Consider the following 43,919-nt stretch of genomic DNA (forward strand, 5'->3'; position numbering starts at 1 on the left):
GAACTTTATGAAGAAGAAGCTCCGATTACGGTCGGCAATTTTGTGAAATTAATTAAAGAAGGTTATTATGACGGCAAAACCTTTCATCGGGTAATTAAAAATTTCGTATCACAAGGCGGCTGCCCTTACGGCACCGGTGCTGGTGATTTGGGATATACAATTCCATGTGAGACAAAGAATAATCCGCATAAGCATGTGACTGGGGCTTTATCAATGGCTCACCGCGGTAAGGATACCGGCTGCTGTCAGTTCTTTATCTGTCATGAACCTCAGCCGCATTTAGATGGCGTACATACGGTATTTGGCTGTGTAACCGATAATATGGGCGCTGTCCGCAATATGCATAATGGAGACGTGATGACAAGTATCACGCTGGATGAATAATGGATGATGTAAAGCGTTTAGGCTATCCGGTATTGATTATCTTTTTATCAGCGTTCATCGTAAAGCTGATCAATACTTACTTTTACAGCAACTTTACCGCGATGCTGCTGACGATTATTACCGTAAGTGCTTTATTTTTATTTGGCACTTCATTGAATAAAAGCCGTAAACGCCGCAATCCGGCAGTGCTGAAAAAGGTACTGGCAATCATTATTGTCTTGTTTTTGGTCTTGATGCAGCTGGGACTGTTTGAAATTGCGGTTGTATCTGAGGTTTTATTTTTCTTTGGTGTTAATTCTTTCTTTATTAACATGATCTACATTTTCTGTGGATTCTTGTTTGTGGATTAAGCGTATGGAAGGCTTTATGAAAATTTGGCATCAGCTGACTGATATTGAGCTGAAATGCCCATTCTGCGGACACCATATCCCTTTTTCACTCGTGCAGTGGAATACTCGGGTGAGATGCGCTCATTGTAAGAAGGTGCTGAGAGTTGGTTTAAAACGCTTCGCTATCATCACAATGTTTGTGCTAGGTATGATTCTTTATACTCTGCTGTATTTGTTGCTTCAGCAAATAACCACAGATTTTATGCTGATTATGATCATTCTTGTATTATTCTTATTTGTATATTCAGCTTTATATACGAAAGCATTGATTCATTTTCTAGGCGTGGAAAATGTCTATGATATAAAGGTCGTAAAGTAAAAATTTATTTTGGGATTGTATTTGTTTGATGAACTGCTTATAATAGAATTACAGAGGATGTTTCGGCATAACCTGCATTCAAAATTGAATATCAAGTCTTTGTGGCGGGGTGTAAGTCCCTACCGATGGTAAAGTCCATGACCTGCGAAACAGCAGCTGATCTGGTGAAATTCCAGAACCGACGGTTAAAGTCCGGATGAGAAAAGACATTTTCTGTGTACACTCGGAGACGAATTTTTTTTCGTTTCCTTTTTTTGATTGGAGGTATTTCTATGCATAAAGCTTTTTCGATGAAGCATTTGACGCTGATTGGCATGATGGGTGCCCTAGGTTCTGTGCTGATGCTGTTTCGCTTTCCACTGCCCTTTATGCCGCCCTTTTTAAGCTTTGATCTGGCGGGTGTGCCGGAACTGATCGGTGGATTTGCGTTAGGGCCGTTCAGTGCGTTTTTAATTATTCTGGTTAAGATTTTGATTCAGCTTATAATATCCGGCAGCAAGTCGATGCTGGTAGGGGAGCTGCAGGGGCTGATGTTAAGCTGCGCCATGGTTCTGCCGGCAGCCATAATCTATCAAAAGAATAAAACCAGAAAGGGGGCAATTCAGGGACTGATTGCGGGTGCGCTGCTTTGTATTATCACAGCGGTTATTACGAATCTTACAATGATCATTCCTTTTTATATCAATCTATATGGCATGACCATGGATTCAATTGTAACCTCAAGCCACAGTATTAATCCGCTGATTAATGATGTTTCATCACTGGCGCTGATTGGCATTCTGCCATTTAACATCATTAAGACGGCGGCGAATTGTGCAGTAACGCTGATCGTGTATAAGAAAATCAGCGGTTTGATTCATAAATATCTATAAATAGGAGGCAAAGAAAATGGAATTTAATGAAGCAAAAGCATTAATGTTTAAAAAACTGGGAACAAGTAAGATTATGGCATTGGCGTCCAGTGTGGATGATTATGTAATGGTAAGAAATGTGAGCTGTTTATTTTACGATGATAAAATCTATTTTAAGACTGATAAAAATTTCAGAAAGACGCAGCAGCTTTTCAAAAACCCAAGAGTAGCCTTATGTGTCGGCGGTGTGCAGGTTGAAGGAATCGCTGTCAATAAAGGTTTAGTTGTGGAAGAGGAAGGACGTAAATTTGAAACAGCTTATAAAAAATATCTTTGGCAGAGCTATAATGCTTACAGTCATGAAGATACTGAGATTTTGATTGAGGTTACACCTGTATTTGTGGAAATCTGGGATGAGGATGAAAACCGCTATGCCTTTCAAACATTTATTGATTTTGAAAAGCAGAGTGTAGAGGTTAAAGCTTACGATCAGAAAGACTAATGATTCTTAATCAATGTTATTATAATTAATTAAAACAGAGAGTTTGTCATTGTTGGAAATGAATCAGAACTCTCTGTTTTCTTACTTATGGCGTCGCTGTCTCACACATTCAAAGGCAATGGCTGAAGCTGCTCCGGCAGCATTTAACGCGTTGCGGAAATCATTGGGATAGGGAATATAGATGTTTTGATCTGAATGCGACAGAACCGTTTTACTTAGACCGCGCATCTCACCGCCAATCGCGATGCAGACAGGTGATTTAAAATCAGCGTCATAGTATTCAATAGCGTTTTCCCGCATTGCGCAATAGATTTTAATTTGCCGTTCATGCAGCTGGCTTAAAGCCTCATCAAAATCTTCTATCGGTATTATCGGCAGATATTCGCTGGCTCCGGCACTCGATTTAGTAACCACCTTTGCGGCACTGCTCCAGTTGCGGGAACTGACTAAAAGGCCATCACACCCGGCTGCATAAAGGATTCGGCATAAATAACCAAAGTTGAATGGGTCTTCAACACCCTCGACCAGTGCTAAAAAGGGGTTTGAAAGATTTATCACATCCGCTAATGACTGATATCTGCGCTCACTCACTCTGGCAATTAAACCGCCATGGGTTTTCCCCTCAGCGATATCGTCGATCGCGTCACGGCTGACCTTTTTCACCTCAACACCCGCTTCATAAGCCTTGGCCAATATATAACGGGTATCCTTATCATTTTTATGCTCATCAACGATAACCTCGCAGACGGTACGCACCTTCGCAAGCAAAGCTGCCTTTACCGATATATTTCCTTCTAACAGTAAATCTTGATCCATAGACAAATCCTCGTTTCTATTGCTATTATAACAAAACTATAACCCATCGTACAGCTGAAACAATAAGAAGCATATATATAAACACATATGATATAATAGCTTGGGAGATGGTACTGTGAAAAAAGCGTTATTGCTTTATGGATTAAATTGTACGGCAGCTATTTGGCAGCCGTTATTAAATAATATGCAAGAGTTAAAGACAGACATTTTGACTTATCCGCATGAGGTAACCGCATCGGCTTTCGAGGTTATGGATCTGACTAAATGGGTTTGGCCGAAGGTAAATTGGACATGGCATGGGGATTTGGATACAAGCCAAAACATTGGCTAAATCACCGGATGCTTACCGCCAGATAGCCATTGAATCTAAGGATGAGCGAAACATCCTGATTGCTAATCAGGCTAAAGCTAAGGCTTATGACAGCATGATTTATATCTTTGCCGCGCTGCTGCTTACGTTTTCATTAATGGGTGTGGATGCGGTGCTTGTGTTAATGCTGGTTGGCTGTTATTTGCTTGTTGTTGGTATTAGTATTTATTATCGGATTAAATTTGATAAAGAAATGTAGAAAAAAACCTGGTCATTGGATCAGGTTTTCTTTCCGCATTTTGATATTTTAAAACAATCGTTTGCCATCGGATATATCAATGTCTAATTCCCTGGCTCTTGATGTTTGTTTAAAGGGATTAATATTTTCAATCACACCATCATGGGCAAACTTAGAACCGGTATTTTTAAACCAGAAAGTCACGTTGGCTGCTTGGCATTGTGTATGCAGGTCAAGAACCCAGTCATAATTACAAACACGGGCGTCACGGCCTGTTTCACCGCCAACACTCACATGATTAACACCATGAAGATAGGGTCTTAAATCAATGGCTTCCAGTAAAGGCGCGCAGGCAATGAAACGGCGTTTTATTGGATAAGATAAAAATAATGGCAGCCGATAGTCAGCCGCTTTTTGATTTTCAACAGTGCAGCCAAGATTAACATTGTCATAACCATCACCCCAATCAGCAGGCAGTGAAGTCATGAACCGATCAATCCGCTTGGTTAAAATCAAGAAATCAATGTCGGACCGTTCCCGAATCATCGCCCAAATTTCCCGACGCCACGCGTCTGCTTCCGGCAAAAAGAAATCAGTAGCAAAACAAGTCGCAAGTATTTTATTACCCTTGATATTATAGTCACCCTTAGCATTTTTTCTTATCGGCCAATCAAATTTATCTGTTTTTTTGATGGTATTTTGGCCAAACCGTTTGGCATGCGGCCCATAAAAATAACAATTTGCACAGCCATCACTGTGCATATAACAGCCTGTCCAAGGTTCCCAATTCATAATCTATACTCCTTAAATATCACCGTCATTTAATTCAAAAAGATTACCTTCAGGATCTCTGAAGTAGGTACAGCGCATCCCCCATGCTTCTATTGTTTGCGGTTCATTGAGAAAATCAACACCCGCCGCTTTCAGACGCTGATAGTCTGCATCTAAGTTAAGGGTAGGGATGACAGCCGCTATTGTATCAGGCTGTTTATCTGTATCAGGCTGAGAATAGCCGGGAAACAAAGACATCGCACTGCCGTCAAATATAGCGAAACATGGCGGCAGATCAGGACTTACGGTAAAAGAAGTGTAGGGGCCGCTGCGATCGCCCCATACTGGTATCAGTCCTATTTTCTCGGTATAGAAATCATAGCATTCTCCATAATTTTTACGAACTAAAATACGAATTGTCGTTTCATTAAATTTCATCTTATCAATCTCTCTTTCTGTTTCATATAAAAATATTATAGGTTTAAAACTTGGCGATTTCACTGTAAAAATCGGACATGTGAGCTCGGTATTCCTGAGGGGTCAGCTGGCACACGATTTTAAAGTCCTTCACAAAATGCGAGCTATCATAGTAACTTAATATTTCACAAATTTCACTTATTGATCGATTATCATTCAGCAGTTGAATCGATTTATTGATTCTTACTAATCGAGAGAATCCCTTAATGCTCATTCCTAAATATAAATTGAACAGCCGGTTTAGATGCCTGGGGCTATAAGAGACATGAGCGGCGATAGCTGCGGCGCTGCTGATACCGCTGCTTTGAATAATCAACTGCAATGCAAGCGCTAATTCTTCAGGGTAGGGAAATTGAATGTTTTGGAGCAGAACGGCTTCAAAATTCATTATTAGCTCATCGGCAGAGCATGCTGTTTCTAAAATTGCGCGCATCGCTGAATCAAGAGAATCATTAATCATTGAAAAAGGGATGATGCGGTCGGTAAGCTCTTTTTGGTTGATATTTGCAAAAGGGAAAAAGCCGGCCGGCTGATATTCAATGATGAAGATAATGCTGCACTGGTTAGCAAGATCACCAACTTTAACCGGCTTTGTCGTCGGCCCGAATAAAAAGCTGTGTAGTTTATCATTATATTGAAAGAAAACAAGTGTGTTGCTGCCATGCGGCATAATTGTATAATCATCAGAAATCGTAGTTTTATCAGGAAAGGTAATCGTAAAATTGGAAATTAAATGACTGAGTTCAACACATGGCAATAAGTAGGCATAGCTTTCTTCCCGGATCAATATTTTATGGTGATCAGACAATGATTTTAAACTGTTTTTATTAATCATAATTTTCATCCTTATAATCTGGAGTTAGTTATATATAGTATACACACGATCAGCAATAAAATAAAACAGCATGCCATTCTATTTTGACATGCTGTTCATAATTATTGTTCGGTTTCCTGAGATTTAACAAGTTCACGATAATACTGTTTACGGTCAAAAGGTGTAAGACCTCTTTTACGCAGACGAATCGTATCTGGTGTGATTTCTACAAGTTCATCATCATTGATAAATTCTAACGCTTCTTCCAGCGACATAATCTTTGCCGGTGTCAGCTTCATCGCTTCATCATTGCCTGAAGAACGAATCGCAGTCAGCTTCTTATTCTTAATTGGGTTAACTTCTAAATCGGTATTTCTTGCACTCATACCAATAATCATTCCTTCATATACCTCAGTTTGCGGAGTAATGAATAATGTGCCTCTCTCCTGCAGATTCCATAAGGCATAAGTCATTGCCTTGCCTGTTTCAGTGGAAATCATCGCACCGTTTGCACGCTGAGTAATTTCTCCCTTAAATGGCTCATAACCCTTGATTCGGCGGACTAAAGTACCTTCACCGCGGGTATCATTAATGAATTCTGAACGATAGCCCAGCAAGCCGCGGGTCGGCGCGCTGTATGTAATACGGCAATAGCCGTTTTCTTCATCCATATCCACCATAACACCTTTACGCAGATTCAGCTTAGAAATAATTGTACCTGAATATTCGCTTGGCGCGATGGCAACAACCTCTTCAACCGGTTCAACAATGCGGTTTTCTTCATCCCTATGCATAATAACTTCTGGTTTTGAAACGGCAATCTCAAAACCTTCACGGCGCATATTTTCAAGCAGAATAGAAATATGCAGCTCACCGCGGCCGCTGACTTTGAAACAGTCACCGCTCTCAGTGGGTTCAACCTTTAAGCCGACATTGACTTCTAATTCCTTTTCCAAACGTTCTTTTAGATTTCTTGATGTAACAAATTTACCTGACTGACCAGCAAACGGTGATTTATTTACAATGAAATTCATCGATAAGGTAGGCTCTTCAATTTTAATCGTCGGCATCGGCATAATATTATCTTTATCACATAAAGTTTCACCGATGGAAATATCCGCAATACCGCTGATTACCACGATATCACCGCTGTGCGCTTCTGATACAGCTACACGCTTTAAGCCCTGATAAGCAAAAATCTGATTGACTGACTTCTGACGGATATTGCCGTCACCGTCACAAACTGCCACATTTTGGCCTTCTTTCAGAACACCGCTGTAAATACGGCCGATTCCCAAACGTCCGATATAATCATCGTATGCCAAGGCGGATACCTGCATCTGAAGCGGTTCTTCATCTAAATCCGGATAAGCTTCCACATGATTCAGTATCGTTTCAAATAATGGTTCAATGCTTGTGCCTTCTTCGTCTAAAGAATGCTGAACAATGCCGCGCTTCGCAATACCGTACAGAATTGGGAAGTCTAGCTGTTCATCATTAGCATTCAGATCAAGGAACAGATCATAAACTTCATCGACAACCTCTTCCGCGCGCTGATCCTTCTTATCGATCTTGTTGATCAAAAGGATTGGACGAAGACCCATTTCTAATGATTTAGATAATACGAAACGTGTCTGAGGCATCGGACCCTCGGCTGAATCGACAAGCAGAATAACGGTATCTACGGTTTTGATGATCCGTTCTACTTCACTTGAAAAGTCAGCATGTCCCGGCGTATCGACAATGTTGATTTTGTAATCCTTATAGTTTACACTGCAGTTTTTAGAATAAATGGTGATCCCGCGTTCACGCTCAAGATCATTGCTATCCATAACGCATTCCACAACTTCTTCGTTAGAACGGAATACGTGGCTTTGATTTAAAAATGCATCCACCAATGTTGACTTACCGGCATCAACGTGGGCAATTACGGCAATATTAATAATTTTCTGTTTACTCATGTAAATTCCACCTTTTTAACTTTAAAATTATACTATAAGGAATAGCTAATTACAATTTATTTGTGAAAAAATACAATGATTAACGCTTTCATTGACCGGTTTTTACTGAAAGTTAAGATTTATCAGCATAAATACGCGTTTTTCACATTTTAAAGTATTGTTAGAAAAGTGGAATTTTAATCAAAAAGAGGCAAGTTTTTCATTCTGAATTTCTATACTAGAATGAAAAGGTGATAAAAATGAAACGATTCTTAATGGTGCTTAGTATACTCTCACTGATGATTTGCGGCTGTCATAAATCAGTGAATCCGGTTAAAGAAGATGTGAATATGAATTATGAAAGCGGTGAGGATAAAAAGATGATGCTGGTTTATCCTACCTTAAATGCTCCCTTGCTTGATGAACAGCTGAAAGCATTGAGTGAAGAACTGAATCAGGAATTTGCGGCTATTGATGGTGACTGTGAATTCAATATGTCGTATCGGTTAAATCACAATGATGATTTTATCTCATTGATGGTTAAGATTCTGCGTGGTGATAAGGAAGAAGTAAAGACTTTTTTAAGTAATGGTGACGGCAGTCAAAGCTATACGTTTGAAGACGCGTTTGATGCGAAGCAGATTAAAAGCTTGGCGCAAAAAATTGATGAGCGATTGCGGCAAAGCGATGAAACAGCCGGCAGCTCCATTGATTATAAAATGGCTGTCATGCCGAAAGCTGAGAATTTCCAGAATTTCTATCTGGATCAAGATACAATTACATTTTATTTTGATAATTTTGCTGATCAGCAGATTCATGAGGCTGTCTTTACTTATGAAGAATTAAAGGATTTCACCAAGCTTGAAAACAGCAATCCCGTATATTTAACCTATGATGAAATTTTATATGAACCGACAAAGATCATTGATCCTAATAAACCGATGGTTGCCTTAACCTTTGATGACGGGCCTAATAAGTATACAGAGCAGCTTTTAGACGCGTTAAAGGAATATAACTGCAGCGCTACTTTTTTCGTGCTTGGCAGCATGGTTGAAAAGTTCCCGCAGGCTTTGCAGCGAATGGTATTGGAGGGCAATGAAATCGGTAATCATACGATGGATCACCGTCAGCTGACTAAATTATCAGAAAAGGAAATAATCAAGGAGGTTGAGGATACCCAGCAGGCGATTGAATCAATTGTTCATATCTATCCCAAGCTTGTAAGGCCGCCTTATGGTTCTAAAAATGACACTGTTTCGCGAATTCTTGATTATGATTTGATTCTTTGGGATTTGGATACCCGTGATTGGGCCAGTAAGGATACGCAGAAAATCATTGAAGTGACATTAAATAATGTACGGGATAAGGATATTATTTTGATGCATGATATTTATCCGACCAGTGTGCAGGCCGCCATCGAGTTAATTCCGCTGCTTCAGGAGCGCGGGTATCAGCTGGTAACTGTCAGTGAATTGTTGCTGTATCGATAATTTAAAAAAACTTAAGAAATTTTTAATAGGTAATTATTTGAACGTTTTGCTGGACCATGGTAAACTAAGAAATGAGAGGTGAAACTATGGGAAAGCAGCGGTTTGAATTTGACCGTTTGAAAATTTTGGTTCTGGCATTATTAGCTGTCATGGTTTTGCTGGTGTCATTGATCTTCTTAGGACGGAAAGAAGATCGTTATCAAGAGTTCAAATCAGTTTCTTTAGATAATAAAAAAGCAGGTGAGACATTGCAGGATGAGTTCAGTGAAGCCGATGTGATATTGGCCCTTCATTATCCGCATTTCAGTGATGAGACGCTGAATCAGCTGATTAAGGATCATGTAGCAGCCATCCGCGCTTATCAGGGTGAGGAAAATGATTTGGTTTTTCTTGATTATGAGAGTATGAAAAGCTTTGATCAGTATGTGACTATCCGTTTTATTGAAAAAGTATATGATGAGCAAATAAAACTGAAGCAGACTAACACAAGCTTTATCACTTATGATATGAAGCAGCAGAAGATTCTGAAAATCGAAGAACTATTCCGTTCGGATTATCTGGTTCAGCTGCAAACGATGTTTAATGAAATTCCCGAGCATTTTCAGATTGAAGAGCAGGGAATTCGCTGTTTTGATAAGGATGGCAATGAATTGGGTTTATTTGAATATGCCAATCATGAACGCTTTATCGCATTAAAGAATCCGCAAGTGCCTTCACTGGCAGATAAGGGAGATGAAGAAGTCGAAAAGATGACGATTGATCCCAATAAACCGATGATTGTATTTACTTTTGATGATGGTCCTACACCAGAGATTACCAAAAGAATCATGGATGCTTTTTTAGCAGCCGGCGGCAGAGCTACCTTCTTTGAGTTAGGCAATCGGATGGAAGCTTATGGCGATTTGACACAGATGCTTTATCAGCATGGCTTTGAGATCGGCAACCATTCTTACAGTCATGCCAATCTAAGTATCGCGGATGAGGCAGCGATTCGTCAGGAGATTTATGCGACGCAGGATATCGCTTATGCCTTGACAGGGAAAGAGATTCAGCTGGTAAGGCCGACCTATGGCGCTGTTTCAGATTTGATGCGTGAAGTGATTCCGTTTAGGATGATTAATTGGAATATCGATTCATTGGATTGGAAAACAAGAAATAAGGAAGCTATTTTAAATGAAGTGCTTCCCTACATAGAAGACGGTTCAATTATTTTAATGCATGATTTATATGATGCTACTGCTGAGGCGGTTGAAGCGATGCTGCCGATTTTAGCTGAAAAGGGGTATCAGTTTGTAACTTTATCTGATTATTTAGCAAGTACAGAGACGAAATGATGATGTGTTTAAAAAGGAGTGATAGGGAATGAAGATTGCGTTAAGCTCAATGCAGATCAACCCTGGGGATTGTCAGGCGAATTATTTGAAGATGCAGGCTCAGATTAAAGAAGCCATTGCGATGCAGGCAGAACTGATCGTTTTTCCGCAGAATGCGCTGAGCGGGACTTATCTGGGAGAACTGTGGCAGAATGATGATTTTTGTCAGTTTGCGGACAGCTTTAATGAATTATTAATTGAAGCCAGCGATCAGATTGCGATTGTTTGGGGCAATGTGAAGTATCGGCATGGGCATTTGTTTAATTGTGCTTTTTTCGCATGGCAGAAAGAAACGCGAATGAAAGTGAAGCATCCTGAGCATCATTTTATGGACGAGGCGCTTTATTTTGAAGACAGCGCGATTGATTCAGAAATTGAATACAAGGGTGAATTGCTGAAGCTGAACTTCGGCACTGATACCGAAGCGGATGTTTTCAATATTAATCTTGATCATCATCCATACTGCCGTGATTTGATGTGCTGTCTGCATCACAGCGGGGTTTATGTGAACGCTCTGTGTGTGGAAAGCTATGGTAAAAATGTATTTATTTGTCCGGGCGGTCCGGCTTATTATGAAGACGGTGAATTGATTAGCAGCGCACCGTTTCTGCATGACGGCTTGACGCTGATTGATACACAGCAGCCAAATCATCAAAAACATGAGCTGTGTGAGCTTGATGTGATGCTTTATGGTCTTAAGACTTTTGATGCTCAGGTACTGGGCGGCAAGATGCCGTGGATCATCGGTTTGTCCGGCGGTTTGGACAGCAGTGTTAATGCCGCATTGATTACCATGGCTTTTGGCCCTGACAGGGTTTATGCTTATAATCTTGCGACAGCTCATAATTCATCGGCTACCAAGCAGAATGCGCAGCAGCTTGCGGACGCTTTAGGCATCCGGCTGAATAATGGCGCCATTACGCAATTGGTTGAGGCCAGCCGTGATGTACTTTGCAATGAATATGGTTATGATGATTCAAAATGGCCGTCTCTGGTCATGGAAAATATACAGGCGCGGATACGAGGCCATCTGCTGTCAAGCTTTGCGGCAATCCACGGCGGTGTCGTAGTGAATAATGGCAATAAGGTGGAGGTTGCTTTGGGGTATTGTACGCTCTATGGTGATGCCATCGGCGTGCTTTCACCAATTGGTGACTGTACAAAATGCGACTTGTTTGCTTTATCAAAACAAATCAATGAATTGTATGAAAAAGAAGTAATTCCTTGGAATCTGCTGCCCGAAGTCAGCGATAAGATTGAATGGGAAACACCGCCGAGCGCCGAATTGAAAAATGATCAGCTTGATCCGATGAAATGGTTCTATCACGATCAGCTATTAGACGATCTTTTATCCGGCATGGACCCTTGTGAATATCTGCGTGCCTATCAGTCAAAAGAACTGTTCGCAGGTAAATATGGTTTCTGGCTGAAGCTGTATGGTCTTGATGATCCGCAGGAATTTGTAAAGGATTTTTGCTGGTTCACATCAACGCTGCGGCGCAATGCGTTTAAACAGCTGCAGACACCGCCGATTCTATCCTTAAGCAGTAAGCCTTTTGGTACTATACCGGTGATTCAGGGGCATGCCGTATATCCGCAATGCGAAAAATTATTAAAAGAAATAACAGAAGCTTAACACACTCTTTCATAAAGACATGATATGATAGCTATGGAGGTTTTTTATGAATCTAAAACTTACAGAAGAAAACAGGTCGAAGGTAATTGCCAACAGCATTGTTGTTGTGATTGGCATCACCGTATTTTTTGCCTTTTACCGTTTTGATGAATTACGAGCCGGTTTTGACGTCATGATCGGCAAACTCTTCCCATTTATCTTTGGCTTCGCAATCGCTTTTTTGCTTGATAAGCCAATGATGATGTTTGAGGAATTTCTAAAAAAGGTAGGCTTAAAAGGCAAGGGAGTAAGAAACCTGGCGGCGATTCTTGCTTTGATTCTTGGTTTTATCATGGTATCGGCACTGCTTTGGCTGCTGATTCCGCAGGTGCTGACATCACTGTTTGATCTGATTGATAAAGCACCGGGCTATCTTGGTCATTTCTTTGATTTTGTTAATGATGTAATCGTAAGAGAAAACATCGATATTTCATATTTATATGAATTTTTAGGAACCGATTTTGAGAAAGAGCTGATTACTAATCTGACAAGCTTCTTTTCCAGTTCACTGCCGCAGATGGTTACTTTAACTGGTAAGGTTACTTCCACTTTCTTTAATATTATTTTAGGAATGATGGCAGGTTTATATATCATGTTTGAGAAAGAGAATTTCATCTTAGGCATCAAACGGACTACATATGCATTTTGTTCTAAGCCGGTTGCGGACTATCTGTCTCGTTTTGCCAAGATCACGGCCGATATTTTTAATAATTTTATTGTTGGGAAGGCAATTGATTCAGTGATTATCGGTGTGATTACTTATGTGCTGATGACGATCTTTAAAATGCCTTATGCCTTGCTGCTGAGTGTAATTGTCGGTACGACCAATATGATTCCGGTATTCGGACCGTTCATCGGCGCTATTCCAGGTGTCTTTATTCTGATGATCATTCATCCTTTACAGGGCTTGTATTTCGCCTTATTGATTTTAGCTATCCAGCAGTTTGACGGCAATATTTTAGGGCCGATCATTCTCGGTGATAAGCTGGGACTGCCGTCGCTCGCTATTTTGTTTGCGGTGGTAATCGGCGGCGGAATGTTTGGCATCCTAGGCATGTTTATCGGTGTGCCAATTTTTGCGGTCATTTATACAGCCGTTCGTGAAGTCGTTGAATATCGGCTGAATAAGAAGAACCTAAAGGTTGAACTGAATACCAAGGTTGAATAAATCATAGATGAATTGAATACATATTAATTAAACCTTCAAACTCTCCATTGAGTGTGTCTGAAGGTTTTTATTTAACCTTATACTTAGATTATATGCATATGTTTCTTAGTGACACAAATTTGATGATAATTAAAGAGCAGTGCTACAAAACGTTTTACAAATGACAAAAAAAGCCTTATAATGTATTAAAATAAGGTAAAAAATATCTTGTGAAATTATTTCTTATCAGGATGTTAAATACCCTTTTTTATTACTGCACAGTGAATTTAACGTTTATCGGCTTGTAAGTTCTACTTAAACGATAGAATTGAGGAATCATAACATGAATAAAAAATCGACAACTAAGAATAACCAAGATGTTTATATCCTTCCTTTAGCTTCGATTCGAAGAGTTTTTATCGTTTTTGGTATCGTAAGTTTTTTAATTGTGTTATTGGGCGGTGTTTTTGTTACGGTTTCCAGAATGAGACAGGTGACCTTATCCGCCTACCAGAACGCATCTGCGCAGATTTCTCAGCGTGTGAATGAAACCATTAAGCTATTAACTTCGCTGGCCGCTTTGCCGGAGTTTTATGAGCCGGAGGTGCCATGGGAGGAAAAGGTTGCCAAGCTTGATAAAATCAATGAATATTACGGCTATATGTTTATTTGTTATGTGGATCAGGATATTCAGGTTTATACGCTTGGCGAAGAACCGGCCAGTCTGGCAAGCCGTGAACATATGCAGCGCCTTTACACAACAAAGACCAATCTGGTTACTGACAGCTTTGCGGCAGGGGCGGATGGTGTAACGCTGAATTATACAATCGCGGTTCCGTTAATGAAAGCTGATGAGATGGTCGGCAGCTTGTTTGCGTCGATTTATTTTGATGAAACGGTATCACTCCTGAAGGATGCCGCCAGTGTGAATGAGGCAGAGGCAGTTTTGATTGGTTCAAAGGGTCAGATTATGTCGTCGACCAATGGTTTGACTTATGGCAGCATTTATACGGATTACCTTCGAGAAGCCAGCTATGTCGAGATTTCCCCGGATAGTTTAGAAAGCATGCTGTTAAGCCGTGAAGCTGGCTCTTTTAAGAGCGCGGAAGGCTTGAACCCAAAACTTACTTATTATGGCCCGGTTGAAAATACGAACTGGGATATTTTAGTCAGCGTTGATTTTTTAGCGCTGTTTATGTCGGTACTGCCAATCCTGCTGCTGGTGACGGTGCTGATTGCTTTTGCGGAAATTATGCTGTTTATTTTTGTAAGAAAGCATATCTATAATCAGAAAACAATTGTAGAACATTTGGTCACATCGATTCAGAAGCTTGAAAAGAAGCTGTATCATGATGATGTGCCGGAAAGTGTCGATTTTGAAGCATTGCTGAATATGTCCAGCAAAGGACTGCATGATGGCCTGACCGGTGTAATGACGCGCTCAATCTTCTTAGCGCATGCGGAAAAGCTATTAGGCAATGAGCAGAAGCTGCTTGTGCTTTGTTTTGTTGACTTAGATAATCTAAAAATATTAAATGATACCCATGGTCATCAGGCGGGTGATATCGCGCTGCGGCAGATTGGTTCGATTCTGCGAGCCTATGAAACTAAATATGAGGGTGCGGTAGGCCGTTATGGCGGTGATGAGTTTATATTAATTTTAAGAGATATTGAAGATATTGAAGAATTAAAGAGTATTTTAGCTGAATTGGTGAAGAAGCTAAGCTTTAATATTTCATATTCCAATCAAGAAATTAAAATCAGCTGCAGTATCGGCGCCGGTATTTGGAATCAAAGAGATAGTCTTGAAACTTTAATTGCGAATGCGGATAAGGCTTTATATGAAATTAAACGTCATGATAAAGGCACCTATTCGTTGTTTAATAATGGTGAAGAAGTATATGAAGAAAGCTGAACATAAGTGGCTGTATAGCCTGATGCTGATTGTCTGTATGCTGGTTGTAGTAGTGCTGATTCGGAATGCGGCTCAAGGATTGATGATTGAACGGCGCAAGAATGAAGCTAAAGCGGTCATTGATTTATATTATGATAATTTATACGCTAATCTTGAAAATTTAGATATGAGTTCTAATCTTGCATACAGCATTGATTTTGATGATCTTGATGAATTGGCTTTATTTGAGAAGAAAGCCAATCAGCTAATAGCTGAAAATGAACATATTCTCTCGGTTTTATATTTTGAAGGTGACAATGTTAAAATGGCGCTGCCGGAAGATTACGGCTCGTTAGTGGGGAAGAATATTCGTGAATTTTCTTACAGCTACACCTTGGCTAAGGTTGTGAAAACGAAGACCTTTGAAGGCCCGGAAGTATTGCCAGGCAGCGATCAGGAAGGGTTTTTATGTCTATTGCCATTTATAGACGGCAATGAGTATTTAGGCGAGCTTGTGGTAGCCATGGATAAGGATTATGTATTGGATCAGATGCGTTTTGATTTGCTGACTGATAACGGCTATGATTATGAATTATGGCGGGTTAATGCGTTAGGTGAACAGAAGATGATTATTTCAGTATCAGACGATCAGCTTGATTATTCTGATGCGGTGAAGCATGAATTTAATCTGCCGTCCTCATGGACCTTAAGCATTATTCCAAAAGAAGGCTGGCTTTCAAAGCAGCAAAAGCTGCTGACCGATCTGACTTGTTATGCCGGCGGGATTTTAATTGTTCTTGTGATACTGCTAACCCAGCGTTCCTATCAGCTACAGCAGGAACTGCGGCGTATTCGTTATTCGGACCCTGACAGCGGGTTATATAATCTTGAAGGTTTCTGTTACTTTGTGAATCAGCGGTTAAAGAAAGACAAGCACATGACGCTGCTTTATTTCGGTCTGACTAATTATTATGAAATCGTACAAAATACTGAGCGTACCATCGTCTTAGCTTATTTATCCAGTATAAAAGATAGTATTTATCAGAATTTTCCGGAAAGCACGCTGGCTGTACGTTTGGATCAAGATAGATTTGCGGTGGCAATTTTTGTTGATTATGATGACAGCTTAAGAGAAAGCATTGAAGAGTTTGTTCTTCAGCTGTTCTGGAAGCGCCGAATTGAGGGCCGGAAAATTTTTGCGGAACCTTATTGCTGCGCGGTCACATATCCTCAGTCTGGTGAAGACGCGGCAACCTTACTGGCAAGTGCTGAAAGCAGGCTTAAAACGCTGCATCCGGATAAAATCAAAGACTGAATGGCGGGGGAGCATTATGAATAACCAAAATACAATCCAGTTATATGCGTATAAATTTCACTTTTTAAATAGAGGAATTTGAAATAATGAAAAAGAAAACGATGCTTGCCGTTCTGGCTGTTTTATTCACCGTTATTATTGCCGCTGGACTCTATGATCATTATTTTGCTTTTAAACCTGATATGCATTTTGTCATTAGTGAAAATACAGAACCCAAGGACTTTCACTTACAGATAATCACGCTGATGCTTGGCACTGATGAAAATCGCCCAATGCCAAAGGATTTTGAAGATAACCTGATTGCTTTCATGGATTGGAACAATGCCATTATCACTGATTTGTATGAGGCATATATCCAGCCAATTGACATTTATGCTTATGGTGAAATTAAGGATGGAAAGGTTATTTTCAGATATGCGGGTACGGTTACCTCGCAGGATGGAGAGAAATTGGACTATAAAGAAGAAGCTGCCTTTGATTTTGGTATAATTCCTGAATTAGTAGGCTTTGAATAATAAAGAATCCTTTGCCTGATTCATTAAGGCAAAGGATTTTTAAATATATTTAGTCGTTTTGATCAAGCAGCGTCAATAATTGATCTACAGCTTCCATTGGGAAACGATCATCACTGACAGCTTTTAAAGACCTTAAAAAATCATGTGTATTCTTACTTTGCGGCAGCATATAACCCGCTTCTCTGAATAGATCTTCAGCCATGATTCGATTTGATTTCTCTAATGCGGCAGCAAGCTGGGCAAATACCTTATCATCACTATGCTTCGCAAGCTCATGAGCGGCTGCCTCCTGTTCAGCAATCGTTTGTATCAGCTTCATCATTTCCTGTTTCATTGCATCAGCCTTGCGCTGCTGCGGTGCAAAGGTATCCGGCACCATTGAAATTGCGTGTGAAGGACAGGCACTGATACATAAGCCGCAGGCAATACATTTTTTAAAGTCGATCTGACCATTTTCTGTATCACTGGCACCGGTCGGACAAACATACAGACATAAGCAATCCTTGGTACAGTTTCTTAAATTTCTAAACGCATGCATGATTATTGCCCCCTTTCAATCTTATGCAGTTTAAAGTTGGGTACCTTGCATACCGGGCAGATTTCCGGCGCTTCATCACCAACATAAATATAACCGCAGATCTCACAGACATAGACATTGGTTTTTTCAATAAAATCACTGCCTTCCTTAAGCAAGCGGTCAAGCAGGCTGCTCTGTATCCGCGATACCTTTTCACTCCATACTAAGGCGCGCAGAGAACCGCGGTCATTTAATTCTTTAGCGGTCTGCGAAGCAATTGGATAGATATCGGATAGGTTTTCATTGACCAGCGTGCGCAGTGTTTCAAACTGCGGATCAACAGTTTTCTTCGCATGTGCCTTAAAATAATCGGCAAGCTTTTGAAACAGTGCCATTTCATCCATTAATACTTGCTTTTCACAGCCTTTTGCCAGATTTGAACATAAAATACTCATTTCAAGCGATGACAGATTCAGCTTGTTTTCCAGCTTTTGTTCCTTTTCTTCTGCTTCTTCTTTTACTTCTTCCTTCACTTCATTAAACATTGATTTCGGTGCGGTACAAATTGGACAAACCCATGTTTCAGGCAGATCCTCCCATTTTGTATCAGCCGCAATACCCTGATCAGGACTGCCGGCTGCTTCATCATAGATATAACCGCAGATGGTACAGACATATTTCTTCATAGAATTCCTCCTCTATAGTTTTGGTAGCGCTTTCTATATATTAACTGTACGCTTTATAAATTTAAAATGATAGTCATTTGCTCAGTATTTTTATTTGGTAATAGCATTATTATCAGGCACATGACATAGGATAGGAGTGGAGGTGCAGCCATGAAAGAAATGAATATTGAAAAAAGAATATTAAAGGGTTTAGCTATTGATGGGGTAATTGATGTAGAGGCAAAAACGGAGCTTGATTACCGCCGTGAATCAGGGGGCATGCGTGCGGTCGGGCCGGTTATAATCAGCGGTCACTGCCGAGTTGAAAATGAAGTCCGCTCCTTTAGCGAAACATTAGAGCTGGATGTACTGGCACCGCGTATCAAATTAAGCAATTCAGAACCTTTTACGATCGAGGTACTCAAGGTTAAAGGGGTTGCTGATGACGGCATACTGCTGATGCTTGATTTAGGTATTCATGGGATTGAGGATAATAAGACGGAAACTTTGCCGCCGGCTTTGGATGAGCTTGCTGAAAAGCCGGTCCCTGTGCAAGCTGAACCGACTGTACAGGCAGTTGACGAAACGGCGCCGGCAGCAGATGAAGCGGAGGCTGATTTTGAAAGCATCGAGGATCTTTTTGATGATGCGGATAATGTTTATACGAGCTGCTGTCTGGTGGTCGCGAAGGCTGATGATACGTATGAAACGATTGCCGGCCGTTATCAGGTTGATGTCAATGAACTGCGCAATGTAAATAAAAATAAGGGAATTGAGCCTAAAATGCTGATAATGCTTCCTTAAGACTTGTTTTTTCTTTTGAAATTCGTTATAATGCTCGCAGAAATACTGTGAAGAGAAGGAGTAATTCAGCGGCATGTGCAGAGAGCTTCGGGTTGGTGAAACGAAGTCATTAAACTGAATGAAGGTAGTCTTGGAGTAGATTTTCTGAATTGAGTAGGAAAATCCGTTTCATCTGCGTTAAAGAGTAGAGGCATGAATGTTTGTGCAAATAAAGGTGGTACCACGTGAATAAGCGTCCTTTGCGGATGCTTTTTTATTTGGAGGTGAGTGTTGATGCGGATGCCTGAAATTGAAACGGAGCGTTTATATTTAAGAGAAATCAGTTTGCAGGATGCAAAGGATATTTATGAATATATGCGTGAAAGGGAAGTTACTGATTTTATGTTTACCGCCTGTGCAACCCTTCAGGAGTGTCAGCATTATCTTAAGGTTGAATTCTTAAGCTATGAGCGGATGGGACTGCCCTCGCCCTATGCGATAGAGTTGAAGGCGTCAGGCAAGGTTATCGGTACATGCAATTTCCATACGATTGAAGAGGATACCGCCCAAGTCGGCTTTGTGCTGAACCCCCTTTATCAGCATCAGGGCTATATGAGCGAGGCCATGGAAATGCTTTTGGAAATGGGCTTTGAAATCCTTGATTTAAGACGGATCACCGCCATGCATATGAATGGCAATACAGCCTGTCAGCATCTGTTAGAGCGTCTTGGTTTTGTAAAGGAAGGCATTTTGCGTGAAGCTGTGACGCGTGAAGATGAGGCTTTGGATATGCATTTATACAGCTTATTAAAAAGAGAATGGAGAGAGAGAAATGAAAGAACTGGCAAGTAAATATGATCATTTGAATGTTGAGAAAGATATTTATAAAACCTGGTGTGATGAGGGATATTTTAAAGCGGGCGATAAAAGCAAGGATCCTTTCTGCATCGTAATACCGCCGCCGAATGTTACCGGTAAGCTGCATCTTGGACATGCATGGGATACGACTTTACAGGATATCATTGCCCGTTATAAACGGTTAAAGGGGTATGATATGCTGTGGCTGCCGGGGATGGATCACGCGGGTATCGCGACGCAGGCAAAGGTTGATGAACGGCTGAAAAAAGAAGGCATTTCCCGTTATGACATCGGCCGTGAGAAATTTTTAGACCGCGCGTGGGAATGGAAAGAAGAATATGCGAGTCATATCCGCCAGCAATGGGCTAAAATGGGTCTGAGTCTTGATTATTCAAGAGAGCGTTTTACTTTAGATGAAGGATTAAGCCACGCGGTACGGAAAATCTTTGTCGATCTATACAATGACGGGCTGATTTACCGTGGTGAGCGCATTATTAACTGGGATCCGAAGGCAAAGACGGCATTGAGTAATATTGAGGTTATTCATAAAGAGATTGAAGGTGCGATGTATACCTTTAAGTATAAGGTTGTGGAAACCGGTCAGATTTTAAATGTATCTACAACCCGGCCGGAAACAATGTTTGGGGATGTTTGTGTCTGCGTACATCCTGATGATCCGCGGTATACGGATGTTATTGGCAAGCATGTGATCAATCCGGCAAATGGTGATGAACTGCCGATCATTGCTGACAGCTATATCGATATTGAATTTGGTACTGGTGCGATGAAGTGTACACCGGCGCATGATCCTAATGATTTCTTGATCGGTGAAAAGTATAAGCTGCCAAAAATTATCTGCATGAATCCAGATGGCACAATGAATGAGTGCTGCGGTGAATTCAAGGATATGGATCGTTTTGAATGCCGTAAAGCGTTAGTTAAGAAAATTGAAGCAGAGGGTAATCTTGTTTCAATTGAAAAGCATATGCATCAGGTAGGGCACAGTGAACGCACCGATGTAATTGTTGAGCCATATCTGAGTAAACAATGGTTTGTGAAAATGAAGCCGCTGGCAGAAGAGGTTTTGAAGCATCAGGAAAATCCAGAGGAGAAAATCAATTTCTACCCGCTGCGTTTTGAAAAGACTTTTAATCAATGGCTTGAAAATATTGAGGACTGGTGTATTTCCCGTCAGCTTTGGTGGGGACACCGTATCCCGGCCTGGTATCATAAAGACAGCGGTGAGGTTTATGTCGGCTATGAAGATCCAAAGGATATTGAAAACTGGATTCAGGATGAGGATGTATTAGATACTTGGTTCTCCAGTGCTCTGTGGCCTTTCTCAACATTGGGCTGGCCGGAAAATACCGATGATCTGAATCGTTATTTCCCTAATGATGTATTGGTTACCGGCTATGATATCATTTTCTTCTGGGTTGCCAGAATGGCGTTCCAGTCACGCTATGCAATGCATTCAAGACCATTTAAAGATGTCTTGATTCATGGCTTAGTGCGTGATGCACAGGGCCGTAAAATGTCTAAATCATTAGGCAATGGTATCGATCCAATGGAAGTTATCGATAAATATGGCTGTGATTCACTGCGCTTTTTCCTAACGACCAATTCCACACCGGGGCAGGATTTGCGTTTTATCACCGAAAAGGTTGAGGCAGCTTGGAATTTTATTAATAAGATTTGGAATGCCAGCCGTTTTGTCTGCATGAATTTGGATGCTGACTTCAGTATTGATCAGTTAGATTTAAGTCAGGCTTCGATGATTGATAAATGGATATTAAAACGTTTAAACGAAACGATTGAATCAGTCAGCGCCAATATGGATAAATATGAATTTGCTTTGGTCGGCAATGAATTAACAAGCTTTGTTTGGGATGATTTCTGCAGCTGGTATATCGAATTGTGCAAGGCAAATCTAAACAGTGAAGATGCTGCGATCCGCAATGCGGTTAAATCAACATTGGTGACAGTATTAAGCGCTATTGTACGCTTACTGCATCCATTTATGCCATTTGTTACTGAAGAAATCTATCTGAGTATTCCGCATCGTTTTGAATCTATCAATCTTGAAACATGGCCGAATCTGATTGATGTTGCCATGAGTGATGAAGAGATGAGCTCGGTTAATGAATTGATTACGATGATTCAGGCAGTACGTGAAATTAAAACTGCGTATAATCTGAAACCTTCGGCTGATGTTAATATCATTGTTAAGGCAGCTGACGGCACATTACGGCCTTGTGATGATAAGATTAATGCGATTCTGAATAAGATGTGCCATGCTTTCTGGATCAATGAGGACAGTTCGGAAGAGGTTGTTACCCGTACCATTTTAAATGGAACACTCTCAATTCAGTTATCAGATGTGATTAACGTAGAAGAAGAAATCGCTAAGTGTGAAAAGGAAATTGAGCGATTGAAGAAGGAGATTGCCCGTGCTGAGGGAATGCTGGCAAATCCTAATTTCACAAATAAGGCACCGGCTGCCAAGGTTGATGCTGAACGTGAAAAATTGGCTGGCTATACACAGCAGTTAGCCTTAAATATTGCCCGTCTGGAAGGGTTAAAGAAATAAGCATGAAGTCCGATCTTAACTGGTCGGGCTTTTTCTTTATTTTGGTGTATAATTAAATAGAGGTGAAGATATGAAAAAACGAGGAATGCGATGGTCTTGTCCATGCTGCCGCGGTAAAATTTATGCCAGTGAATTAAAGTGTGAGATGAGCTGCCCGCACTGTATGAATAAATTATATGTGGTTAAAAATATTAAAAGGGCAACGCTTAATATTTTCTTAATCATACTTGCTGAAGTATTTCTGCTTGAGCCGCTGCTCAGCTGGATGATGCCTGATGCACCCTACTTGTTGACTGCCATAATTCGTACCAGTGTAATGTTGGTGCTGATGCTGTTTAGCGGTTATCACTGTGTAAGTCTATTCACAGAAAAACAAAGGGCTGAAAAAGTGCGTGATGAGAGTTGGGATGCTTCTGGTTGGTAATCAGCTTGTCAATCTTTAAGGGTACGCTTATAATAATAAAGTAAAGTGAGGATGAAAGCATGGAAGAGAATAAAAATCAGCCGCGTCATAAAGTGGATATCCGCGAGATGACTATTGATGATGAAACAACGTTAAGACAAATCTGTGACCGGTGTGAGGATGCACTGGCTGGCTGCGGAGAGCGGATCAGCGATCAGGAGGTTCATGATATTGTCAGAAAGAAGGTACTGCCGCCTGAGGGCAAGTCTGAAAAGTATCATGCCAAGCTGATTACCTTTGATGGTGAGCCGGCAGGTTTTATGACTTATTATGAAGGCTATCCTTTTGAACGCACCGTTTGGATTGGTTCTTTCTACCTTGTTCCGGAAGTGCGCGGGCAATCATTAGGTACTCAGATTATGGTGATGTTTAAACAAAATATGATAAATTTAGGTTATATGCAGTTTGTGGCACAGCTGCATCGAATGAATTTAAGAGGCCAGGATTTCTTTAGAAAAAATCAATTCGTATTGGATCAGCGTTCCATTGACCGGGATTTTTTACTGTATTTCTGTACTTATCGAAGCAAGTCTGAAAAGGCTAAGTAAACATTGTTTATCTGTCATTCATCATCTTTGCACCTTTACATGGCTGCGGAAACAATCTTTTTCGATGAGTGTAACGAGTGTGTCAAGCGCTTGATTTTTATGCTTAATATGGTAGAATATAGGTGAGGAAACTCATGTTTACTAGATGCATAAACTTATTATGAGCTTTGCTCACATAAGTGTGGTCTCCGAGGGTAACGGGACTTTAATTTAGAATATTATCCATGTGTAAGTGTGGTCTCCGAGGGTAACGGGACTTTAATTTAGAATATTATCCATGTGTAAGTGTGGTCTTTCGAGGGTAACGGGACTTTAATTTAGAATATTATCCATAAACAGACTCTTGTAAAAAAGAGTCTGTTTGCATATATGGGGGGATGATCATGAGCAGTCAATATAAAAGAAAAATCAAGGTTGTAACGATTAAGCAGTCATTTTATGAATTGTTTTCAGAGAATCATGAAATCATGCGGATTATGGGCCAGGAAGCAAAGGACAGACCTTGTTTAATATTATTGAAAATGAAGTATAAAGGAAACCTACATACTTTTGCTATACCTTTTAGATCGAATATTGGTAATGCTCCTAGCAATACTTATTTTCCGCTGCCTAAAAGGGCTAAGACCAAAGATCGAAGAAAACATGGACTTCATTATTCGAAAATGTTTCCAATTACTGAAAAATACATGCTTGCCTATCATATGGGAGGTGATTTTCAGGAAGAACTTGTGATGGCTTACATTGAAAGAAATATCAAACAAATTTATTCTGAGGCAGCCCAGTATTTAAAAAATTATGAAACTGGTCAACATGAATTATTCTGCGTAGATATAGATGATGTATTGATTAAATTGAATTATCAGTGATTAAAAATCTAAGGAATGGTTGATGAAGGAATAAATCAGTATTTATTTTGTTTGAAGAAAAAAGGTATCCAAGGTGAGGAAGAAATGTCATTTACGGCTAGTAATTTTTCAAAAAATCTGTATAATTATGTGTAAGCGATTACAGCCAACTTAGAGGAGGTTTAAGAATGAAAACAAAATATGTATATAAGTTTTCAGAAGGCAACGGCAATATGCGTGAGCTGCTTGGCGGCAAGGGTGCGAATCTTGCGGAAATGAAAAATCTCGGTATGCCGGTTCCTGATGGATTCACGGTTACGACCGAAGTCTGCAACCGTTATTATGAAGACGGTGAGAAAATTCACGAAGAAATTCTCGATGAAATTTTAGAGAACTTAAAAGATCTTGAAGAACGTACAGGTAAAAAGTTAGGAGATGTGGAGAACCCATTGCTGGTATCAGTTCGTTCTGGTGCCCGCGCTTCAATGCCTGGTATGATGGATACTATTTTAAATTTGGGTATCAATGATGATGTTGTAGAGACGATTGCGCGATTAACTAATAACCCGCGTTTCGCTTATGACAGTTATCGTCGTTTTATTCAAATGTTTGCCGATGTTGTTATGGGACTTTCTAAGGCTAAGTTTGAAACGATTATCGATGACATTAAGGCTGAGAAGGATGTTCACTTAGATACGGATCTTGATGCTGAAGATTTGAAGGAAATGGTTAAACGTTTTAAGGCTTTCTATCAGCGTCAGCTAAATGAAGAATTCCCTATGGACCCTAAGGTTCAATTGATTAAATCAGTTGAAGCGGTATTCCGCAGCTGGAATAACCCGCGCGCGATTTATTACCGCCGCATGAACGATATTCCTAGTGAATGGGGTACGGCGGTTAACGTACAGTCAATGGCTTTTGGCAACATGGGCAATGACTGCGGTACTGGTGTAGCATTTACAAGAAATCCGGCTACTGGTGAAAAGAAATTATTTGGTGAATTCCTGATGAATGCTCAGGGTGAAGATGTTGTTGCGGGTATCCGTACACCTCAGACAATCGATCAGCTGAAGGAAGTTATGCCGGAAGTTTATGATCAGTTTGTGGATATCTGCGGTAAATTGGAAGAACATTACCGTGATATGCAGGATATGGAATTTACTATTGAAAAAGGCAAGCTGTATATGCTGCAGACGCGTAATGGTAAACGTACAGCTAAAGCGGCTTTAAAGATTGCCTGTGATTTAGTATCTGAAGGTTTGATTACGAAGGAAAAAGCATTGATGATGGTTGATCCTAAGCAGCTGGATTCTTTACTGCATCCGCAGTTCTCACCGGAAGAGTTAAAGAAGGCAACACCAATTGCTAAAGCATTGCCGGCATCACCGGGAGCTGCCTGCGGACATATCGTATTCTCTGCAGAGGATGCTATTCAAAAGGCTGCTGTAGGTCATAAGGTTGTTCTTGTTCGTCTTGAAACTTCACCTGAAGATATCGAAGGTATGGCTGTTTCTCAAGGTATTCTGACTGTTCGCGGCGGTATGACAAGTCATGCGGCAGTAGTTGCCAGAGGTATGGGTACATGCTGTGTATCTGGCTGCGGTGATATTAAGATTGATGAAGAGAATAAATGCTTTACAGTTAATGGTGTTACTTATAAGGAAGATGATCCAATCTCTATTGACGGATCTACAGGCTTTATCTATGGTGAAGCAATTCCTACCATCCCTGCCAGTCTGTCTGGTGATTTTGGAACCTTTATGCAATGGGCTGATGATGCCCGCGTATTGCAGGTAAGAACAAATGCTGATACGCCAAAAGATGCTGCTCAGGCAGTTGCTTATGGTGCTGAAGGTATTGGTTTAGTTCGTACTGAACATATGTTCTTTGAGGGTGAACGAATCAAAGCGGTTCGTGAAATGATTGTCTCTAAAACAGAAGCTCAGCGCCGTACAGCGCTTGATAAGATTCTGCCGATGCAGCAGGGTGACTTTGAAGCTATCTATGAAACCATGAAGGGTCTGCCGGTAACCATTCGTTACTTAGATCCGCCTCTGCATGAATTCCTGCCAACAAGCTCATATGACATCTCTCAGTTGGCTGCTGATATGAAACTTGATTTAGATGAGCTGAAAGCAGTAATTCAGGGGCTTCATGAATTCAACCCAATGATGGGACATCGTGGCTGCCGTCTGGCTGTTACTTATCCGGAAATTGCTGAAATGCAGACAAGAGCTGTAATTCAAGCTGCTATCGCAGTAAATAATCGTCATCCGGAATACCACATCAAACCGGAAATCATGATTCCGCTGGTTGGTGACCGCAATGAATTAAAATATGTAAAAGATATCGTTGTGAAGACAGCTGATGCAATAATCAAGGAAAATAACGTTGAGCTTAAATACTCTGTGGGTACGATGATTGAGATTCCAAGAGCGGCATTGCTGGCGGATGAGATTGCGGAAGAAGCTGAATTCTTCAGTTTTGGAACAAACGATTTAACTCAGATGACCTTTGGCTTCTCTCGTGATGATGCAGGCGGTTTCTTAAAGGATTACTATGACAAGAAGATCTATGAACAAGATCCATTTGCCCGCATTGACCAGCGCGGTGTCGGCAAACTGATTAAGATGGCTGCTGAACTTGGCCGTTCTACACGACCAGATATCAAACTGGGTATCTGCGGCGAGCATGGCGGTGATCCAGCTTCAATTGAATTCTGTCATAAACTGGGCTTAACTTATGTGTCATGTTCACCTTTCCGTGTACCAATTGCACGTTTAGCTGCTGCTCAGGCTGCAATCAAAAATCGATAGGATCGATAATTACTGATTCAATTAAAAGCGTATTATTCAGATTGAGTAATACGCTTTCATCTTATGGTTATTAAAGGGGGAAGAATATGGCTTTTTTAAAAGTATTACTGACATTGCTGATCAGTGTTGGCTTAGTATTGTTCTGGATTGGCTTTACAGCCAAACTTAATGAATGGCTGAAAAAATATAAGATGTCCTCATTGTTATACTTAAACGTCTTGATTGCAAGTTTTCCTTTTTTATTCATCGCGCAGCTGTTACTGGGGCTCTATCCGATAAAATCCTTGGGCAGTTCTGCGTTATTCATGATTGTGATTATTATAACCGTGCTGGCTGCAATGCTTGATGGCTTAAAGCATAATGAGGCTAAACACGGCGGTGATTTACTAGGGTGGTGTATGGAAGGGATGCTGATGGAAATACCACAGCGTATGTTGATGCAGTATTTTATCTTTATGCTGCTTCAGACACTGGCCGTATCCAATGCAGCCTATTATGCGATACTCTGCAATGCATGTGTGTGGTGTTTGGCTATTTATATCAAAAATAGAATGCTGAAATCACAGACTAATAAAGATTTATTCTATGAACTGCTGGCATCTTTTATTTTTTCAATCGGTATAGGCGCGATTTATCAGTATAATGGCTTTATCCTGATTGCGATGATAGCGCACGGTACAGAGCGTTTTGTCAGTAACTGGCTGATCAGTTTGAGAGATTGATTCAAAGGAGGCATTTGTATGCGAAAGAATTTTGGCGCAAAGCCATATATGTATCCACAACCGGTTTTAATCATAGCTGCCTATGATGAAGCGGGCGTTCCCAATGCGATGAATGCGGCATGGGGCTGCATTGCTGATTATAAGCAAGTAGCGCTGTATCTTAGCGGTGAACATAAAACAGTAAAGAATATCCTTCAGCGGCAGGCTTTCACAATCAGTATGGCCGATAAACGGCATGTGACTGAATGTGATTATGTTGGCATCGTATCCGGCAATAAGGAGCCTGATAAATTTCGAAAGGCAGGTTTCCATGCGACAAAGAGTGAATTTGTAGATGCACCGCTGATTGATGAACTGCCGATGGCATTGGAATGCAAGCTGTTAAGCTTTGATGAGGAAAGTGAGCTCTTAATTGGTGAAATCATCAATGTAAGCGCGGATGAAAGCATTCTTGATGGGGAAGGAAAAATTGATCCTGACAAGCTGGCGCCGATTACCTTTGATGCCGTACATAATACTTATATCACACTTGGTAAAAAAGCCGGCAATGCTTTTAAGGATGGAAATAAGCTTAAATAAAATTATAAAAGGAAGCTGACGGCTGTTGGTATCAAACAGCATAAGGCTTCCTTTTTCTTATCTAAGGATCGATTTGATCAGTTTTCTCACATTTACATTTATTCAGGCTTGTAGGATACATAGTAATTCATAAGGATTTGTGATAAAATGATAAGTATCATATAATGTCATGTGAGCTTGATAAATCGGGGGTAAATACTGTTTTTAGGCATCCGTATCGGTTAATATCCCATAGATTGTGAAGAAAAATCATTTCATTGCAGGAGGTAAGAAAAGTGATAAAAAACAAGGAAGAAGTAAGTGAATTTACAGCTCATATCCTGCGTACCTTTTTTCAGGATAATAATATCGAACCGTTAATCAATGCAATGGATGAGGATATTATTTGGTTTGGTTCAGGACGCGCGCAGTCAGCGGTTGGTAAAGCTGCGGTTGCCAAGCAATTTATTGACGGTAAGGATGATCTTCAGCCATGCATTCTTAGCCAGGAGCATTACGATGTTGTGCTGCTGGGTGAGGATGATGCGGTATGTCAAGGGTCTAGCTATATGGATACCAGAGCGGATAATGAAGTCAGCATCCATGAATTTCAGCGAATCACCCTTGTTCTGCATAAGGCGTCTGACGGCTTTAAGATTAAGCATATGCATCATTCAATCGCTTATGACGCGATGGAGGATGAACGCTTATTCCCGCTTCAATATGGAAAAGCCCGTTATAAAGAACTGCAGGATGAATTAAAAGCCCGTGATAATCAGATTGAACTGATGCTTTCTCAATTGCCGGGCGGTACGACTATTTGCGCGATGGATGAAAATTTGACTACAAAATGGATTTCTCCGCAAGGCTGTGAGCTGATAGGCTTTGCGAATGAAGCCGAATTTATGGAAGCTACCCATGGGAATACAGTGTCTTTGATTCACGAACAGGATTTAGAAAAGATTCATAATGAATTAATGAAATCAATTCAGGAACAGCGCAATTTCATGTGTGAATATCGGTTTAGAAGAGCTGATGGCCAGCTGATCTGGATTTTAAATATTGGTAAAATTATTAAAAATGATCAGGGTGTTGACGAAGCCTATTGTTTTGTCAGTGATATTACCGAGCGCAAAGAACGCGAGCTATTATATGCTAAGGCAGATCGTGATGTTAAGCGTCAAGCGGCCTTCATGATGGAATTGTTTAACACATTGCCTTGTGGAATCATTCAGTTTAGTGTCGATGCGAAGCATCAGCTGCTGATGAGCAACCGTCAGGGATGGGAAATTTACGGCTATGATGAAGAAAGCTTCCATAGAGAAATTAAAAGTCCGCTTCAGTTTGTTCTTGCCAAGGACTATGACGCAATCGTTAATACATTAAATAATATGAAGCTGGGTGATGAGACTGCTTATGAACGGCTGACATATCGGCGAGATGGCAGTGAGCTGTGGATCTCCGTATTGATGAAGCGTTTGATCAATATGGATGGAAAAGATGTAATTCAGGCTATTTATACAGATATTACAAATGAAAAGAAAATGCGTCTTGAAATAGAAAAGAGCCGGCGGGTTGAAACAGAATCATTAAGAGCAGCCATCGATACTGCGTATCCGCTGATTTATAATTTGAATCTAAGTGAAGACAGCTATTCCTTGCTGCATAATGAATTAGAGGCTGGATTGTCAGAAACCGGCAGTTATCACCAGCTGTTTAACGATTATTTTAAACGTGTGCATCCGGATTATCAGCAGGATTATGTAAAGAATTTCCGCCGGGAAGCTATGGCTGAACGTTTTGCGAAGGGTGAAAAAGAAATCTATATGGAACTGCTTCAGCAGGATGTCAGCGGCAGCTATCATTGGCAGTCAGCGCATGTGATTCATGTTGAAGATCCTTATGCGGAATCACAGCTGGCGATCCTATTGGTTAAAGGCTTGGATGAACAGAAGAGTGAGCAGGCCAGACAGGAACAGCTGCTTCGCGACGCCCTGCAGAGAGCTAATGCCGCCAATGAAGCAAAAAGTGATTTCCTGTCGCGTATGAGTCATGATATTCGTACACCGATGAATGCAATCATCGGCATGGCGACAATTGGTAAGATGAAGCAGGGAGATGTTGAAACTACCTTGCACTGTTTTGATAAAATTGATACTTCAAGCCGATATTTACTGGCTTTGATTAATGATATCCTTGATATGTCGAAGATTGAACAAGGAAAGATGCAGATTAATGAGGATGAATTCAGCTTGCAGGATGTTCTCCAGGAAATTAATAGTATCTTGGTACCGCAGACCTCTGAGAAAGAAATACAATATGAGATGCGGATACTTGAGTCGTTAGCGGATGAGTATCAGGGGGATGCGCTGCATCTGCGTCAGATTCTCATGAATCTTTTAAGCAATGCATTAAAGTTCACATCTGAAAAGGGTAAGATTATTGTTACTATCAGCAATGAGTATACAAGCAATGGCTACGCACATTTAAAATTCTCAGTAAAGGATAATGGTATCGGTATTTCAGAATCATTTAAACAGAAGCTGTTTCAGCCATTTGAACAGGAGCGCAGTGATAATGCCCGCAATAAGGCAGGCAGCGGTCTTGGTCTGTCAATCGTGCATAATCTTGTGAAACTCATGGGCGGCAGCATCAGTGTTGAAAGTGAGCAGGGAGTCGGAACTGAGTTTATTGTTCAGCTGCCGCTGAAGCTGGTTCACGTTGATCATAAACAGGAAGAAATACGCCGTCAGCGTGAGCTTTTAAAGGATTTGAGTATTTTAATTGTTGATGATGATGAAATTGTAGGGGAACAGGTTACCGCCATTCTAAAAGATATCGGCGCTGATTGTGAGTGGGTTGATTCAGGAATCAAGGCTGTCGCATCAGTGCGTGATCGAATGGATAAGCATGAATTATATGATGTAGCGATGATTGACTGGAAGATGCCGGATATGGATGGCTTAGAAACTACCCGCCGAATTCGTCAGCTTGTCGGGCCGGATACGATGATTATTATTATATCCGCATATGACTGGAGCAGCATTCAAAATGAGGCAATCGCGGCAGGGGCAAATGGTTTTATAACGAAACCATTGTTTACTTCATCAATCTGCTCTGCTTTGGGCAATATGTTTATTCATCATGAAGCGCAATCTGAGCCAAAGCCTGAATATAATTTGAAAGGTAAGCGCATCTTACTGGCTGAAGATAATGAGCTGAATATGGAAATTGCTAAAACACTGCTTGAGATGCAGGGAATGGTTGTTGAACCAGCGGTGAATGGCGCTGAGGCGGCAGCGATGGTACAAAATCATCCTGAAGGAACTTATTATGCGGTACTGATGGATATCCGCATGCCAGTTATGGATGGTTTGACAGCAGCCCGCAAGATTCGAGCCTTACCTGGTGAGCGCGGTAAGGTGGCTATTCTGGCGATGAGTGCCGATGCCTTTGAAGAAGATAAGGCAAAAGCCAGAAAAGCGGGAATGAACGGCTATTTAGTAAAGCCGGTTCATGTTGATGAATTATATCAGGCATTAAGTAATTTACAGGAAATAAAGATAAAAGAATAATTATCACAATTGGTATTTATTATTGCTAACATGTGCACTCGAGACTATAATAGTTTCATAGGAATCATGTTTTAAAGGAGATACTGCCATGAATCAGACAGAGAATATACAGCGGGCGCAAGTACCAGAGGATTGGGCCGCGGCAAGGCTGACGCTGATGGATGAAATGGGACTGGCCGCCTGCTATCTGCTGCTGGATGATGGACTGCCTCTGCTTGCGGCTAGTCAGCGGCTGAAAAAGCTTTGGCAGCTTACATCGGATGCGGTTAAGCTAAAGCAGCTGCTGACTGAAGAGGCATATGATAAACTGATGCATTCACTGCTTCAGCTTTCAGGTGAACAGAGTCAATGCAGTGAGCTTTTGAGTCTGAAAATAAAGGGGCTGACTGACTGGCAGCAGGTGGATATGACCGTCACTAATCAGACTGTCAACGGCAAAACAGTGCTGTCGGCAGTTTTTCATGATATGAATATTCTTTGTCATAAGCAGGCAGCATCTGATGCGGAGATAATGACGCGTATCGGACAGATTGAATGGCTGATGTCAGAATATGCGGGCAATGTGTATATCAGCGATATGGATAATTACGAACTTTTATACGTTAATGAGAAATCATGTGAAACACTGAATCGGCCAAAAGAAAAGCTGATTGGTAAAAAATGCTATGAGGCGATTCAGGGGCGAAGCGCACCTTGTCCATTTTGTACGAATCATCTTTTAAAAAAAGATGAAACCTATGCTTGGGAATTCTATAATCCATCGCTGGACAGAACGTTTATGATTAAAGACCGCATGCTTGAATGGGAAGGCCGCCGCGCGCGGATTGAGCTGTCTCATGATATGCTGAGTACAGAATATAAGCTGGCAAAAAAAGATCAGGAACGGGAGGCAATCATCAAAACGATTCCCGGCGGTTTGCTGCGTATTGATGCCAGAGATTATGATACGGTTTTATGGTACAGCGATGAATTGCTTAAGCTGATCGGTTATACCGGCGAACAATTTAAAACTGAGCTGGATTCCAAATGCTCATACATTCATCCAGAGGATATGGATCGGGTTTACAAGAGTGCTAAAGCATTAAATAAGACTGGTCAAAACGCGGTGCTGCAGACTCGCATTATCACTCGTTCGAAAGAAGAACGAATGCTGACAATGACCTTATGCTACATCAGCGGTGAGGATAGTTGGGATCGAATTCCGTCAATCTACAGTGTAGGGATTGATATTACTGAAGAACATCTTGAGCAGGAACGGCAGCGAAAAGCTTTAGAAGATGCTTATAATACAGCCAAGGTTGCCAATGAGGCTAAAACTAATTTCCTTTCATCAATGTCGCATGATATCCGCACGCCGATGAATGCTATCGTCGGCATGACGGTAATTGCACAGGCCAATCTCAATCAGCCGCAGCGGGTTGCGGACTGTCTGAATAAAATTGATGTATCCAGCCGGCATCTGCTGAATCTGATTAATGAAGTTCTCGATATGTCTAAAATTGAAAGCGGCAAGATTGATCTGATGCTGGAAAATATTAAGCTGCCGGAGCTTCTGCAGAATGTAACCGATATGTGCAAGCCTTTATTGGTGCAGAAGAATCTCGATTTTCAGATAACGGTCGGTCATCTGCTTCATGAGAATGTAGTCGCTGACGGTGATCGTCTTCAGCAGATCTTAATGAATTTACTATCTAACGCGATAAAATACACCCAAGAGGGCGGCACGATCCGCTTAGCGATTGAGGAACATGAATCCATGATTGATGGCCGTGAACGCTATGAATTTGTGATTTCTGACAATGGTATCGGGATGTCCGCGGATTTTATTCCGCATATCTTTGAACCATTTTCAAGAGCTGAAGATACCCGCATTTCTAAAACACAGGGTACTGGACTTGGCATGACAATTACTGAAAATATTATCCATATGATGAATGGAACGATTGAAGTTAAAAGTGAATTAGGCAAGGGCAGTGAATTTACCGTATCTTTGCCGCTGCAGGTATGTCATGATGCGCAGGAACAGGCAACTGAATTGATCAATCAAACCGTGTTAATTGTAGACGATGATCAAGCTGTCTGTGAGAGCGCGGCATTGCTGCTTGAAGAGCTTGGGATGCAAACGAGAAGTGCCTTATCCGGAGCGGCGGCACTGGCAGAATTAGATCGGATTAGCTTTAGCCGTAAACCGGTATTTGCCGTATTGCTGGATTGGAAAATGCCGGATATGGACGGCCTTGAAACATTAAAACAAATACGTTTAAAGGCCGGTAATAAAGTAGCGGTTATTATCATGTCTGCCTATGATTTTTCCGGCGCGGAAGAAGTATTCATCAAAGCGGGTGCTGATGCGTTCATCACTAAGCCGCTGTTTAAGTCAAAGCTGCTGCATATATTAAAGCTTTACTGCATGAGCAGCAAGCATAAAACAGCTAATGCGTTTATTGAGGAGAAGCACACGGATCTGCAGGGTAAACGAATCCTGCTTGTAGAGGATAATCAATTGAATCGGGAAATCGCGATGGAAATTTTAAATATGCAGGGTCTTTGTGTAGAAACCGCAGTTAATGGTAAAGAAGCTGTTGAAATGTTTAAACAATCCACAGTCGGTAAGTATGACGCCATTTTGATGGATATTCAGATGCCGGTTATGAATGGTTATGAAGCGACTGAAGCAATTCGTGCATTTAAGCGTGAAGATGCAAATACAATCCCCATCTTCGCACTGACGGCCAATGCTTTTATTACCGATATTGTCAAGGCGCAGAATGCTGGTATGAATGGTCATATCGCTAAGCCAATCGATGTGGAAATACTGATCAAAACATTACAAAAATGGATCGTTTAAGCGGTCCTTTTTTCGTTTCAGCTGGATATAAAAATCACCCTAAATGATTTAGGGTGATCGATAAATTTATTCCTCAGTTTCCTCATGACGGTAACGGCGAGTCTGATGCTTTTGATAAAACCGCATCTTATCCGCATACATCAGCTCATCCGCTTCCTTGATTACGTTTTGAATGTTAGAGCATTCAGCTTCCCATTTATAACCGATGGCAATCTGATACGCGCTCTGTTTGAAGTTGTTTTTCAGCCGTTCTACATTGTCATAAAAGGCTTCTTCATTCGTTTCGGTATAAATGATGACAAACTCATCACCGCCGATGCGGTACAGCTTCTCAGAGTCAGAACTATTTTTGATAATCTCAGCGCAAGCCTTTAATGCCAGATCACCTGCCGCATGGCCCAAGGAATCGTTGATCCCTTTTAAGCCATTCATATCTAAATAAACAACACCGACACTGCCTTGTAAATCTTCTAATTCAGTAATATTTTGAATGTAGCGGTTGCGGTTATAAAAGGTTGTCAATTCATCAAGATAGCTCATCTCATATAATGTTTTTTCGTTTTCATTTCTTTCCATCGCCAATGTAATAAAATACTGAATGGTCTGCAGGAAAGGAATGACAATATCCGACATGCCATAAGCCAGATTATCTAAGCCGATACAGCCGCTTAATCCATTATCCTTTTCTAAAGGTACCCAAACGATGTTTTTGATATCCTGCTGACTCAAAAGCTCATAACCGGCAGGCATTTCATCTTTCAAAATCTCAATATCATCATAAATAATATTCTTATCCTTTTCAAGCAGCTCAAGCCAAGGCCGATAGTCATCCATCACAACGTTTTGAAGATGCTCAATCTGCGGCTCAATGCCGGTATTGCACCATTCAGCAATATTAGAAAAATAAGGGTCATGAAATATAAAAATATAAGCACGTTCGGCGGAGAACAACTGACCGATATGAGCAAGTACCGTTGTTAACGCATCGGTGATTTCATGATTATGGTAAAGTTCACGAATACAGTCAACTAAAACATTATCTCTTTCCAGACGCTGCTTCAATTCATTCTTTTCATTGTTGGTCGCGGTTATATCAAAGGCAATTTCCATCCGTGCTGTTTTACCTTCCCATTCAATCAGCCGATCCTTCAATAAATAATGCTTTTGCAGAAGGGGATTGGTATATTCCCATGAATAAGTCTCATCGGTTTTTAACCGTGAATTAGTACAGAATTCACAAGGTGAATCAAAACCCTGAATCACTTTATAGCATTTTAAATTACTTAAATCATCACTGATATTAAAGATTCTTTTACCGGCATCATTCACAAATAATAAATCATATGTATCAATATCGGACACATACATCAATTCAGATATTTCATTCATCGGTGCCAGCAACTCACGCTGCTGTCTTGTAAGCTGCTCGCTTTTCCGCTTGTTTTCATTTTCTATCCGAATCAGCATTTCTCTGCGTTTTTCCTGATAATAAGTAAATACCGTACAGCCGCCAGCCAAAATAATAAATACGGTATTCAAGATGATTAAATGATTTCTGGCAATTTGAACACTTTGTTCCGTATATTCCTCGGCAGAGCGTACAGTATTATCTGCTAAAACGAAATAATCTTCACTTAAGGCATATAAAGCTTCATTCGATGAACCAGTGCGGACTTTATATATTTCATCCTTGATGATTGACCAGCTGCTTTCCATTTCTGTCAGCTGGGCTTGAAAGGTTTGATCTTCAAGCTTAATCAGATCAAATTCATCACTGCCGTTTGCCAGACCATACAGAATATTATCCAATCGTTCAATCAGAGCGTCATCAGGCTCATGATTCAATTCTTTTTTTATTAATCTTTGGGTAGCGCCGCGGACGATGCCGATATAATTGATGACTCTGGCATTGCCCTGCAGGTTATCAATGGAAGTAATAGAAAGCAGAGCGGTAAAAATTAAGGCTAAGCATAATATTATGGGGATGGTTAATTCTCCTATTTTTGATAGTTTACTTTTCATAATAGCAGTACCTCATGTGAAGCTTCAACATAGTTATTTCATATATTATAACATTAACAATGTTTAAAAGGTAGCCGGTTAATCATTTTAAAGGAAATCAAATAGAATAATTAAATGTTAATTATTTATAAAAAGAGCTTTAAGGCAATCGCCTAAAAGCTCTTTCTGTCTGCTGATGCTTATTTAGCGTATTCGGCAGCGCTGGCGCCAGCCAGTCGGCCAGAGGTTAATGCGAAACCTAAACCGGTTCCTTCGACATTAACATAAGCAGCTACAGATAAGCCGCTGACATTATTACCGGTAGAATATAAGCCCTTAATGATCTCATTATGTTCGGTAACAACCTGCATTTCATTGGTAACATCGACACCGCCTAAAGATCCGAGTACCGCGTTGTAGCCTTTAGTAATATAATAAGGTCCAGTTTCACAAGTCCAGATCAGCGAATCCTCATCGGTGTAGAATTCAGGATCATATTTATCATTGACGGCTTGGTTATAAGCAGCAACTGTTGCTTTTAAGGTTTCAGCATCACAGCCGATGAAAGCAGCCGCTTCTTCAAGTGTATTTACAATCTTGCCGTCACCTGTATTAGTCAGCACTTCAAAGTCGGCGAGGAAGGTTTCCTTGTCAACCGGCGCGTGGTAGATAGTTGGATCACCATTTTCATCGGTAATACCGAAACGATCCCAATAATGTACCCAAGAACCGGTGTTGGCCTGACTCATATCCGTCCATTGATCCACGGTTTTCTGATCAACAATCGTATAGGCAAAACCGCCTTGCGCAAGAACCGCACTTGAATAATCAACCGTATCCTTTAATAATGACGCAGCCATAAACCGCTGACCGAGATTGTTTACCCAAAGTACCGGTGAATTTAATGTAAGCTGATCAGCTACCTGTACATCCTGGGATTTAGGGCCGACACCATGATTCATTGAAAGCAGTTCACCTTTACCGGCACCCACTTCATACATCATTTCTAAACCGCTGCCGTCGCTGCCGCCCATAACTGAAACAGTTTCATAGATTTCCTCGCCAAGCGCTTCCTTCATCATTGCCTCATTGCCCGCAAAACCGCCGGTCGCAACGATCACACTTTTAGCATTGACAATCAGCTTGCTGCCATCTTCATTGCGGCATTCAACGCCTACAACTTCATTGTTTTCATTGACCAACAGTTTGGTCGCGGTTGTGTTGTAATGAATATCGACATTGTATTGATCCAGATATTCCTGTAAATGAACAAATGGCTGTGTATTGCCCCAGCGATGGTAAATAATCGTATCATCAAAGTGAGCAATCTGCTGTGCCGTTTTAGACAGATAGACATTAATATCATGATCAAGCAGATATTCAACGGTATTCTTAGCTTCACTGACAAAGGTACGGATCAGCTGTCCATTGCCAAGATAATTGCTTAATTCAAGATAATGATTAAACCAGTATTCTTCATCACTGCCTAAATCATCGCCGTAGCGTTCTTCTTGAAGGGTTGTGCCGATGGCAAACATTCCCTGTGCAGCATTTCCCATGCCGCCCAATGTACTGGTCATTTCGATGCCGATTACATTTGCCCCGGCTTCAGCGGCACTTAGAGCGGCCATTGATCCAGAAGCACCCATACCGATAACTACAACATCGGTGGTTAAGGTTTGATCTTCACCAATAACCGTATTTGCATCAACGGTGAAGCCTGCTTCACTCATTGCCGCATCCACAGCGCTCTTTACCGCGTTGCTAGTCATTGTAGCACCGCTGACCCCATCAATTTCTGAACTTTGTGCGGCTTTCACCTGTTCAATTAATTCAGGCATCGCCGCCTGACCGATCGTCTTTGTTTCATCGGCACCTTCAATCGCAACATCGCTGATTGTACCGGAAGAAACCGTGAGGGTAACTGTCACGTCACCGCCATAGCCTTTTTCTGACGCTGTGTAAGTACCGTCTTTAATATCCGTTGATTGATTGTTGTTATCGGCAGGTGTTTGTGTACAGCCGCTCAGCATCAATAAGGATACTAATAGACAGGAAAGCATTTTTGTAGATTTTTTCATGAATCCATCCTCCTTGTTAATAGATTAACAAAATTAGGGCATTTACATAATCTATACATCTGAGATTAAAAGTGGTTTATTTTTAGAATACGATTGACTAAAAGATTACTATCTCCTACAATATCAATATGAACAACAAACCGATGCACCCGCAGAATGATTTACCGTTGCCCTATACATTGCTCACCTGTGAAAGTAAGGCTTATGCAGCTCATACAGTGAGTCTTTTGATCTGCTTTGAAAATGGCAGAATAGAACTGGAAGGCAGGCGTATGCATCTGCAGGCAGGTAATTCAATTCTGATGCGCAATAAGACACAGTTTAAGATTCAGCCTAAGTCGGATAAGATTTATCTGCTGCATTTGGAAGCAACTGTATTTGATACAATCATGATGAGTCAGTTGGCCGACTGCCGGATCATATATGATTTTCTGACATTAGATGAAAACAGTCATGATTATTTATTCTTTGATTATGGACGGCGCAGTCCGCAAGCTGAATCGGCACGGAACCTCTTGCGTCAATGCATGATTCATGATAACTTTTCCGATAAGCTGCTGCGCTGCTGTTTAGTACAGTATCTGACCAATCTGCAGCGTGATTTTGTACATCATTTGGTTGTCAGTCAATCAACGATGGTACGCCATCACCCTTTTGGCCAAGTGCTGAAATATATCGGAGAGAATTATGCGGAAATTGATTTAAAAAGTGCAGCGGCGCATTTTTCCTATAATCCAGATTACTTCTCCGCTTATTTTCATCATCACGCAGGCATGACCTTTACTCAGAAATTATTTGAAATCAGGTTGGAACAGGCATTGCGTTATCTGATATTAACCGATATGCCAATCAATGAAATCTGTGAAACGATAGGTTTTAAGGAAAAAAGCTACTTTATCCGCAGATTTAAACAGCGTTTTAACTGCACTCCTTCTCAATACCGAAAACAGCATCAAAAGACAAGTACCTAGCGGTACTTTTTTGTATAGTTAATTATTGTTCAGTAAATCATAAGGCTTGACAGAAGGTAAAACCTGCGTTATATTGTACCCGTACCCCCAGGGGGTAATAGGAGGCTTGCGATGAATGAAAAATTTGATGTGACAGGGATGACTTGTTCAGCCTGTTCAAGCCGTGTTGAGAAGTGTGTCAGCAAGCTTGAGGGTGTTGAAGAAGTAAGTGTTAATCTGTTGACGAACAGTATGCAGGTAAAGTATAAAGAAGGCGAAATTGATGAAAATGCGATTATTTCTGCCGTTGAAAAGGCAGGCTATGGCGCTAATCTTCATCAGGGAGCACAGCCTAAAAAAGCAAGTGTCAAGGTTGATGCTGTTGAAGACGCAATGCATTCCATGCGTTATCGGCTGATTGTTTCCTTTATCTTTTTGATTCCATTATTTTATATATCTATGGGACATATGATGGGATTGCCGATTCCATCATTCTTGAGCGGTATGGAGAATGCGATTGCTTATGCTTTTACGCAATTTCTGCTTTGTCTGCCCATTCTATATGTGAATCGTAAATATTATCAGGTAGGCTTTAAGACTTTATTTCATGGCGCTCCGAATATGGATTCATTAATTGCAATTGGTTCGGCAGCGGCGATGATTTATGGTATTGTCGCAATTTATGGCATTGGTTATGGTTTAGGCGTTCATGATATGGCGCTTGTGGAACGTTTCCATATGGATCTCTATTTTGAATCAGCGGCTACAATCTTAACCCTGATTACCTTAGGTAAATATTTAGAAGCTAAATCCAAGGGAAAGACGAGTGAAGCAATCAGTAAGCTGATGGATCTGGCACCGCAGACAGCTTTAGTTTGGCGGGATGGACAGGAACGTGAAATCGCGGTTGAAGAGGTAGTGATTGGTGATACAGTGATTGTTAAGCCGGGGGCTAAGGTACCGGTTGACGGTGTGATTTTGGAAGGTTTCACCGCGCTTGATGAAGCGGCAATTACCGGTGAGAGCATTCCGGTTGAAAAAGGTGTCGGTGACAGTGTGGTCGGTGCGACGATGAATAAGAGCGGTTCAATTCGTTTCAGAGCTACGCGTGTCGGCAATGATACGACATTGGCCAAAATCATACAGCTTGTTGAGGATGCCAGTGCCAGTAAAGCGCCGATCGCTAAGCTGGCCGATAAGATTGCCGGTATCTTCGTGCCGGTTGTAATTCTCATTGCTATTGCCGCATCGGCTTATTGGCTGATACAGGGCCAGTCAATTGAATTTGCTTTGTCAATTGGTATTTCGGTACTGGTTATTTCATGCCCATGTGCCTTAGGTCTGGCAACCCCGGTGGCAATCATGGTCGGTACCGGCAAAGGTGCGGAAAATGGTATTTTAATTAAATCTGGTGAAGCTTTGGAAACCGCTCATGCGATTCAATGCGTTGTAATGGATAAAACAGGTACGATTACTGAGGGAAAACCTCAGGTTACAGATGTTATAACGCTCAATGCAAGCCGCAATGAACTGCTTGAACTGGCATTGGCATTAGAAAAGCCAAGTGAGCATCCATTAGCGGAAGCGATTGTTGCTTATAGTGAAAAAGCAGGCTTCAGCGCTGCCTCTGTCGAACATTTTAAAGCTGTATTCGGCAAGGGTGTCGAAGCGGATTTTAATGGCAGACATTATTTGGCCGGCAATCAGCGGATGATGAATGAGGCAGGCATTGACTGCAGTGATCTTTTAAATCAATTGGATCAATTGGCAGATCAAGGTAAAACACCGCTGCTTTTTGCGGATACAAAGCAGGTGTTAGGAATTTTAGCGGTTGCGGATGTTGTCAAACCAACGAGCCGTGAAGCGATTCAGCGGTTTCAAAAACAGGGGATTGATGTCGTTATGCTGACCGGTGATAATAAGCGTACCGCAGAAGCTATTCGTTCTCAGTTAAATATTAATACGGTTATCGCTGAGGTGTTGCCTCAGGATAAAGAAAAGGTTATCAGTGATTTACAGGCTAAAGGTCAAAAGGTGGCAATGATCGGTGATGGTATCAATGATGCGCCGGCATTAGCGAGAGCTGATGTGGGGATTGCCATCGGAGCCGGTACGGATGTAGCCATTGAGAGTGCGGACATTGTCCTGATGCGTTCTGATTTACTCGATGCGGTCACCGCCCTGCGTTTAAGCAAGGCCGTAATTCGCAACATTAAGGAAAACCTATTTTGGGCATTCTTCTATAATTCAGTCGGTATACCGTTAGCTGCCGGATTGTTTTATACGGCATTTAATTTAAAACTGAATCCGATGTTTGGCGCGGCGGCAATGAGTCTGAGCAGTGTCTGTGTTGTCAGCAACGCGTTAAGACTGAAGTTCTTTAAAACGGATCATACGGCAGCTGAACTAAAGCCTGCCGATGAGAATAAACAACAAGGAGAGAATAAAATGAAAACGATTAAAATTGAAGGTATGATGTGCATGCATTGTGTAAACCACGTGGAAAAAGCGCTGAATGGTATTGAAGGCGTTCATGCCAAGGTTGATTTGGAAAAGCAGCAGGCGGTTGTGACGTTGGATCATGAGGTCAGTGATGAGACTTTAAAAGCAGCCGTAGCAGAAGCTGGGTATGAAGTCGTATCGATTGACTGATGAAAGCAAATAAAGAAAGTGTGCTGCGGCTGATTAAAACAGCCCGCGGCCAGCTTGATGGAATCGAGCGGATGATTGAGGATGACCGTTATTGTGTTGATATTTCCACCCAGCTGCTTTCCACCCAGGCCATTTTAAATAAAGCGAACCGTGAGATTTTAAAGGGTCATGTGGAGCATTGTGTGAAAGAGGCAATCTTGACGGGTGATGTCGATGTCAAATTGAATGAGATATTAATGCTGATGGATAAAATGAAATAGACGGGAAACCGTCTTTTTTTATTATATAGGGAATTTCATTTTCAAGCATCAAAGCGCTAATATCTCATTATGAAAGGTAATTAGAAAAATAATAAAAATAGATGAAATTATCGTGTGAATATGGTATACTATGAGTAACAAAAAACAATCTATTTAATCATTAAATTCAACCTAAGCATCACCTAGTTTCCTTTGTATCAATCGAATCTCAGTGGATGCTTTTTTGTTCAAGGGGGGGATATCCATGAAGTGTTTATCGTATTCAAATCGCTTCTATTATAAAGAGTTATCAGAAGAAGATGCGAATTGTATTAAGAAGGATTTGATCCTGTATAACTCTATGCTGCATACAGCTTATAAGAAACTCTATTTAACTTGTTTTCATGGTGTCAAGGATGCAGTCTCTTTACAAAAACAACTAAAAGTAAAATATGGTACGAATGATTATTTTCCTTTATCTGCAATCCATGAAGCCAGAGCCCTGCTTAAAAGTAATATTGAAACTAATCAGCGATTGAAGAAAGCATGTACTAAACGGATTGAAAGAATCAAAGAGAAGATTCGTAAGGAAAACAAAACTTTACAGAACTGGCAGAAAAAGAAAGAACAATTAATTCAAAAAAGCAAGGAACATGAAACTAGTGAAGCAGACTATTTGTATGAGGTACAGATCGTTAATCCGAATATCAAACAGCTGAAGCATAGAATTGGGTTGCTGACCTTTAAATTAAACCGGGAAACGGATAAGCTGAATCATTTGAACATAGGCGTGAGAGCCGCTTGCTTTGGTTCTAGGAAGAAGCTTCATCATGATCTTGAAGCTTATCGGTATGAGCGAAGAAAGCGCATGCTGATAACGGGAAGACGGCAGGGAAAATACAGCAACAATCTCTTCAAATATCATCTTGAATCTGGGATCATGGTTTATCGAGGCACAAAGAAAGAAGTTCATTTACCGATTCGTTTT

General features: G+C 41.0%; 38 protein-coding genes, 1 riboswitch and 1 other annotated feature (1 of these 40 cut by a window edge). Of the genes, 29 read left to right on the plus strand and 9 right to left on the minus strand.

Going from position 1 to position 43,919, the window contains the following annotated elements:
- The 5 genes from DAHG_RS03020 to DAHG_RS03040 form a co-directional block, all read left to right on the plus strand.
- On the plus strand, positions 1 to 384 hold the 3' portion of the coding sequence (locus DAHG_RS03020; protein WP_022936842.1) for a peptidylprolyl isomerase. Its footprint begins 48 nt before the window's first position; the window shows 384 of its 432 coding nt (coding positions 49–432); its start codon lies off the left edge, out of view; its stop codon occupies positions 382 to 384.
- On the plus strand, positions 384 to 734 hold the full coding sequence (locus DAHG_RS03025) for a hypothetical protein (RefSeq protein ID WP_022936843.1): 351 nt from the start codon (positions 384 to 386) through the stop codon (positions 732 to 734). The genes DAHG_RS03020 and DAHG_RS03025 overlap by 1 nt, the downstream gene beginning before the upstream one ends.
- A gap of 16 nt (positions 735 to 750) precedes the next feature.
- Positions 751 to 1,092 carry a hypothetical protein gene (locus DAHG_RS03030; RefSeq protein WP_146211912.1) on the plus strand — a complete coding sequence of 114 codons (342 nt, stop codon included), beginning with the start codon at positions 751 to 753 and terminating at the stop codon, positions 1,090 to 1,092.
- A gap of 91 nt (positions 1,093 to 1,183) precedes the next feature.
- Positions 1,184 to 1,304, plus strand: a riboswitch (FMN riboswitch).
- A gap of 60 nt (positions 1,305 to 1,364) precedes the next feature.
- Entirely contained in the window at positions 1,365 to 1,964 is a 600-nt protein-coding gene (locus DAHG_RS03035) for an ECF transporter S component (protein WP_022936845.1), read from the plus strand.
- A 16-nt stretch (positions 1,965 to 1,980) separates the two neighbouring features.
- Complete coding sequence (locus DAHG_RS03040) at positions 1,981 to 2,445, plus strand: pyridoxamine 5'-phosphate oxidase family protein (protein WP_022936846.1); 465 nt, start codon at positions 1,981 to 1,983, stop codon at positions 2,443 to 2,445.
- 81 nt (positions 2,446 to 2,526) lie between these two features.
- On the opposite strand, the gene DAHG_RS03045 is transcribed toward DAHG_RS03040, so the two are convergent.
- Positions 2,527 to 3,261 (minus strand): TrmH family RNA methyltransferase, encoded by a 735-nt coding sequence (locus DAHG_RS03045; RefSeq protein WP_022936847.1) that lies wholly within the window; start codon positions 3,259 to 3,261, stop codon positions 2,527 to 2,529.
- A gap of 115 nt (positions 3,262 to 3,376) precedes the next feature.
- On the opposite strand from DAHG_RS03045, the gene DAHG_RS03050 reads away from it, so the two are divergent.
- Positions 3,377 to 3,592, plus strand: coding sequence for a hypothetical protein (locus DAHG_RS03050; protein WP_022936848.1), 216 nt, complete (start codon positions 3,377 to 3,379; stop codon positions 3,590 to 3,592).
- A complete protein-coding gene (locus DAHG_RS18615) occupies positions 3,558 to 3,830 on the plus strand; it encodes a hypothetical protein (protein ID WP_034456334.1) in 273 nt (90 codons plus the stop codon). Before DAHG_RS03050 ends, DAHG_RS18615 begins: the two co-directional genes overlap by 35 nt.
- A 48-nt stretch (positions 3,831 to 3,878) precedes the next feature.
- Here the strand turns inward: DAHG_RS18615 and DAHG_RS03060 are convergent, their stop codons facing one another.
- The 4 genes from DAHG_RS03060 to typA all read right to left on the minus strand — a co-directional run bounded on the left by DAHG_RS03060 (position 3,879) and on the right by typA (position 7,832).
- On the minus strand, positions 3,879 to 4,601 hold the full coding sequence (locus DAHG_RS03060) for a DUF5131 family protein (RefSeq protein WP_022936850.1): 723 nt from the start codon (positions 4,599 to 4,601) through the stop codon (positions 3,879 to 3,881).
- Positions 4,602 to 4,613: 12 nt separating this feature from the next.
- Positions 4,614 to 5,018, minus strand: a complete 405-nt coding sequence (locus DAHG_RS03065) for a VOC family protein (protein WP_022936851.1) — start codon at positions 5,016 to 5,018, stop codon at positions 4,614 to 4,616.
- Between the two features lie 43 nt (positions 5,019 to 5,061).
- Positions 5,062 to 5,892 (minus strand): AraC family transcriptional regulator, encoded by an 831-nt coding sequence (locus DAHG_RS03070; RefSeq protein ID WP_022936852.1) that lies wholly within the window; start codon positions 5,890 to 5,892, stop codon positions 5,062 to 5,064.
- Between the two features lie 101 nt (positions 5,893 to 5,993).
- A complete protein-coding gene (gene typA, locus DAHG_RS03075) occupies positions 5,994 to 7,832 on the minus strand; it encodes a translational GTPase TypA (RefSeq protein WP_022936853.1) in 1,839 nt (612 codons plus the stop codon).
- Between the two features lie 239 nt (positions 7,833 to 8,071).
- On the opposite strand from typA, the gene DAHG_RS03080 reads away from it, so the two are divergent.
- The 7 genes from DAHG_RS03080 (at position 8,072) to DAHG_RS03110 (ending at position 17,220) form a co-directional block, all read left to right on the plus strand.
- The gene (locus tag DAHG_RS03080; RefSeq protein ID WP_022936854.1) at positions 8,072 to 9,301 is read left to right on the plus strand and encodes a polysaccharide deacetylase family protein; all 1,230 of its coding nucleotides are present in this window, start codon (positions 8,072 to 8,074) and stop codon (positions 9,299 to 9,301) included.
- An 86-nt stretch (positions 9,302 to 9,387) separates the two neighbouring features.
- Positions 9,388 to 10,635: a polysaccharide deacetylase family protein gene (locus DAHG_RS20405; RefSeq protein WP_022936855.1), complete on the plus strand. Its 1,248-nt coding sequence runs from the start codon at positions 9,388 to 9,390 to the stop codon at positions 10,633 to 10,635.
- Between the two features lie 28 nt (positions 10,636 to 10,663).
- Positions 10,664 to 12,310 (plus strand): NAD(+) synthase, encoded by a 1,647-nt coding sequence (nadE, locus tag DAHG_RS18625; RefSeq protein WP_022936856.1) that lies wholly within the window; start codon positions 10,664 to 10,666, stop codon positions 12,308 to 12,310.
- 46 nt (positions 12,311 to 12,356) lie between these two features.
- The gene (locus DAHG_RS18630; RefSeq protein WP_022936857.1) at positions 12,357 to 13,517 is read left to right on the plus strand and encodes an AI-2E family transporter; all 1,161 of its coding nucleotides are present in this window, start codon (positions 12,357 to 12,359) and stop codon (positions 13,515 to 13,517) included.
- Positions 13,518 to 13,839: 322 nt separating this feature from the next.
- The gene (locus tag DAHG_RS03100; protein WP_022936858.1) at positions 13,840 to 15,411 is read left to right on the plus strand and encodes a GGDEF domain-containing protein; all 1,572 of its coding nucleotides are present in this window, start codon (positions 13,840 to 13,842) and stop codon (positions 15,409 to 15,411) included.
- Positions 15,398 to 16,705 (plus strand): hypothetical protein, encoded by a 1,308-nt coding sequence (locus tag DAHG_RS03105; RefSeq protein ID WP_022936859.1) that lies wholly within the window; start codon positions 15,398 to 15,400, stop codon positions 16,703 to 16,705. Before DAHG_RS03100 ends, DAHG_RS03105 begins: the two co-directional genes overlap by 14 nt.
- A gap of 86 nt (positions 16,706 to 16,791) precedes the next feature.
- Positions 16,792 to 17,220 (plus strand): hypothetical protein, encoded by a 429-nt coding sequence (locus tag DAHG_RS03110; protein WP_022936860.1) that lies wholly within the window; start codon positions 16,792 to 16,794, stop codon positions 17,218 to 17,220.
- Between the two features lie 49 nt (positions 17,221 to 17,269).
- On the opposite strand, the gene DAHG_RS03115 is transcribed toward DAHG_RS03110, so the two are convergent.
- Positions 17,270 to 17,758: a 4Fe-4S binding protein gene (locus DAHG_RS03115; protein ID WP_022936861.1), complete on the minus strand. Its 489-nt coding sequence runs from the start codon at positions 17,756 to 17,758 to the stop codon at positions 17,270 to 17,272.
- Positions 17,759 to 17,760: 2 nt separating this feature from the next.
- The gene (locus DAHG_RS22040; RefSeq protein WP_022936862.1) at positions 17,761 to 18,423 is read right to left on the minus strand and encodes a rubredoxin; all 663 of its coding nucleotides are present in this window, start codon (positions 18,421 to 18,423) and stop codon (positions 17,761 to 17,763) included.
- 150 nt (positions 18,424 to 18,573) lie between these two features.
- Between DAHG_RS22040 and DAHG_RS03125 the strand changes: the two genes are divergently transcribed.
- From DAHG_RS03125 to DAHG_RS03175, 11 genes are all read left to right on the plus strand, one after another.
- Positions 18,574 to 19,206, plus strand: coding sequence for a LysM peptidoglycan-binding domain-containing protein (locus DAHG_RS03125; RefSeq protein ID WP_022936863.1), 633 nt, complete (start codon positions 18,574 to 18,576; stop codon positions 19,204 to 19,206).
- Positions 19,207 to 19,244: 38 nt separating this feature from the next.
- Positions 19,245 to 19,449, plus strand: a binding site (T-box leader).
- Between the two features lie 30 nt (positions 19,450 to 19,479).
- A complete protein-coding gene (locus DAHG_RS03130) occupies positions 19,480 to 20,037 on the plus strand; it encodes a GNAT family N-acetyltransferase (RefSeq protein ID WP_022936864.1) in 558 nt (185 codons plus the stop codon).
- Positions 20,018 to 22,633 carry a valine--tRNA ligase gene (locus DAHG_RS03135; RefSeq protein WP_022936865.1) on the plus strand — a complete coding sequence of 872 codons (2,616 nt, stop codon included), beginning with the start codon at positions 20,018 to 20,020 and terminating at the stop codon, positions 22,631 to 22,633. Before DAHG_RS03130 ends, DAHG_RS03135 begins: the two co-directional genes overlap by 20 nt.
- Before the next feature lie 70 nt (positions 22,634 to 22,703).
- On the plus strand, positions 22,704 to 23,057 hold the full coding sequence (locus tag DAHG_RS03140; protein WP_022936866.1) for a hypothetical protein: 354 nt from the start codon (positions 22,704 to 22,706) through the stop codon (positions 23,055 to 23,057).
- A 59-nt stretch (positions 23,058 to 23,116) separates the two neighbouring features.
- Positions 23,117 to 23,644 carry a GNAT family N-acetyltransferase gene (locus DAHG_RS03145; protein ID WP_022936867.1) on the plus strand — a complete coding sequence of 176 codons (528 nt, stop codon included), beginning with the start codon at positions 23,117 to 23,119 and terminating at the stop codon, positions 23,642 to 23,644.
- Positions 23,645 to 24,027: 383 nt separating this feature from the next.
- Positions 24,028 to 24,510: a hypothetical protein gene (locus DAHG_RS03150; protein ID WP_022936868.1), complete on the plus strand. Its 483-nt coding sequence runs from the start codon at positions 24,028 to 24,030 to the stop codon at positions 24,508 to 24,510.
- A 167-nt stretch (positions 24,511 to 24,677) separates the two neighbouring features.
- Complete coding sequence (gene ppdK, locus DAHG_RS03155; RefSeq protein WP_022936869.1) at positions 24,678 to 27,305, plus strand: pyruvate, phosphate dikinase; 2,628 nt, start codon at positions 24,678 to 24,680, stop codon at positions 27,303 to 27,305.
- An 86-nt stretch (positions 27,306 to 27,391) separates the two neighbouring features.
- Positions 27,392 to 28,027, plus strand: a complete 636-nt coding sequence (locus tag DAHG_RS20410) for a hypothetical protein (RefSeq protein ID WP_022936870.1) — start codon at positions 27,392 to 27,394, stop codon at positions 28,025 to 28,027.
- An 18-nt stretch (positions 28,028 to 28,045) separates the two neighbouring features.
- Positions 28,046 to 28,606 carry a flavin reductase family protein gene (locus DAHG_RS03165; protein WP_022936871.1) on the plus strand — a complete coding sequence of 187 codons (561 nt, stop codon included), beginning with the start codon at positions 28,046 to 28,048 and terminating at the stop codon, positions 28,604 to 28,606.
- 275 nt (positions 28,607 to 28,881) lie between these two features.
- Complete coding sequence (locus DAHG_RS03170) at positions 28,882 to 32,160, plus strand: hybrid sensor histidine kinase/response regulator (RefSeq protein WP_022936872.1); 3,279 nt, start codon at positions 28,882 to 28,884, stop codon at positions 32,158 to 32,160.
- Positions 32,161 to 32,248: 88 nt separating this feature from the next.
- The gene (locus tag DAHG_RS03175) at positions 32,249 to 35,008 is read left to right on the plus strand and encodes a hybrid sensor histidine kinase/response regulator (RefSeq protein WP_022936873.1); all 2,760 of its coding nucleotides are present in this window, start codon (positions 32,249 to 32,251) and stop codon (positions 35,006 to 35,008) included.
- Positions 35,009 to 35,074: 66 nt separating this feature from the next.
- Here the strand turns inward: DAHG_RS03175 and DAHG_RS18640 are convergent, their stop codons facing one another.
- Complete coding sequence (locus DAHG_RS18640; RefSeq protein WP_022936874.1) at positions 35,075 to 37,030, minus strand: sensor domain-containing diguanylate cyclase; 1,956 nt, start codon at positions 37,028 to 37,030, stop codon at positions 35,075 to 35,077.
- A gap of 179 nt (positions 37,031 to 37,209) precedes the next feature.
- Entirely contained in the window at positions 37,210 to 39,090 is a 1,881-nt protein-coding gene (locus DAHG_RS03185; RefSeq protein WP_022936875.1) for an FAD-dependent oxidoreductase, read from the minus strand.
- Between the two features lie 128 nt (positions 39,091 to 39,218).
- On the opposite strand from DAHG_RS03185, the gene DAHG_RS03190 reads away from it, so the two are divergent.
- The 4 genes from DAHG_RS03190 to DAHG_RS21385 form a co-directional block, all read left to right on the plus strand.
- Positions 39,219 to 40,061: a helix-turn-helix transcriptional regulator gene (locus DAHG_RS03190; protein WP_034456338.1), complete on the plus strand. Its 843-nt coding sequence runs from the start codon at positions 39,219 to 39,221 to the stop codon at positions 40,059 to 40,061.
- 111 nt (positions 40,062 to 40,172) lie between these two features.
- Positions 40,173 to 42,692 carry a heavy metal translocating P-type ATPase gene (locus tag DAHG_RS03195; protein WP_022936877.1) on the plus strand — a complete coding sequence of 840 codons (2,520 nt, stop codon included), beginning with the start codon at positions 40,173 to 40,175 and terminating at the stop codon, positions 42,690 to 42,692.
- Positions 42,692 to 42,952, plus strand: coding sequence for a metal-sensing transcriptional repressor (locus DAHG_RS03200; RefSeq protein ID WP_022936878.1), 261 nt, complete (start codon positions 42,692 to 42,694; stop codon positions 42,950 to 42,952). Before DAHG_RS03195 ends, DAHG_RS03200 begins: the two co-directional genes overlap by 1 nt.
- 244 nt (positions 42,953 to 43,196) lie before the next feature.
- The coding region (locus DAHG_RS21385) for a hypothetical protein (RefSeq protein WP_022936879.1) at positions 43,197 to 43,919 on the plus strand (723 nt) is incomplete at its 3' end.

The sequence above is a fragment of the Dielma fastidiosa genome (genome assembly GCF_000313565.1).
Taxonomy (GTDB): domain Bacteria; phylum Bacillota_I; class Bacilli_A; order Erysipelotrichales; family Erysipelotrichaceae; genus Dielma; species Dielma fastidiosa.

Coding starts and splice junctions, on each gene's coding strand:
- DAHG_RS03130 (WP_022936864.1), top strand. CDS start 19,480: ATGCGGATGCCTGAAATTGAAACGGAGCGTTTATATTTAAGAGAAATC.
- DAHG_RS03185 (WP_022936875.1), bottom strand. CDS start 39,090: ATGAAAAAATCTACAAAAATGCTTTCCTGTCTATTAGTATCCTTATTG.
- DAHG_RS03030 (WP_146211912.1), top strand. CDS start 751: ATGAAAATTTGGCATCAGCTGACTGATATTGAGCTGAAATGCCCATTC.
- DAHG_RS03035 (WP_022936845.1), top strand. CDS start 1,365: ATGCATAAAGCTTTTTCGATGAAGCATTTGACGCTGATTGGCATGATG.
- DAHG_RS03165 (WP_022936871.1), top strand. CDS start 28,046: ATGCGAAAGAATTTTGGCGCAAAGCCATATATGTATCCACAACCGGTT.
- DAHG_RS03175 (WP_022936873.1), top strand. CDS start 32,249: ATGAATCAGACAGAGAATATACAGCGGGCGCAAGTACCAGAGGATTGG.
- DAHG_RS03115 (WP_022936861.1), bottom strand. CDS start 17,758: ATGCATGCGTTTAGAAATTTAAGAAACTGTACCAAGGATTGCTTATGT.
- DAHG_RS03065 (WP_022936851.1), bottom strand. CDS start 5,018: ATGAAATTTAATGAAACGACAATTCGTATTTTAGTTCGTAAAAATTAT.
- DAHG_RS03080 (WP_022936854.1), top strand. CDS start 8,072: ATGAAACGATTCTTAATGGTGCTTAGTATACTCTCACTGATGATTTGC.
- DAHG_RS03140 (WP_022936866.1), top strand. CDS start 22,704: ATGAAAAAACGAGGAATGCGATGGTCTTGTCCATGCTGCCGCGGTAAA.
- ppdK (WP_022936869.1), top strand. CDS start 24,678: ATGAAAACAAAATATGTATATAAGTTTTCAGAAGGCAACGGCAATATG.
- DAHG_RS20405 (WP_022936855.1), top strand. CDS start 9,388: ATGGGAAAGCAGCGGTTTGAATTTGACCGTTTGAAAATTTTGGTTCTG.
- DAHG_RS03150 (WP_022936868.1), top strand. CDS start 24,028: ATGAGCAGTCAATATAAAAGAAAAATCAAGGTTGTAACGATTAAGCAG.
- nadE (WP_022936856.1), top strand. CDS start 10,664: ATGAAGATTGCGTTAAGCTCAATGCAGATCAACCCTGGGGATTGTCAG.
- DAHG_RS22040 (WP_022936862.1), bottom strand. CDS start 18,423: ATGAAGAAATATGTCTGTACCATCTGCGGTTATATCTATGATGAAGCA.
- DAHG_RS18640 (WP_022936874.1), bottom strand. CDS start 37,030: ATGAAAAGTAAACTATCAAAAATAGGAGAATTAACCATCCCCATAATA.
- DAHG_RS03135 (WP_022936865.1), top strand. CDS start 20,018: ATGAAAGAACTGGCAAGTAAATATGATCATTTGAATGTTGAGAAAGAT.
- DAHG_RS03200 (WP_022936878.1), top strand. CDS start 42,692: ATGAAAGCAAATAAAGAAAGTGTGCTGCGGCTGATTAAAACAGCCCGC.
- DAHG_RS03025 (WP_022936843.1), top strand. CDS start 384: ATGGATGATGTAAAGCGTTTAGGCTATCCGGTATTGATTATCTTTTTA.
- DAHG_RS03105 (WP_022936859.1), top strand. CDS start 15,398: ATGAAGAAAGCTGAACATAAGTGGCTGTATAGCCTGATGCTGATTGTC.
- DAHG_RS03060 (WP_022936850.1), bottom strand. CDS start 4,601: ATGAATTGGGAACCTTGGACAGGCTGTTATATGCACAGTGATGGCTGT.
- DAHG_RS18630 (WP_022936857.1), top strand. CDS start 12,357: ATGAATCTAAAACTTACAGAAGAAAACAGGTCGAAGGTAATTGCCAAC.
- DAHG_RS03125 (WP_022936863.1), top strand. CDS start 18,574: ATGAAAGAAATGAATATTGAAAAAAGAATATTAAAGGGTTTAGCTATT.
- DAHG_RS03045 (WP_022936847.1), bottom strand. CDS start 3,261: ATGGATCAAGATTTACTGTTAGAAGGAAATATATCGGTAAAGGCAGCT.
- DAHG_RS03195 (WP_022936877.1), top strand. CDS start 40,173: ATGAATGAAAAATTTGATGTGACAGGGATGACTTGTTCAGCCTGTTCA.
- typA (WP_022936853.1), bottom strand. CDS start 7,832: ATGAGTAAACAGAAAATTATTAATATTGCCGTAATTGCCCACGTTGAT.
- DAHG_RS03040 (WP_022936846.1), top strand. CDS start 1,981: ATGGAATTTAATGAAGCAAAAGCATTAATGTTTAAAAAACTGGGAACA.
- DAHG_RS03190 (WP_034456338.1), top strand. CDS start 39,219: ATGAACAACAAACCGATGCACCCGCAGAATGATTTACCGTTGCCCTAT.
- DAHG_RS18615 (WP_034456334.1), top strand. CDS start 3,558: ATGGGGATTTGGATACAAGCCAAAACATTGGCTAAATCACCGGATGCT.
- DAHG_RS20410 (WP_022936870.1), top strand. CDS start 27,392: ATGGCTTTTTTAAAAGTATTACTGACATTGCTGATCAGTGTTGGCTTA.
- DAHG_RS03145 (WP_022936867.1), top strand. CDS start 23,117: ATGGAAGAGAATAAAAATCAGCCGCGTCATAAAGTGGATATCCGCGAG.
- DAHG_RS03110 (WP_022936860.1), top strand. CDS start 16,792: ATGAAAAAGAAAACGATGCTTGCCGTTCTGGCTGTTTTATTCACCGTT.
- DAHG_RS03070 (WP_022936852.1), bottom strand. CDS start 5,892: ATGATTAATAAAAACAGTTTAAAATCATTGTCTGATCACCATAAAATA.
- DAHG_RS03100 (WP_022936858.1), top strand. CDS start 13,840: ATGAATAAAAAATCGACAACTAAGAATAACCAAGATGTTTATATCCTT.